Origin of the sequence: Methylocystis sp., from assembly GCF_021731785.1 — a bacterium.
In the GTDB taxonomy this organism is placed as follows: domain Bacteria; phylum Pseudomonadota; class Alphaproteobacteria; order Rhizobiales; family Beijerinckiaceae; genus Methylocystis.
Window position 1 is genome coordinate 1 of sequence record NZ_JAKFWS010000035.1, and the last position, 49,962, is coordinate 49,962.

The 49,962-nt window shown below is 62.3% G+C and carries 50 protein-coding genes, 1 tRNA gene and 9 pseudogenes; 25 read left to right on the forward strand and 35 right to left on the reverse strand.

Annotated elements, in window-relative coordinates; genetic code table 11:
* Positions 1-202 (reverse strand): hypothetical protein (locus tag QZ964_RS07075; RefSeq protein ID WP_292530379.1); only part of this gene is annotated, 202 nt, incomplete at its 3' end.
* A 75-nt stretch (positions 203-277) separates the two neighbouring features.
* Positions 278-1,220 (reverse strand): annotated as a pseudogene (locus tag QZ964_RS07080) (IS256 family transposase); the annotation flags it as partial.
* An 88-nt stretch (positions 1,221-1,308) separates the two neighbouring features.
* Here QZ964_RS07080 and QZ964_RS07085 point away from each other — a divergent pair.
* From QZ964_RS07085 to QZ964_RS07110, 6 genes and pseudogenes are all read left to right on the forward strand, one after another.
* Positions 1,309-2,864 (forward strand): annotated as a pseudogene (locus QZ964_RS07085) (ISL3 family transposase).
* 126 nt (positions 2,865-2,990) lie between these two features.
* A pseudogene (locus tag QZ964_RS07090) lies at positions 2,991-4,277 on the forward strand (DNA phosphorothioation-associated putative methyltransferase); the annotation flags it as partial.
* 18 nt (positions 4,278-4,295) lie between these two features.
* Positions 4,296-4,433: pseudogene (locus tag QZ964_RS07095) on the forward strand (IS5/IS1182 family transposase); the annotation flags it as partial.
* A gap of 260 nt (positions 4,434-4,693) precedes the next feature.
* Positions 4,694-5,299, forward strand: a complete 606-nt coding sequence (locus QZ964_RS07100; protein ID WP_292530382.1) for a DUF1353 domain-containing protein — start codon at positions 4,694-4,696, stop codon at positions 5,297-5,299.
* A gap of 394 nt (positions 5,300-5,693) precedes the next feature.
* Entirely contained in the window at positions 5,694-6,053 is a 360-nt protein-coding gene (locus tag QZ964_RS07105; protein WP_292530385.1) for a hypothetical protein, read from the forward strand.
* Positions 6,035-6,664: a tetratricopeptide repeat protein gene (locus QZ964_RS07110; protein WP_292530388.1), complete on the forward strand. Its 630-nt coding sequence runs from the start codon at positions 6,035-6,037 to the stop codon at positions 6,662-6,664. The genes QZ964_RS07105 and QZ964_RS07110 overlap by 19 nt, the downstream gene beginning before the upstream one ends.
* Positions 6,665-7,047: 383 nt before the next feature.
* Here QZ964_RS07110 and istB read toward each other — a convergent pair whose 3' ends face one another.
* Entirely contained in the window at positions 7,048-7,812 is a 765-nt protein-coding gene (istB, locus tag QZ964_RS07115) for an IS21-like element helper ATPase IstB (protein WP_292530391.1), read from the reverse strand.
* A complete protein-coding gene (istA, locus tag QZ964_RS07120) occupies positions 7,809-9,308 on the reverse strand; it encodes an IS21 family transposase (RefSeq protein WP_292530393.1) in 1,500 nt (499 codons plus the stop codon). Before istA ends, istB begins: the two co-directional genes overlap by 4 nt.
* Positions 9,309-9,336: 28 nt before the next feature.
* On the opposite strand from istA, the gene QZ964_RS07125 reads away from it, so the two are divergent.
* From QZ964_RS07125 to QZ964_RS07170, 10 genes are all read left to right on the forward strand, one after another.
* The gene (locus QZ964_RS07125) at positions 9,337-9,717 is read left to right on the forward strand and encodes a hypothetical protein (protein ID WP_292530396.1); all 381 of its coding nucleotides are present in this window, start codon (positions 9,337-9,339) and stop codon (positions 9,715-9,717) included.
* A complete protein-coding gene (locus tag QZ964_RS07130; RefSeq protein WP_292530399.1) occupies positions 9,714-10,025 on the forward strand; it encodes a hypothetical protein in 312 nt (103 codons plus the stop codon). Before QZ964_RS07125 ends, QZ964_RS07130 begins: the two co-directional genes overlap by 4 nt.
* The gene (locus QZ964_RS07135) at positions 10,022-12,472 is read left to right on the forward strand and encodes a DUF927 domain-containing protein (protein WP_292530402.1); all 2,451 of its coding nucleotides are present in this window, start codon (positions 10,022-10,024) and stop codon (positions 12,470-12,472) included. The genes QZ964_RS07130 and QZ964_RS07135 overlap by 4 nt, the downstream gene beginning before the upstream one ends.
* Positions 12,473-12,922: 450 nt before the next feature.
* Complete coding sequence (locus QZ964_RS07140; protein ID WP_292530418.1) at positions 12,923-13,222, forward strand: hypothetical protein; 300 nt, start codon at positions 12,923-12,925, stop codon at positions 13,220-13,222.
* Positions 13,209-13,445, forward strand: a complete 237-nt coding sequence (locus QZ964_RS07145) for a hypothetical protein (protein ID WP_292530421.1) — start codon at positions 13,209-13,211, stop codon at positions 13,443-13,445. The genes QZ964_RS07140 and QZ964_RS07145 overlap by 14 nt, the downstream gene beginning before the upstream one ends.
* A gap of 88 nt (positions 13,446-13,533) precedes the next feature.
* Positions 13,534-13,743, forward strand: coding sequence for a hypothetical protein (locus QZ964_RS07150; protein WP_292530423.1), 210 nt, complete (start codon positions 13,534-13,536; stop codon positions 13,741-13,743).
* Positions 13,736-15,022 carry a hypothetical protein gene (locus QZ964_RS07155; RefSeq protein ID WP_292530426.1) on the forward strand — a complete coding sequence of 429 codons (1,287 nt, stop codon included), beginning with the start codon at positions 13,736-13,738 and terminating at the stop codon, positions 15,020-15,022. The genes QZ964_RS07150 and QZ964_RS07155 overlap by 8 nt, the downstream gene beginning before the upstream one ends.
* The gene (locus QZ964_RS07160; protein WP_292530429.1) at positions 15,022-17,475 is read left to right on the forward strand and encodes a hypothetical protein; all 2,454 of its coding nucleotides are present in this window, start codon (positions 15,022-15,024) and stop codon (positions 17,473-17,475) included. The genes QZ964_RS07155 and QZ964_RS07160 overlap by 1 nt, the downstream gene beginning before the upstream one ends.
* Positions 17,472-17,927, forward strand: a complete 456-nt coding sequence (locus QZ964_RS07165; RefSeq protein ID WP_292530432.1) for a DUF5681 domain-containing protein — start codon at positions 17,472-17,474, stop codon at positions 17,925-17,927. The genes QZ964_RS07160 and QZ964_RS07165 overlap by 4 nt, the downstream gene beginning before the upstream one ends.
* Positions 17,928-17,938: 11 nt before the next feature.
* Complete coding sequence (locus QZ964_RS07170; RefSeq protein WP_292530435.1) at positions 17,939-18,202, forward strand: hypothetical protein; 264 nt, start codon at positions 17,939-17,941, stop codon at positions 18,200-18,202.
* Between the two features lie 34 nt (positions 18,203-18,236).
* On the opposite strand, the gene QZ964_RS07175 is transcribed toward QZ964_RS07170, so the two are convergent.
* Positions 18,237-19,223 carry a hypothetical protein gene (locus tag QZ964_RS07175; protein ID WP_292530438.1) on the reverse strand — a complete coding sequence of 329 codons (987 nt, stop codon included), beginning with the start codon at positions 19,221-19,223 and terminating at the stop codon, positions 18,237-18,239.
* Between the two features lie 335 nt (positions 19,224-19,558).
* Positions 19,559-19,840, reverse strand: coding sequence for a helix-turn-helix transcriptional regulator (locus QZ964_RS07180; protein WP_292530442.1), 282 nt, complete (start codon positions 19,838-19,840; stop codon positions 19,559-19,561).
* Positions 19,841-19,951: 111 nt separating this feature from the next.
* On the opposite strand from QZ964_RS07180, the gene QZ964_RS07185 reads away from it, so the two are divergent.
* From QZ964_RS07185 to QZ964_RS07200, 4 genes are all read left to right on the forward strand, one after another.
* Entirely contained in the window at positions 19,952-20,224 is a 273-nt protein-coding gene (locus QZ964_RS07185) for a hypothetical protein (RefSeq protein WP_292530445.1), read from the forward strand.
* Between the two features lie 86 nt (positions 20,225-20,310).
* Entirely contained in the window at positions 20,311-20,703 is a 393-nt protein-coding gene (locus tag QZ964_RS07190) for a hypothetical protein (RefSeq protein ID WP_292530449.1), read from the forward strand.
* Entirely contained in the window at positions 20,700-20,846 is a 147-nt protein-coding gene (locus tag QZ964_RS07195) for a hypothetical protein (protein ID WP_292530452.1), read from the forward strand. The genes QZ964_RS07190 and QZ964_RS07195 overlap by 4 nt, the downstream gene beginning before the upstream one ends.
* 669 nt (positions 20,847-21,515) lie before the next feature.
* Entirely contained in the window at positions 21,516-21,935 is a 420-nt protein-coding gene (locus QZ964_RS07200; RefSeq protein ID WP_292530455.1) for a hypothetical protein, read from the forward strand.
* Between the two features lie 211 nt (positions 21,936-22,146).
* Here the strand turns inward: QZ964_RS07200 and QZ964_RS07205 are convergent.
* A tRNA-Lys gene (locus tag QZ964_RS07205) sits at positions 22,147-22,222 on the reverse strand.
* A gap of 307 nt (positions 22,223-22,529) precedes the next feature.
* On the opposite strand from QZ964_RS07205, the gene mdh reads away from it, so the two are divergent.
* Together mdh and QZ964_RS07215 are read left to right on the forward strand one after the other, a co-directional pair.
* On the forward strand, positions 22,530-23,492 hold the full coding sequence (gene mdh / locus QZ964_RS07210) for a malate dehydrogenase (RefSeq protein WP_292530459.1): 963 nt from the start codon (positions 22,530-22,532) through the stop codon (positions 23,490-23,492).
* A gap of 205 nt (positions 23,493-23,697) precedes the next feature.
* Positions 23,698-23,823 carry a hypothetical protein gene (locus QZ964_RS07215; RefSeq protein WP_292530462.1) on the forward strand — a complete coding sequence of 42 codons (126 nt, stop codon included), beginning with the start codon at positions 23,698-23,700 and terminating at the stop codon, positions 23,821-23,823.
* Between the two features lie 83 nt (positions 23,824-23,906).
* On the opposite strand, the gene QZ964_RS07220 is transcribed toward QZ964_RS07215, so the two are convergent.
* The 6 genes from QZ964_RS07220 to QZ964_RS07245 all read right to left on the reverse strand — a co-directional run bounded on the left by QZ964_RS07220 (position 23,907) and on the right by QZ964_RS07245 (position 29,378).
* A complete protein-coding gene (locus QZ964_RS07220; protein WP_292530465.1) occupies positions 23,907-25,466 on the reverse strand; it encodes a DUF882 domain-containing protein in 1,560 nt (519 codons plus the stop codon).
* A gap of 254 nt (positions 25,467-25,720) precedes the next feature.
* On the reverse strand, positions 25,721-26,467 hold the full coding sequence (locus QZ964_RS07225; RefSeq protein WP_292530468.1) for a hypothetical protein: 747 nt from the start codon (positions 26,465-26,467) through the stop codon (positions 25,721-25,723).
* Between the two features lie 110 nt (positions 26,468-26,577).
* A complete protein-coding gene (locus QZ964_RS07230) occupies positions 26,578-27,606 on the reverse strand; it encodes an NAD regulator (RefSeq protein WP_292530471.1) in 1,029 nt (342 codons plus the stop codon).
* Positions 27,566-28,090: a protein tyrosine phosphatase gene (locus QZ964_RS07235; RefSeq protein WP_292530474.1), complete on the reverse strand. Its 525-nt coding sequence runs from the start codon at positions 28,088-28,090 to the stop codon at positions 27,566-27,568. Before QZ964_RS07235 ends, QZ964_RS07230 begins: the two co-directional genes overlap by 41 nt.
* 21 nt (positions 28,091-28,111) lie before the next feature.
* A complete protein-coding gene (locus QZ964_RS07240; RefSeq protein ID WP_292530534.1) occupies positions 28,112-28,744 on the reverse strand; it encodes an HD family hydrolase in 633 nt (210 codons plus the stop codon).
* 4 nt (positions 28,745-28,748) lie between these two features.
* Positions 28,749-29,378, reverse strand: a complete 630-nt coding sequence (locus QZ964_RS07245; RefSeq protein ID WP_292530477.1) for a DNA-3-methyladenine glycosylase I — start codon at positions 29,376-29,378, stop codon at positions 28,749-28,751.
* Positions 29,379-29,560: 182 nt separating this feature from the next.
* Here QZ964_RS07245 and QZ964_RS07250 point away from each other — a divergent pair, with 182 nt between their 5' ends.
* Both QZ964_RS07250 and QZ964_RS07255 read left to right on the forward strand, forming a co-directional pair.
* Positions 29,561-30,097 carry a hypothetical protein gene (locus tag QZ964_RS07250; RefSeq protein ID WP_292530479.1) on the forward strand — a complete coding sequence of 179 codons (537 nt, stop codon included), beginning with the start codon at positions 29,561-29,563 and terminating at the stop codon, positions 30,095-30,097.
* 119 nt (positions 30,098-30,216) lie between these two features.
* Positions 30,217-30,612 carry a DUF3126 family protein gene (locus QZ964_RS07255; protein ID WP_292530481.1) on the forward strand — a complete coding sequence of 132 codons (396 nt, stop codon included), beginning with the start codon at positions 30,217-30,219 and terminating at the stop codon, positions 30,610-30,612.
* Positions 30,613-30,674: 62 nt separating this feature from the next.
* Here QZ964_RS07255 and QZ964_RS07260 read toward each other — a convergent pair whose 3' ends face one another.
* From QZ964_RS07260 to QZ964_RS07365, 22 genes and pseudogenes are all read right to left on the reverse strand, one after another.
* Positions 30,675-32,060: an ATP-binding protein gene (locus QZ964_RS07260; RefSeq protein WP_292530484.1), complete on the reverse strand. Its 1,386-nt coding sequence runs from the start codon at positions 32,058-32,060 to the stop codon at positions 30,675-30,677.
* A gap of 4 nt (positions 32,061-32,064) precedes the next feature.
* Positions 32,065-32,748, reverse strand: a complete 684-nt coding sequence (locus tag QZ964_RS07265) for a response regulator transcription factor (RefSeq protein WP_292530487.1) — start codon at positions 32,746-32,748, stop codon at positions 32,065-32,067.
* A 25-nt stretch (positions 32,749-32,773) separates the two neighbouring features.
* A complete protein-coding gene (locus tag QZ964_RS07270) occupies positions 32,774-33,124 on the reverse strand; it encodes a hypothetical protein (RefSeq protein ID WP_292530490.1) in 351 nt (116 codons plus the stop codon).
* Positions 33,125-33,192: 68 nt separating this feature from the next.
* On the reverse strand, positions 33,193-33,408 hold the full coding sequence (locus QZ964_RS07275; RefSeq protein WP_292530493.1) for a hypothetical protein: 216 nt from the start codon (positions 33,406-33,408) through the stop codon (positions 33,193-33,195).
* Entirely contained in the window at positions 33,374-33,595 is a 222-nt protein-coding gene (locus QZ964_RS07280) for a hypothetical protein (RefSeq protein ID WP_292530496.1), read from the reverse strand. The genes QZ964_RS07275 and QZ964_RS07280 overlap by 35 nt, the downstream gene beginning before the upstream one ends.
* 1 nt (position 33,596) lies before the next feature.
* On the reverse strand, positions 33,597-33,773 hold the full coding sequence (locus QZ964_RS07285) for a hypothetical protein (RefSeq protein WP_292530498.1): 177 nt from the start codon (positions 33,771-33,773) through the stop codon (positions 33,597-33,599).
* Positions 33,774-33,816: 43 nt separating this feature from the next.
* Positions 33,817-34,428, reverse strand: a complete 612-nt coding sequence (locus QZ964_RS07290) for an N-acetylmuramoyl-L-alanine amidase (protein WP_292530501.1) — start codon at positions 34,426-34,428, stop codon at positions 33,817-33,819.
* A gap of 161 nt (positions 34,429-34,589) precedes the next feature.
* Positions 34,590-36,176, reverse strand: a complete 1,587-nt coding sequence (locus QZ964_RS07295) for a DUF2793 domain-containing protein (RefSeq protein WP_292530504.1) — start codon at positions 36,174-36,176, stop codon at positions 34,590-34,592.
* An 8-nt stretch (positions 36,177-36,184) separates the two neighbouring features.
* A pseudogene (locus QZ964_RS07300) lies at positions 36,185-40,065 on the reverse strand (glycoside hydrolase/phage tail family protein).
* Between the two features lie 137 nt (positions 40,066-40,202).
* Positions 40,203-40,634, reverse strand: coding sequence for an NlpC/P60 family protein (locus QZ964_RS07305; RefSeq protein ID WP_292530507.1), 432 nt, complete (start codon positions 40,632-40,634; stop codon positions 40,203-40,205).
* Positions 40,631-40,759: pseudogene (locus QZ964_RS07310) on the reverse strand (phage BR0599 family protein); the annotation flags it as partial. The gene QZ964_RS07305 and the pseudogene QZ964_RS07310, both read right to left, overlap by 4 nt.
* A gap of 208 nt (positions 40,760-40,967) precedes the next feature.
* Positions 40,968-42,194, reverse strand: a complete 1,227-nt coding sequence (locus QZ964_RS07315; RefSeq protein ID WP_292530510.1) for a phage major capsid protein — start codon at positions 42,192-42,194, stop codon at positions 40,968-40,970.
* 153 nt (positions 42,195-42,347) lie between these two features.
* A complete protein-coding gene (locus QZ964_RS07320; protein ID WP_292530513.1) occupies positions 42,348-42,923 on the reverse strand; it encodes an HK97 family phage prohead protease in 576 nt (191 codons plus the stop codon).
* Positions 42,923-43,099 (reverse strand): histidine kinase, encoded by a 177-nt coding sequence (locus QZ964_RS07325; RefSeq protein ID WP_292530516.1) that lies wholly within the window; start codon positions 43,097-43,099, stop codon positions 42,923-42,925. Before QZ964_RS07325 ends, QZ964_RS07320 begins: the two co-directional genes overlap by 1 nt.
* Positions 43,096-43,284, reverse strand: coding sequence for a hypothetical protein (locus tag QZ964_RS07330; RefSeq protein ID WP_014890962.1), 189 nt, complete (start codon positions 43,282-43,284; stop codon positions 43,096-43,098). The genes QZ964_RS07325 and QZ964_RS07330 overlap by 4 nt, the downstream gene beginning before the upstream one ends.
* Before the next feature lie 50 nt (positions 43,285-43,334).
* Positions 43,335-43,751, reverse strand: a pseudogene (locus tag QZ964_RS07335) (phage portal protein); the annotation flags it as partial.
* 115 nt (positions 43,752-43,866) lie between these two features.
* Positions 43,867-44,367, reverse strand: coding sequence for a hypothetical protein (locus QZ964_RS07340; protein ID WP_292530525.1), 501 nt, complete (start codon positions 44,365-44,367; stop codon positions 43,867-43,869).
* A gap of 76 nt (positions 44,368-44,443) precedes the next feature.
* Complete coding sequence (locus QZ964_RS07345; RefSeq protein WP_292530527.1) at positions 44,444-44,947, reverse strand: hypothetical protein; 504 nt, start codon at positions 44,945-44,947, stop codon at positions 44,444-44,446.
* 261 nt (positions 44,948-45,208) lie between these two features.
* Positions 45,209-46,366: pseudogene (locus QZ964_RS07350) on the reverse strand (phage portal protein); the annotation flags it as partial.
* A 225-nt stretch (positions 46,367-46,591) separates the two neighbouring features.
* Positions 46,592-47,863: a terminase family protein gene (locus tag QZ964_RS07355; protein ID WP_292530537.1), complete on the reverse strand. Its 1,272-nt coding sequence runs from the start codon at positions 47,861-47,863 to the stop codon at positions 46,592-46,594.
* A 13-nt stretch (positions 47,864-47,876) separates the two neighbouring features.
* Positions 47,877-48,419 carry a hypothetical protein gene (locus tag QZ964_RS07360; protein WP_292530529.1) on the reverse strand — a complete coding sequence of 181 codons (543 nt, stop codon included), beginning with the start codon at positions 48,417-48,419 and terminating at the stop codon, positions 47,877-47,879.
* A 454-nt stretch (positions 48,420-48,873) separates the two neighbouring features.
* Positions 48,874-49,386 (reverse strand): YcgN family cysteine cluster protein, encoded by a 513-nt coding sequence (locus QZ964_RS07365; RefSeq protein WP_292530532.1) that lies wholly within the window; start codon positions 49,384-49,386, stop codon positions 48,874-48,876.
* A gap of 140 nt (positions 49,387-49,526) precedes the next feature.
* On the opposite strand from QZ964_RS07365, the pseudogene QZ964_RS07370 reads away from it, so the two are divergent.
* Positions 49,527-49,962: pseudogene (locus QZ964_RS07370) on the forward strand (penicillin-binding protein); the annotation flags it as partial.

Here is a 49,962-nt window from a genome sequence, read left to right on the forward strand (position 1 = left end):
CGAGCGCCCGCTTCAACGTTGCGACGGCGCGAGTCTCCATTTCGATGGTTTTTGGCCGAAGCTTGCCGCGCTCGGCGCGCTCGGCGAGATAGAGATCAGCAAGCGCGCCGAACGTTCCGACTGTGGTAATTCCCTCCCGCGCCCGCCGCCGATCAAGTCCGGGGTCGCGGCCTTCCTTGGCGGAGGCGCGCGCCGCCAGCAAACGTTGGCGCGCTTCGCCGAGGCAATGTCCCGCTTGATGTTGAAAATCGAGAAGCGGGCGTTGCGGGTTGAGAGGCTATGCAGCTTTCGGGGCGTGAGCAAGATGCTGGTTGGCTGAAGCGGCTCTCGCCTTTCGCTCGGCGAGGGCAGCCTTCAACAGCGGCAGCTGCTTGTGGGCCTTGAGCCGGCGAAAGCCCTTGGCGGCTTCCTGCATGGCCGTGCCCGCCCAGCGCAGAGCCATCGATGGCGACCGCCAGTATTTCACGTTCCGGCAGACACGCCGCAGCGTGCCCATGACGTTCTCGATGATGTTCGTGCAGGCGAGTGATCGCCGCAGTTCTGGCGGCAGGCCGAGCCTCGTCACGGTGAGCATCTCGTCGAGCCCTTCCAGGATCGAGGCGGAAACGCCCTCCCAATCCTTTTCAAGCCGCCGGGCGAGGTTGCGCAGGAGCGTCTCGGCCTTTTCGGCGTCGTTCATCTCCCATGCCTGCCGCAACACGCGCCGCACGGACGCATGCATGGACTTCGGCAAGCGGGTCCAGAATGTTGCGCGCCTTGTGAATCTGGCAGCGCTGAATGGCCGCGTCGCGGCCGAAGGTCGCCCGGATCGCCTTGGCGAGGGCCTTCGAGCCGTCGATGATGAAAAGGCGCGGAACAGCGGGATCGAGCCCGCGCTCGACGAGATTGTCGATCAAGGCCTGCACCGTCGCGGCGTTTTCCGTCGCGCCTTCGACCAGTCCGAGCGGATGCTTGTCGCCGCTCACGTCGACGCCCAGCGCCGCCACAAGGGTCATGTCCTCGTCCATGTGAACGCCGTCGATCTGGATCACCAGCAGCTCGAGGTCGGAAAGATCGCGCGCCATCCATTCCTTCAGCCGCGCCGCCGACAGCGCCGCAAAATGCCGCGACGTGGCGGATTTCGACAGGCCGGAGCCTTTGCGCGCCGGAACGCCGCCGTCGGGAAGTCGAACCGAACGTTGGAACTTGCGCGTCGAAACGTTGATCAGCATCTGGTTCATTGTCAATCGGCGTTGAAATTTGGCTCTGACTCACTTTTGATGAAGTTCGGGCGCCGGCTCGTGTTGGTTTCATGAAGGAATCAACGCCATGCCTCACAGCCTGCGCCCCGCGGCCTTTGTGCCAGCCGGTTTCCACGTTGAAAATGCCGTCCAAGATGGCGCGATCACGATCATCACGGTTCGCCACACTAGCAAATCAAGTCAATGCCCGGGTTGCGCGACGATCGCAGAGCGAGTCCACAGCCGTTATCTCCGGTGCCTGGCCGATCTGCCGCTGGCGGGGCGACAGGTTCGGCTCGTCGTCATCGCGCGGCGGTTCCGATGCGATGTTGCTTCCTGTCGTCGCGCGATTTTCACGGAGCGCTTCAGCGCCGATGTCCTTGCGCCGTGGGCTCGCCGCACGGCGCGGCTGGATTGCCTCGTTCATCATCTCGGTCTCGCGCTCGGCGGCCGTCCTGCCGCGAGCTTTGCTCGCCGATTGATGCTGCCGGTTAGCAACGACACATTATTGAGAGCCGTTCGCCGACGAGGTTGTCCGCCATTCCCCACCCCTACTGTGATCGGGATCGACGACTGGGCATGGAAACGCAATCAGCGTTACGGCACGATCATTTGCGACCTCGAACGACGACGGCCCATCCGTCTTCTGCCCGATAGGGAGCCCGCGACCGCGCAGGCTTGGCTGGCCGCTCAGCCGCAGATCGACATTGTCGCGCGTGACCGCGGCGGCGCTTATTCGCTGGCCGCCACCAAGGCGTTACCACAGGCGATACAGGTCGCCGATCGCTGGCATCTGATGGAGAACGCCAGCCACGCCTTCCTCGACGCCGTGCGCAAATCCATGCGTCAAATCCGCTCCGCAATCGGCGCGGCGACCGTCGATCCCGCCCTACTCACCGCCGCCGAGCACATTCAATACGAGGGATATCTGCGTCGGGAGGATGCGAACGCCGCGATCCTTGAGCGCGCCAAGAATGGAGCCCCGATCAAACAGATCGTTCGCGAGACCGGGCATAGCCGGGGACTCGTGCGCAGGATTCTGCGCAACCAGCGTTCAGACGTTTTCCGAACGCGCGAAAGTTCATTGGAGCCGTATCTTCCCTGGCTTGACGCACAATGGGCCGCTGGCCTTCAAAATGGCTCCGAGCTTTGGCGACATCTTAAGAGACAAGGCTTCCGGGGTTGTTTGCGGGTCGTCTCTGAATGGGCTGGGCGTCGGCGCCGCGCCGAGAAAGCTAACGCTGGAAGCTTGCGCCGCGTCCCTTCGGCTAGAACCATCGCGCGGCTGATGACGACTGGTCGCGACGCGCTTTCCAAGTCAGGGCTGTAACGATCGCAGCGGTAGAAGACGGCGTCCCGCTGCTCGTCGACGCGCGAAGCATCATCGCTGCTTTCCATGCGATGATACGGAAGAAGAATGAGGGAGAACTCGACGCCTGGATTGAACGAGCGAAAGCAAGTCTGGTCGCTTCCTTAGCTAACGGGATCATGAGAGACAGGGCTGCCGTGCGAGCCGCAATCATCTCCGCTTGGTCCAACGGACAGACCGAAGGACAGATCACAAAGCTGAAACTCGTGAAGCGACAAATGTATGGGCGCGCAAAACTCGATCTACTCGAAGCGCGCCTCATCGGCGCAACCTAATCAGCGCTGCACCAATTGTGCGTCAGAGCCGAAATTTGACCCCTTATCGGCGTCCAAAATTGACCCCCTTGTTGCGCGCGTCGTGACGGAAGGAGGGCGTAGCCCGACTAGAGTTACGAGGCGTTCGGCTGGGATCCGCATCACGCCCCCGGAGGCCCGCGAAACCCCGCCGACGTGGTCAACCTCGGCTTCGTCCTCAACGTCATCGAGGATCCCAGGGAGCGCATCGAGACGCTGAAGGTGGCTTGGGGGTTCGCCAAGCGGTCCCTCTGCGTCGCGGTGATGCTCCAAGGCAAGGCCTCCACCGCAGGCCACAAGCCCTACCGGGACGGGTACGTGACCTCGCGGGGCACGTTTCAGAAGTATTTCGAGCAGCAGGAACTCCAATCCCTCGTCGCGAGCGTGACCGGGGAGAAGCCATTGGCATTCGCGCCCGGCGTCGTCGCGGTCTTCAAGGACAAGGATCTCGAGCAGGAGGTACTCCTTCGCCGCCACTCCAGAGCCTTTGTCACCGGCGATCTGCCGAGACCGCCGCGGCGCGAGCGCATCGTCGTGGCGCGCCCGGAACTCCGCGAACGCGTGGGGGCGGCAATCGAAGCCCTCCGCGCCCAAGCCATCCGGCTGGGACGCCTGCCCGATCAGGAGGAGGTACCCGCCGAAGCCTTGGCGTGCATCTCGGAAAACCGCGTCTCCTGGAAGCGCACCATGGATTTGTTGGAGGACGACCTCCGCGCCGACGAGACTTTCGCCGTCGCTAGACGTCTTCGGCGAGAGGATCTGCTGGTCCACCTGGCGCTAATGCAATTTCCCGGAGCGCCGAAATACCGGCGCCTGCCGCGTTCGATCCAGGCAGATCTAAAGTCCTTCTTCAAAGGACATTCGGCGGCATTGGAGGAGAGCCGACGCCTTCTGTTTGCTGCCGGGGACCGGCACAGCGTACGCGCCGACATCGAAACGGCGATCGCCGACGGTCTCGGCGGCCTGCGAGGGACGCGCCATTTCCGATTCCGATCGACGGTCCTGTCCCGGTTATCGCCGCGGCTGAGGGTGCTGGTCGGTTCCGCCGAAGTCCTTCAGGGCGGCGTCGACTCGAGCGACTTCGTCGAGATCGACCTCGAGGTGCCGCGCATCGTGATGATCGCTTGCGATGACATCGATCGGCCCGTTCCCTTCGTCATCGAGCGGACGCTGGTCGACCTCGGACGGCTCAAGGTTTCAACGGACCGGCGCAACCCCGAAACGACGCCTATCTACTTCAAGTCTTGTTTCATGCCGTCGAACGCTCCGGGGCGCGACCGACAACTCGCGTTCGAAGCCGCATTGGTCGGCACCGGGCTGTTCGAGGCCAAGAAGCGCGACCCGGAATGGTCGGAGGTCAAGGTGAGGCTCTCAAGTCTTGGTGCAGTTTTTTAAGCTTTCCAAATTCGCGCCGTCGAGCGTATCTTCGCGTGGCTGGGGCGATGCCGCAGGCTCGCGAGGGACCGGGAGAACTTCAATCACAAAGCGCTCGGGTTCCTGCGCCTCGCCTCGATCCGGCTCATGTTAAGAAAGCTATGCAATCCCACGTAAAGTGTCCGGATAGACTCTCACATTGAAGCGCAAGGATACTCCCAGCACATTTCGGTCAGCAATCTGCCAAAACGGCATCCCAAGTTACGACTTGTCCTTAGAAGTTCAACGATATCATTGTGCTCCAGGCATCGTTTGCTCAGCAATCGTTGATGCTTGCAACCTTCCGACGTACAAAATAGAATTTTTGTTGTGTCAGGCTTTTGGTGCTCCCGCGGGGGGTGACGAGGATTCTGACTAGCCTATTTCAGAGATCAATCATGATGACATGGATTGAACGCCTTTTGAAAGCGTTGGCGGGGCTTGTAATAGCTTACGTCTTCTTTAACGTTCACGTCCACGCAGACGATATCAATTGGGGCCGGTATGAGGGTATCGTCGTCGCGACGTTTCTCGATGACGGACGGAAATTGCGAATCGAGAAGCCGTTCAAATACATCGATCCGCGAGCGCTTAGTTGGGACGTGCCGGCTTGGACGGTCACAGACGGAGCATCCGTTCCGCGATTCTTTTGGGTGATGTTCGCCCCTTTTTCAGGAAAATACCGCGCCGCAGCTGTTGTTCATGATCACTTCTGTCAAACGAGATCTCGTGGCTGGCGAGAGACGCATGAGATGTTTTACGAAGCAATGCGCGCTTCGGACGTCGATGAAATCACAGCAAAGGCGATGTACGGCGCAGTATATGAGTTTGGACCGCGATGGGGCATCGGCGCGCGTGCTCGCGGCCCCGGCACAGAGATTTATCGGTCGGATGTGGAACAGGAAGAATTCTACAGAGACCTAAAGACATGGATCGCACAGGATAACCCGACGACACAGGACATCGCGAGACGATTGGATGTGGGGCCCCCTATAGGCAGATAGCGCCAGAAGGCACGCTGGATGTCGTTCAAATCGAATTATTCGTTTTTGTCCAGAATCTGTTGGGCCGCAATTCTTTGGGCCGCATTACTTTGTTCTAACGTCTTCAACGAACGCGCAAACGCGCAATCCTACACGTACGATCCACCAGCCTGCGGGGCCGTTTATCGCGATGAACCCGCCAAACCGCGAACACTGCGCGTAACGTGGGAGATTGGTGCAGGAAACCTTTGCACCCATCAAAGCAGATTTCCTGACGCCTGCCGTCATTTCGAGAATGCACTGGAAGCTGCCGACCGGATGGAGCCCGAAGCGGGAAATCCCGAGGACATAAAGTCGTTCATCAGAACGATGCTCAAAACCAACGGATGTCATAAACGCGCAAAGGGATACTCTCATGAAAAGAAGCGTTATTGCAATCTTCGCAACCACTGCTCTTATTTTGGGGAATATGCCAGCCTTTGGGGGTGAGACGATAAACGGCCCAATTCACGTTTGCCGGAAGCCAATGCTGGCCGGAAACGCCGCCTTTGCCGCCGGTCTCAATCCCGGTCCAGACGCCTGGAAGCAGCTTGCCGCGCGGCAGGCTGAAGAAGCTAAGTTTTGCTATATGACTGGAAGTGTCGAGCTACTCGAAAAGGGAGCCGATGTTGACGTGGGGTTGAACACAGTTTGTTCAGAGTGGATGGCTACGGCCAGCGGCGAAACAGTGTTTGTCGTCATAGGTCCAAGAAGGACATGGGGAACCTGCCCTTAGATCGCGCAGGCGCGCGGTTGACCCGGTTGTTGTCGGTCCTCGGGCTCGCGCTTGTGCACATGGTGCTATGCGTGAATATTGCCGTTGGCCAGGAGAGCATTGCTTCGACGCGTTCACGCGTTGAAACCCTCATTCTTGAAAACAACTATAAAGAAGCCGAAGCCCAAGCGCAGCGTTGGCTCGCATCCGTTGAGCCCGCCAATGATGATCTTGCGATCGCAGAGGCGCTCGACGCGCTAGTGCAGATTTATGCCGGCCTGCGACGTTATCAAGACGCCGAAACGATCTGGCGGCGTTGCATGGATTTGCGCGTTCGGAAACTGGGGCCAAAACACGCCCTGGTCGCAAGAACGATTGATGTCATGACTGGAATTTATTTCGAGCAGGGCCGCGTTGCTGAAGCAAAAACTTTGTGGCGAAACTCCTTGGAGGCATACAAAAAAAGTCCGCCTGTTGCGGACATCGAGCGCATTCCAAATCCAGGAACAACCACTGAAGACCCGCTTTCGGTGCTCGTTCGCAATCTGAGGCGTTGCAGTGGTAATCTTAAACTGATCCAAGACGGCCATGGCGATCTCCTTTGCTGCCAGTTTCGCGGTCTAGCGCGTTGACCGTAGTAAAGGATCAGCAACACGGCCAGATATTTCTGTAAAAACAGTGTGTTAAGCCGCAAGCCGGAATTTTCGATTCTACGGTGGGGCGACCTCTAACTAAAAGCGACGATCGAGCCCGAATTGGTCACCATATGGTCACCGTAAAGATTTTGATCGAGTTGCCGTGGGGCTGTCAGTAAAAATAATAAAGACATATCAATTAGTTAGTTGGTGGGCGCACAAGGGCTCGAACCTTGGACCCGCTGATTAAGAGTTTGACGGTCGCACTTTTCTGGCGGGTTCCACAAACTGTGTCAACGCCGGAGTGATTTTACGTCGTCGGGCCGGAGTGAAAATGCATCAATTGAGTTGAGCGAAAGCATGGCCCGTGAAGGTTGGTGTTAGACTTTTTCTCGGCGGCCCCGTTTCCTGGACTGAGCGAGGCGGTAGCTTTGGCCGTTCATTTCCAGGATATGGACGTGGTGGGTCAATCGGTCGAGAAGCGCGCCAGTCAGACGTTCGGAACCGAACACGCTGGTCCACTCGTCGAAAGGCAGATTGCTGGTGACGATCGTCGAACCTCGCTCATAACGCTGGCTGAAGACCTCGAACAGAAGTTCGGCGCCGGTCTGTGACAACGGCACGTAACCGAGTTCGTCGATGATCAGCAGTTTATGTGCGGAGAGCTGGCGCTGATAACGCAGAAGTCTCTTTTCATCTCTGGCCTCGATCAACTCGTGAACCAGCGCGGCGGCGGTGACAAAGCCGACTGAAAGGCCTTTCTGGCACGCTGCCAGGCCCAACCCCAACGCGATGTGCGTCTTTCCCGTGCCGCTGTTCCCCAGCGCGATGATATTCTCGCGGCGGGCGACATATTCACAGCGGGCGAGCTCCAGAACCAGGGGTTTGTTCAGCGACGGCAAAGCGAGGAAGTCGAATCTGTCGAGGCTTTTGACAGCTGAGAACTTCGCCTCCCTGATCCGCCGTTCGACCGTTCGGCGTTCTCTCTCGATCAGCTCCAACTCGACAAGCCTCAGCAAATAACGAATGTGATCCACGCCCTCTGCCGCGCATTGACGAGCGACCTTTTCATATTCGCGCAGGAATGTTGGAAGTTTGAGGGTTTTCAGATAGTGAGCCAGGAGAACTTGCGGCGTGTCAGTCATGCCGCACCTCCCGCCAGGAGGGCCATATAGGCGCGAGCAGAGGTCATCGCGACCGTTGTGCGCGGCAAATAAGGATACATTGTCAGATCGAGACGCGGCGGTCGCCGTTCGATCCGACATAGCACGAGATGCTTGATTGCGTCGAAGCTGATGGCCCCGCGATTGATCGCGTCGGCGACGGCGGCCGTCACGTCCCGTATATCGAATGCTTCCATTAGGCGCAGCACTTGGACAAACTCGCGCTTGCCCTGTTTGCCCATGCGCGCTTCGAGAAGTCGCCGCAATGTCGCGAACTCCTCTGGCAAGTTCCAGCCGACAAGCGGCGCGGCTTGGTCCAGTGCGTTTATCTTCCGCTCGATTAGTGCGAGGTAATGCAGCGGGTCGAATATAAAATCCTCCCGCTCGTAAGAGCGAGGATGGTGGGCGATGATATCGGCGCCGTAGGCAACGACAACTTCGTGCACGTAACCGCGCACAAGAACCTTGTGATGCCCGTAGCATGTCGGCACGGAATAGTCGTTCCCGCGATAACGCACCAAGGACAACGAGGAGACCGTGGTGGCAACCTTCTCGCAGGCGTCGTAAGCTGGCGGCAGAGGCTTATGGAGTGCAGCAAGATCTTGCGCCAGTCGTTCGCCGATCGTCTGGTCATGGCCACGCAAACGGTCGTTCATGCGGCGGCGGCAACATTCCATAAGATACGCGTTCAAAGCCTCGAAGCTGTCGAAGACCGGAACCGGAACAAGAAAATTGCGCCGTGCAAAGCCGACGAGTGCCTCGACCTTGCCTTTGTCGTTGCCCCTGCCAGGCCGGCCGAAACGATCCTCAAACAGGTAGTGCGACTGAAGTTCCGTAAAGACTCGTGTTCGTTGGCGTTTGCCGTCCCCCAGGATCCGGGCCACAGCGATCTTGGTGTTGTCGTAGAGAATTGACTGGGGGACGCCGCCAAAAAAAGCGAAGGCCTTCACATGGCCGTCGCCGAACGCTTCGGTCGTCTCCGCCGGATAGGCCACAACGAAACTGGCGTCAGAGTGCGGCAGGTGAAAAGCAAAAAAGTGGATCTTGCGCTCCACCCCGCCGATGACGCCGAGGGCCTCGCCAAAATCCACCTGAGCGTGACCCGGCGGGTGCGCCAGCGGCACAAACACTTCTTGCGACCGTTGCCGCTGCGCCGCCACGTAATCCTTGACGATGGTGATGCCGCCAGTGAAGCCGTGCTCGTCCCGCAGACGCTCGAATATCCGCTTCGACGTATGCTGCTGCTTCTTGGGCTTCGCCTTGTCCTCTTCAAGAATGCGGTCGATGACCGGGACAAAAGGCCCAAGCTTTGGCCTCACGGGCGGCTTGGACCGCCGATAGCCGGGCGGAACCGGGAACCTCAACATCTTCGAGACCGTTCTCGGGTCGACCCCAAACCGCCGAGCTGCCGCTCTCTCACTCAATCCCTCAATCCGAACCGCATGTCGGACCTGAAAATAAAGTTCCACGCGCTTCATCCCTCGCCCCGCCAAAAACGGCAAAGGCTTGCTCAACTGCCGGATTTTTACTCCGGCGCAACCGACCAACTCGGCCGCTTCATTGAGGGATTTTTGCTCCGGCGCTTACACTCGGGAATGTCGTAAGCTGGCGGCTGTCGACAATTCGGAAAATAGCACCTCTCGTCTCACTCTGAAAGAGCTTCCGAGCCGCGCGACGCTCGCACGGCGGTGGCCGGAGGTTGAACCGGCGCAAGTCCGTCGCGTAGCGCAACGGATTCATGCCTGCGGACAGCGTGCCGCTTTTGAGTTCATCGCTGATCTCGCGCGCGGACGCGATTTTGCAGAAACGCTGGCCGACTTCGGGCGGCTCGATCCGGTGCTCTACGCGGCCGTTGTGGCGCTCGCATGCGACGGGGGCCACGCATGAATCAGCGCCTCGACTTCGAAATCATAAACCAAGCCGCACTGTCGGCGCTTCCGGCGGTGCTTGCTCGGGTCCTGCCTAGCGGCAAGGCGGTGCACAAGGAATGGGTGTCTCTCAATCCGCGTCGCCGCGACAGAAGCCTTGGGAGCTTCAAGGTCAATCGCTTCAACGGCAAATGGTGCGATTTCGCGACGGGCGACAAGGGCGGTGATCCTATTTCGCTGGTCGCCTATGTCGAGGGTGTCTCGCAATCCGAGGCTGCGCGCCTTCTCGCGCAAATGCTTGGGATGAATGAGGGGACGCGCCGATGAATAGATTCGCGCCTCTCACTCCGCAGGAATTGTCGGCTGCAACCGTCGCCGTGATGCCTGCGCCAGACGACGGCGAGCTGGCGTCGCCCGTTCCTGCGGATGCGCCTCCGCCCCCTCGTCGTCATCCTTCCTTTGGCGCGCCGACAATGGTCTGGCCATATCGCGACGCGGGCGGCGGGCTCATATGCGAGGTTCACCGATATGACCCGGCCGGCGACCGCAAACAATTCTTGCCGGCGACATGCTGGCGCGGGGCTGGTGGCGAGCCGGAATGGCGATGGAAAAGCGTCCCGTCTCCGCGCCCACTTTACGGCTTGGACAAGCTTGCGGCGAACCTCGCCGCTCCAGTCATTGTGACCGAAGGTGAAAAGGCAGCCGATGCGGCGTCGCGGATCTTCCGCAAGAGCGTTTGCGTTACGTCGCTGGGCGGCTCACAGGCCGCGGGCAAAACCGACTGGACGCCGCTCGCTGGGCGTAAGGTGATGATATGGCCCGACGCCGATGCGCCCGGCGAGAAGTATGCGCGCGAGGTTGCTCAAATCCTTCACGGCCTCGGATGCGAGGTCTCGACCATTGATGCGCCAGCGCTCGCCAGCATGTCGCCTGACGGTGGTTCGCGCGAACCGATACAGGGATTCGACGCCGCCGACGCCATAGACGAATGGCCAGACGCTGCTGCGCTGGCAAAAGCCGCCCATAGCCTCGCCTCGCCGTTCGAGCCTGGGCCGACATATGTCTCCTATGGCGCGTTCACGATGTCGTCGGACGGGCTCACCATGGGGGCAACGAAAGGCCGCGGCGAAAGCGCAGAGATGGTTGAAGAATGGATTTGCGGGCCGTTTGAAATCCTTGGCGCCACGCGCGATCCACATGGGCGAGCCTGGGGCAAATGGCTTCGCTTCCTCGACGGCGACAAGCGGGAGCATCTTCGTCACGTATCCGACGCAGCGCTGCATGGCGACCCGGCTGCGCTGTGTGGTGCGCTCGCCGATGAGGGCTTGCGGATCAATCGCAGTCAGCAACGTGCGCTCGTCACGTATTTGTCGGGGGCCAGCGTCAAAGGCCGCGTGACAATGGTTTCGCGGACCGGATGGCATGCCATCGCTGGACGCGACGTATTCGTTCTGCCGCGTGAGACCATCGGACCGCGCGGTGGCGAGCATGTAATTCTCGATGCGGCGGCGCTGGGGCCATATGAGGCGCACGGGACGCTCCGAGATTGGCAGAATGGCGTTGGCGCGCTGGCGTCTGGCCATGCGCTGCCCGTGCTTGCGATTAGCGCGGCGCTCGCTGGACCGCTCTTGCATCTCGCGGGGCAAGAGGGCGGCGGGCTCAATTTCTTCGGCCCTTCGTCCAAGGGGAAGACGACGCTCCTGCAATTGGGCGCGAGCGCATGGGGACCGGGCGCGTCTCCAGGATATATGCGGGCGTGGCGGGCGACCGCGAACGGGCTCGAAGGCGCAGCGGCGTCGGCGACTGATACATGCTTGGTTCTCGACGAATTGGGACAGGTCGAAGCCCGCGATGCGGCGTCGGCTCTTTATTCCCTCTCCAACGGAACCGGCAAAGCCAGGGCCGCGCGTGATGGCGCGCTACGCGAACCGAAGAGTTGGCGAGCGCTCATCTTGTCGAGCGGAGAAATTCCGACTGAGACGAAGCTGCGCGAGGACAAGAGCCGCCGGGCTCGCGCCGGGCAGCTAGTTCGGATGTTGGACATTCCGGCCGATCGATGCGCGGGTTTTGGCGCTTTCGATCATGCCGGAGCGCAAGGCGACGCGGCGAAGCTCGCGGCGAGCTTCAAGCATGCGGCAACCTCGAATTATGGGACAGCCGGACCGGAATTTGTGCGGCGGCTCATAGCGAACAGAATCGACGGCGAGACCGTCCGGGCGATGGTTTCCGAGTTTGTCGCGTCCGCTGTGCCGGCGATGGCCGATGGCCAAATAGACCGGGCGGCGGCTCGACTTGGGCTCATTGCGGCGGCCGGCGAACTTGCGACGGCTGTGGGCGTGACGCCTTGGCGTGAAGGCGAGGCTCGCACGGCGGCGGCTTGGGCTCTCGCGCGGTGGATAGATGGGCGCGGCGGAACTGAGCCGGCGGAAATTCAGCAAGCAATAGAACAAGTGCGGCTGGCCATTGAACAACATGGCGAGGCCCGTTTCGAGGCCGTTGACGAATCCGACGGCCGACCCGTCGCTAATCGCCTCGGCTGGCGCAAGGGCTCTGGCGCCGATCGCGAGTGGTGGATTCCGCCTCAAATCTGGAAGGCGGAAATTTGCTCCGGCTTGGATCCGACATTGGTCGCCAAGACCCTTTGCGAACGCGGCTTGTTGCGGACACAGGGCGGCCGCGGGCTCCAGTGCAAAGTGAACCTGGGTGGCAATCAGCGGGCATGGGCCTATGTCCTCACTGCGAGCATCGTGGACGGAGGCGCCGATGCGCTCTGACATGCTCGAAAGACTCCGCCTGACCATGCGCGGCGAGAGCGCTTCAAATGCCGCTGCTAGCGTTGGAACGTTGGAACCGGCTTCGTTCCAACAATCCGTTCCAACAAGTTCCAACATCGAGTTCCAACACGAACCCCCCGGAGTTCCAACAGTTCCAACAGTTCCAACAGTTCCAACACATAGAGTGAGGGGTAAAAGAGAAAGCGGCTTTTCGTCCGAAACAGTGTCGGAACCGGCGTTGGAACCGCGTCGGAACGGGCTCGGTGTAACGCCACTCTTCGACCACGCCCGTCTCCAGCGCGAAGCCGACCGGCGCAATGCCGAAGCAGCGCGCAACCATTCGACGGATCGCTTCTGCCGCTGCGGTCATCTGGCGGAATTCGCATGGCCCGGCAACGACGGACACGACGTGTGGATATGCGGCGAGTGTCTGCCGACGCGAGGCCGCGCATGATCGAACATCCGAAAATTCTGACCCCCTACGACAAGCGGGAAGCGATCTCGTTGCGGGTAGCCGCCGAAATCGCTGGCCGTTCGGAGTCGACCATGCGCAGCTGGTGCCAGAACCACTACATTGGCCGTCGCATCGTTGGCGGCCAATGGGAGGTCAGCAAGCCCGCTTTGCTGATGCTCCTCGACGGCGACGCCCGCGCGCTGCGGGCTTATCTCCAGGGCGATCGCGAGAGCGATCTCGTCGGCGCCTACTTTCGCCGCGCCAATATACCGTTGCCGCACAATGAGAGAGCCTGACCGTTTCGCTGGCGAGCCATATCTGCGGCTTGCGCACGCCCACTATTGCGAGGCGTTGCAGCTCGTTGCAGTCATCGTCAGCCATCTGCCAAGCGCGGACTCGCCTGACCACGCCTTTGCGACTGGCCAGGCTATTTCGCAGTTGGACGACGCTCTGCAGGCGGCGAGACAGGCGTATTTCACATACGTCGGGCTTGTCAGCGGCGCGGAAGGCGAAGCGTAAACGACGCAAGATCAGCAAAGGCCGCAAGAGCCGCAGTTCTCGCAATCTGTTTGTGGCCTCGCGGGGCTGCTTGTGGCACGCTCATTTCATGGACAAGGAATATCAGATCGCTGAAGCCGTGAACGCCGCGCGTTTTGTCGAGGTCGTTCGCGCCCGCGCGCCGCGCGGATTCTCGGAAGCCGTAAAGCAAGCGGCGCAAGCCAATCAGCTCTCGACGAGCGAGTTCATCCGCGCCGCCCTGGCAGAGAAGCTTCAGGGCGCGTCCCCTCAAGAGCGCGAGGCAGCCATCAATGTCTAGTCTCGGGCTCCTTGCGAACTTCTTCCCCGACGCGGGCAGCGGCGGCTCAAGCCATCCACTTGGACTGCCGGTCAGAAAGCCGCTGCCCTCTGGCGACGATACGTCGTCGGACAGGACGGGGCTGCTCAATGGCGGCGGCGGGCTAAGCGACATGCTGCTTGGCGTCGGCATGGGCCTGTTGTCGAACCGAGGCGTTGGCCCAGGTCTTGCGCAGGGTTTCCAGAACTATCAGCAACTGGCGCAGATCGGACAACAGCGGAAGCGGCAGGAGTCGCTCGATAAGCTCGCCGCCGATCGCGAGGCGCGCATGGCCGCGTGGCAGGACTGGCAACGCCAGCACATGACGGAACGGGAGAAGATCGAAGACGCGCAGCGCGCGGCAAGCACTGGCCTGCAGCGCGAGCAATTCGACTTCACGCGCGCGCAGGCTGACAAGCCGCTCGCCATGGACATTCCGCAGCCTGATGGAACTTTTAAAAAGGGATTCGTCCGGCCAACGGGCGAGATCGTATCTACGGTCGGCGCGCCGGTCGCACAAACGCGCGGAAGGCATGTCGTCGGCGGCGTGCTCGTCGATGATCTCGGGAAAGAGATTTACAAGGCTCCCGACAAATCCCCGTCCCTCAACGAAGACGCAATTAATTTAACCGCTGAGCAGATCCTTGGCGGCGACACGGCGGCGATGACGAATCTAGGACGCGGCGCACAGGGCGCCGAGAATGTCGCCGCTATCAGGAATCGCGTCGCGCAATTGGCGAAAGAGCGCGGTCTGAATGGGCAGGCTATTCTCGACTCGATAGCCGGCTTTGGTGGGCATAAGGCGAGCGAACGGACGCTTGGGACGCAGGAAGCGAATGCGCTTGCTGCTGGCCAGGAAGCATTGAGCGCGCTCGGCATTGGCCGCGAAGCGTCAGTCGCTTTGCCGCGCGGGAATTGGGTTCCGGTCAACATGGCGGTGCAAGCGTTCCAGAGGGGCACGAGCAACCCGCAATTGGCGGGCTATGGCCGGGCTATGGCGACGATCGCCAACACATACGCGCGCGCAGTCAACCCGAAGGGCTTGCCGCATGAGGCGGTTGTTTCCGAGACGCTGAAGGCGCTTTCTTCGGCGCAAGGGCCGGGCGCGCTCAACGCCATGCTTGACGTCATGGAAAAGGAAATCGGCCTCGCGCAAAAGTCGCCGGCGCAAGCGCGGAAGGTCATGCAGGATTTGCGGCAAGGCAAGGAGCCGGCGGTTGGGTCTAAGCCAATTTCTGGCCCCGGATGGCGGACAAAGTAATGGACCTGGAAATAGACGGCATTGGCACAATCGAAATTGGTGACTCCTTTAAGGACATGTCGCCAGACGATCAAAATGCCTATGTCGATCACATCCGCGAGCAAGTCAGGCAGGGTAAGAAATCCGGCCTGCCTATGGGTGGCGACGCTCCAGCGCAAAGGGGGTCTAATATCGTCCAGGACGTTGCCCGGTCTATTCGCGGCGGCGTTCCATTCGGCTCGCGCATCGCGGCTCTGGCGAAGACCTACGAGCCGTTTACGGGCGGCGGGACGTATGCAGAGAACCTTGCTGCGGAACAAGCCAAGGAAGTGGAGCTTGCCGAGCGTGTGCCGATCGGCAATCTCGCCGGCAATCTGATCGGCGGCGCAGTCGTTCCGTTGGGGCCGCTTGCCAGGGTGGCGTCAATGCCTGCCTCCATCCCGGCGAAGTCGCTGCTCATGGGCGGGACCGGCGCGGCCTTTGGAGGGTTAGGCGGCGCTGGCGATGCGCGCGATCTGACGAACTTTCGAGAGGCGACCGAAGGCGCATTGACCGGCGCTGGTCTTGGCGGCGCGCTGGGCGGGACGGTCCCGGTCGTCGGCGCCGGGGCTGGGAAGGTCATCGGCGCGGTCGCCGCGCGTCGCGCTCCTGGCGCTCCGGCGCTATCGCCTGAAGCGACGCGCATTCTCGCTCGCGGCGTCAAAGCAGACACGCCGGAAGCGCTACGCAATGAGGCGTCGAGATTTGGCGACGAGGCTATGCTTGCCGATCTCGGGCCGGCGATGCTTGGCCGCACGCAAGGCGCGGCGCTAGCTTCGGACGAAGCTCGAGCCATCGTCAACAATGCGCTGCGGGAGCGATCTGCCGGAGCGTCAAACCGTATCCTTGGCTCGGCGCGGGAGAACCTCGGCCCTGCCGTTCCGCCTCGGGTCGCGGAAGAGGGCATTCGGACGGCTCGCGCCAAGCGGGACGCTAAGAATTACCCGCTCGCCTTCGGCAAGGCCGCTTATATGGACGCGCCGCCGCCGGTCGATACGTCGCGGCTGGTCAAATATCTGGATCAAAGCATCACGAAGGCTGAAGGCGACGAGTCGACGGCGCTTAAAGATTTGCGAAAGGCGCTGTTCAAGCCAAATCCAGATTTGCCGGAGAACATGCCGAAGGCGTCGGATTACGTCGTGCCGGCGCCAAAGGAAAAAATCCTCGGCGCGCAAGACTATGTGCGCTCGCTCGGCGGCGTTATCGACACTGGCGGCGATTTAACGTCGCAGGGGCTCAACAAGGTTCGCGGCCTCGTCAATCCTCGTGGGTTGCATCCCGACAAGATGCGCGAAGCCTTGGCGGAACAAGGCTATTTTGACCATATCTATGGGACGCCTGATCGCGCCATCGCCGAGTCGACGATACAGGATTTGTATGACGCTATCGGCGAGAACGCCAAGCGTGCATCTGACGCGGGCATTGATTGGCAGCGAACCGCGTCTCGAGAGCAACGCGCCGGAAAGACGCAAAGAGAATTTTGGGACGAAATGAAAGGGTTGGCGTTCGATGCGACGCCGCCTGCAACCGTTCCGAAGACCGAGGCCGAGAACCTCCACAAGATTAAGGGCGTTCTGGATGATCTGATTTCCGGCCAGCCGGCCTGGAGCCTCGGGCCTGGGCGGTTTACGCGCAAGGAAGGCGCTGTCATCGGCGCGCGCGGGTTGCTGAATGATCTGCTGCAGGCGCAAGTGCCCGGATATGAGAAGGCCAATCGCGTCTCTGAGGGCTACGCCAAGCGGCTGGAGGCTCTGGACCTCGGCGGCAAGGTTCTCGGCATGGGCCGCGATACGCCCTGGCCGGAAGAGCTGCAAAGCGCCATGTCGCGGATGACGCCGAAGGAGCAATCGGCGCTTCGCATAAGAGCGCGCGGCGATATTGAGGAAAAGTTGCGCAAGTCGCTCAATGACGTGACGGCGAGCAAGGGCATTCTGAAAGGCGAAACCGACTTCAACCGCGCTAATCTTGGCCTGATATTCGGCGAAGAGCCTGCGGGGCAGTTTGCATCTCGCGTCGAGGCGGAAAAGAAATTCGCCAATACGCTTAGCGACGTGATCGGCAACTCGCAATCGGCGCAGCGGCTCGCGGCTCTTCGTGAATTCAAACCCGGGGCGATCGAGCTGCCTTCGTCTCCGCGTTCTGGGATTAAAGGCGCTGCGGTTCAAGTCGCCGAAGGACTTCTGTCGCGTCTGCTTCCCGATCGAACGGCGGCGGCTGGCGAAGCGGCAAGCGTTCTGACGAAGCAAGGCAAGGAACGGGACGCGGCGATTAACGATCTCGCTGCTTGGCTGGCGGATCAGGAATTGCGACGTCGTGGGGCGTCGGCTGTTGGTCAACGCGCGGCGGTGGGTCTGCTCGGCCCGTTCTTTGGGCCACGCTTTGGGCTGGGCGCGCCTCAGGGGCAATCTGCCGGGCTTCTCGGGAGCGATTATTGACGACTGACGCGGCGGAACCTGAAAAAACAGCCGGACAACAACGGGGGCGGTTTCCGCCCGGTGTCTCCGGCAATCCGGCGGGGCGTCCGAAAGGAGCGCGGCACCGGGCAACGCTGGCGGTCGAGGCTCTCCTTGAAGGCGAGGCGGAGGCTCTAAGCCGGAAGGCCATTGAAATGGCTTTGGCGGGCGACGGCGTCGCCCTGCGGCTGTGTCTCGAACGTCTTCTTCCTGCACGGCGCGACAGGCCAGTAAGCTTTGACCTTCCCAAGATCGAAACGGCTGCCGACGCAACCAAAGCGACCGGCGCAATCCTCTCTGCTGTCGCTTCCGGAGAGGTGACGCCAGTAGAGGCTGAATCCGTGTCAAAGATCGTCGAGGCTCATTTGAAGGCGCTCGAAGCCTCCGAATTTGAAGCCCGATTGTCGGCGCTTGAAAGCAAGGGCAAATCATGAGGCCAACCGCAATGAACCGACTGGAAAAGCTCGAACATGCGCATGGCGTAAGTGGAAGTTCGATCCAACTCATCGAGCGCATGATCGTTGACCCGAGGCAAGGCCAACTAAACCCGGAAGGCTATGTCGACAAGGCTGGGAACCGATGGACGCGGGAGCTTGGGGAGCAATTCAAAGATTTCCACGAGCGCGTGACGGCGGAAGCGATTGCACATGCGCATCCGAGGATTGCGGTGATTGTCGGGAATGATCGGGTGGAGGTTTCAAGCATATAAACCCCCGCGCCGCGCGTCGAGCTGTGCCTTCGCCCTATATTCCAGAATCTCCCTTTTTGTGTTGCGAGTCTGAATTTTCGTCTGACTTCGGTTGAGACATGATGGCTTTGTTTAGCTCGGCTCGAAAACTGACGATGTCGGCTACCATTTTCTTTTTTTGCTTTTCAAGTGCTTGCCCGACGATCTTTTCCACCTCTGCCCGAGACGCGTTAAAGAGCGCCATCCCAAGACTAATAAATTTTTTTTCTGCATCTTCGCATTTTGTAATCACAACCTGTGCCAGTGTTTCTGCACTTTCGTTTGAATAGGGAACGATTTGGCGCATTTGTGAGTGAAGGCATTTCGCGTGCTGCGCCCCTGCTTCCGATATTAGTTTTTGCCTTTCACGTTCCGACTCGCTGTCCGCTTGGCCATTTACCTGCGGCGGGGCTTCTTGTTCCGGCGCGGCGCGTTGGGGCATCGGCGTTGAATTCGACTGTCGCCTTGAGGGGGTTTGTCCATCTGCCTGCGCAACAGAACCCTGATTTTTTGGTCGATGCTTAACCAAACATTCAGCTAGTTTTTGAAGCAGAGGTTTTGTTCCTTCTAGACTAAACGCGTAGATATTTGTTCCTGAATACGCGTTCATCATTTGAGCTTCCATAAATGCATTAATGAGAGCCGAGTTAACGGGCATCTCTACCTTTGCAGTATTTGAATTTAAAGGGAAGGCCCGGACTCTTACCGGCGCTCCTCCGTCAAATGAGAGGACTAAATCGATTTGCTTATTTGGAACAAAAGCCCAATCTTCCTTATGAAAACCTAAATACCAGCTACTATCAACCGTAATGGAAACAAACAGAGCAATTTGACTGTTGTATGTCGTGTAGGCGGCACAATGAGAGAAGCCATTGTTTGAATCAGATGTATATAAGCCACCAACCCAATTTCCAATACGAAACTCTTCATACGGGCCGCGTGCAAATCCGGATGCGGAACTTAGTAGCCAAAGCATTAGTGCAAGCGTTAATAGTTGGTTCAATTTCGCCCCCTCGCAATATAGTTAGCTTCGCGGATCGGCTGGGAATTCAGATTAGGCTGAATGCGATCGAGCCGCCACCCAGCTTCCTGTCACGCTTCGAAGAATTCCCATCACTCCCTCCGCGCCGTGCCTCCGGCTTGCCTCTGTCAATCCACACGCAGGCAATTCCGGTTCGCCCGGCGTATGTGAGCGCTTGAAGGAATCCGTCGGGGACGGGAAGGACCTCAGGAAAGGGCTTTGGCTCCACACGGGAAATTCGCCCTCAGGATTGTAACGCACGTGCACCTCCACTACAGGCCCGAAAGGCAACGCGCTGCGATGCTCAACGATGCGCGTCATTTGCGGCCCCTCTGCTTACTGCGATCCTTGCGCAACCGAACGCCGGGCCCCTCGCCATTCTCTTCAACGAAGATCACGCCGGCCTTTTCAAGGGCGGCGACGATCTTTGCCGCTGTATCGGCTCGGCCACCTAGTTCGCCGGTTTGCGCCTCAAGGCGACGAACCGTCACGATGGATAAGCCGCTTGCGTCCGCGAGATCGGTTTGTTTCCAGCCGATAAGTTCTCGCGCCGCCTTCACTTGAAGAATTGATATGTGAAATATCTTTTCTGTTGACATCGGCCAATTCCTGAGTGATATTCTAAATATCACAAGCCGCTCGCCAGAGCAAACAACGCCGAAACTCTCATTTCGGCGAACGCCCTCGGCTTGTCCAAAGGAGAAGCGCCGATGCCCAGCACGTTCGATCGCTCCGCCATCATGAGAGCCGCGCATTTCACCGCCCGCTGGCGGGTTCAGAGCGTTGGCGGCTCCTATCGTGAATGGTTCGCCAAGGCGCTGGCCTCGGAATGGAAAAAGGCCAAAGCCGCTCGGCTGCGCGAGGAAAGTAACGTCGGGCTTCCGGTCCGTTCCTGCTTCGCCGACCGCCCCGCGCCTCGCATGCCTCTATGCCGTCTCTACACCACGCATTCCGGCCGCATCGCCGGAGCGTTCGCGGCCTGACCTTCAGGACCGCCGACAAAGCGGCCGGGCGAGGCGCCTGTCAGCCTCTCCCGGCCTAACCACAACCAACTACGCAGGAGTCCGCCATGGCTAAGACCAAAGATACCACAGACGAGACCCACGAGCGCCCTGGCGCTATTATCGAAGCGCTGCGCCAAGCCGGCGTTGATCGTGAACTGACGATGCGGGTTTTCGGCTGCATCGAAGCCGAACGCGCCACGGCCATCGCGAAGGCGGCGCGCCTTTTCTACAATTCCGACGAAGACGACCCGATCACTCCCGGCCAGTTCGACGACGAGCTTAACAACATGACGCGCCGCATGTGGGGCGTCGTCGCCGCGGTGGAAGGCGCCTTGGACGGGAGAGACGATTCTGTCGGCCAAGGAGTGCTACAGCTCGTTAATGACGCCGCGCAGGAAATGGAACGCCTCGCCGAGGCGTTCGACGCGGAGCAATGGCTCTCGAAGGAGCCGGCATGACCGCGCCCGTCAACGCCACGCTCCCGCAGTTATGGCTCTGCGTTCAACGGCTGAGGCTCGCGCGTTGGGCTTTTTGCCTCAGCCGAGCCTCGCGCCGCCTTGCCGAATGGATCATGCCCGAGGATTTGCGGCGTAAGCTGTGAGGGATTAGGCTTCCGCAACTAGCCGGCTTTGATCTCCTCTTTGCCGGCGCAGAACGCCCCGACCGTGGATGTAACGGCGGGGCGTTTTTTGGTGCTGGGCATGGAAACCGCAATCAACAAGGCCATATTCCGGGCATGACCAAAAAAGCAAAAAAGCCTATTGTCGATGCTGACCTTAAAGCTATCGACAGATGGGACACTGAAGGCGGCGCTCCCGCATCCGGCGACCGGTCGACCAAGGGCCCCAAAACGCCCCCGCGACACCGACCAGCTCGCCAAGTTCGTCGTTGACGTGGCTACCGGTGAGGACCGCACGCCACAGGGTAACTGACCTCTATCCCGGTCGTCGACGCGATGTTGTAGCGCGGCTGGAGATTGCGCGGCTGGCCGATCAGGTCGGCGAGGCGCTGGAGCTCTTCCCAAGAGAGATGCTGTGTGAAGCGTCCGCACTTCGTGAGAGCTTAGCGAGAACCTCCGCGTCAGCAACTGTCGCCGGCTCAGGAATGTTGCGCAGAATTTCAATTGGAAATACTGCGACCCGCAGTTTGGCACGTCGAATAATCATGTCATTCGAACAGCTTAAATTGCGGTAGATGCAAGCTCTTGCTCGGCGCGAGTTTATATGAGCAAAATGTTTGAATTTATTATTTGAATAGTGGGGAGGTAGAATTGCTTAAGATCATCTGCTTCTGCATTTTTGCCGTTGTCGGCCTTTCCGGTTGCGCAACTATAACTCGCGGCACCACCCAACCAGTTGCGATCAATACACCCGGCGTTACTGACGCTCAATGCACCCTGGTTTCTTCGACAATCGGCACGGTGACTTTGAGCACGCCAGGCGTAGTGACCTTGCCGAAGGGCTCTGAGAGCGTGACAATTCGCTGCAGCAAGCACTGTTACAACGACGGCTCGGGGATCCTGTCCTCTAACATGGAGAGCATGGCAATGGGCAACGTTGTGGCGGGCGGAGTCATTGGTCTTGGAGTAGACGCCGCGACCGGAGCGATGAATAAATATGCGCCGCAGGCCGATATCCTGATGACGCCAGACGGATCGTGCGCCCCGCTGTCGAAGTCACGGAAAAAATAGCGGAATGCAATCACTGCCGCCACGTGCTCAGGGGCGCCTTCGCGAAGATCGTGGATGAATCCTTCAGCGCAACCTTGCTGACGTTGCCGACCTCTTTGAGTGCGTGGCGAAGATCGTCGGCCTAGGCGTTGTGCATTGGGCCAAGGGGTCCGCTATGGGTCCGCATTCCAGCGGCCGTAGGTCTGTCTTTGTCACAACTTTTTGATTCCATTGGTGGGCGCACAAGGGCTCGAACCTTGGACCCGCTGATTAAGAGTCAGCTGCTCTACCAACTGAGCTATGCGCCCGTCCGACCAGCGTGCGAGCGCTGCTTGGAACGAGCGGTGCGAATAACAAAACCGCTCGCGACTGTCCAGCGCTACGCGCCGCGGCGCAGCCTTTTTCGCGGTTGGCCACGGCGCGGGCGCCGCCGGCCGGCGGCGGATCAGCCGCGTTTCCGTCACGGGACCGGCCCGCGGGCCGCGACGGGCCGCCCGCGCGATAGCGTCCGCCGGTCGTGCGCGCTGTTGGGAACTACTCATGCGGCCCGACACGTCTTCCCACCGCCGCAAAAGCGCGGTAGCAGTTCTTGAGAAGCAAAGAACGAGTTTGACGATGTCGCGAAGAAAAATCGCTTTGATCGGCGCCGGCAATATCGGCGGAACGCTTGCCCATCTCGCCGGCCTCAAGGAATTAGGCGACATCGTTCTTTTCGACATTGTGGACGGCGTTCCGCAGGGCAAGGCGCTGGATATCGCCCAGTCGTCTCCCGTCGCTTGCTTCGACGCCAAACTCACCGGCGGCTCCGACTATTCGGCGATCGCGGGGGCGGACGTCGTCATCGTCACGGCGGGCGTGCCGCGCCAGCCCGGCATGAGCCGCGACGATCTATTGTCGATCAATCTCGGCGTCATCGCCAGAGTCGGCGCGGGCATTAGGCAATATGCTCCTGACGCCTTCGTCATCTGCATAACAAATCCGCTCGACGTCATGGTCTGGGCGCTGCAACGGGCGTCCGGAATTCCGACGCAGCGCATCGTCGGCATGGCCGGCATGCTCGATTCGTCCCGCTTCCGTTATTTTTTGGCCGAGGAGCTCGATGTTTCGGTCGAAGATGTGAGCGCCTTCGTTTTGGGGGGCCATGGCGACGACATGGTGCCGTCGGTGCGCTATTCGAGCGTCGCCGGCGTGCCCTTGCCCGACATCGTCGCGATGGGATGGACCACGCAGCAACGCATTGACGCGATCGTCGAGCGGACGCGCAAGGGCGGCGGCGAGATCGTCGGCCTGCTCAAGACCGGCTCGGCATTTTACGCGCCTGCGACCGCGGCGATCGCCATGGCCGAGAGCTATCTGAAAGACAAGCGCCGGGTAATGCCCTGCGCCGCTTATCTTGAAGGCCAATATGGCGTGAACGGACTCTATGTCGGCGTTCCCGTCGTCATCGGCGCGAATGGCGTCGAGAGGGTGATGGAGATAAAGCTCGACGAGACCGAGCGGGCGATGTTTGAAAAATCGGTCGCCTCGGTCCGGGCGCTGATTGAAGCGGCCAAGTCCCTCGACCCCGCCTTCGCCTGAGCGCTTTCGCCATAGTCCCCAAGCTTTCGTCTGCATGCGGCGATCCGGCGCGACGCGCCAAGACCGGCTGCTCAAGGGGCCGCGACTCTGCCCGAGGCCTTTGCTTGGGCGCGACAAGAGGAACATTCTTTGCAAGTTGGGGTTACACTGTCTGAACGACTGATTCTCTGAAAGAGGTTCAGACTTGCAAGATGGATATCAAGCCATGTTTGACCCTGACGCCTATGGCTTTGTCAAAGTTATCGCTATAGCGGGCACGCTCTACTTTGCGGCGCGCGCGGCGATCCTTATTGGGCTTGCGGCGATAAACGCCGTCGCTCTGCTGCCATAAGTTATTAGTGCAGAGTTGTTAGCTGGAGTCCAAAACGGGTTCGCGCGAATAGTGCTTTACGATTTTAGTTGATCGAACCGGGGTTACCGCGTTTTCGCGCCTTCTCCCGCTATCGCGTTCCTGTCGGAGTCGCCGCGGCTGCGGGCTCGCGCGGCGGAACGGAGCCCTGTCGGGGCCAAAAGCGAAGCTTTCGACGGTGGGTCGGAGACGACTCTTTGGGCGCTGTCTTCGGCGTCAGTCTGCGCTTTTGGCTCGGGCGCATATGCGAGCGAGTCGTGCCGGTGCGTCGTTTTTGACTTTCTCGCTTCCGTTTTGGGCGAATCGACGAGTCGCGCAATCGCGCTGGTCGCCTTCGCGTCGAAGGTCGCCGGCCGGGACGGGGGCATGGGCGCCGACGTCTTAGCGCGACGACGCGGCGGCGCATCGTCGGCAAGCGTTTCGCTTGAAACGCCGTCGGACCCGTCGCTTTGCTGATATTCGACTGCGCTTTGCAGCTCGCGCGACCGATCCACGGCGGCAAGAGCGGCGGACCTGTCATAGGCGAATTGCCTGTCCGCGAAGGCGGTGAGCGAAGCCGGACGCTGCGGCGGCAGCGGCGCCCGAACGCTTGGCGCCGTCGCGAAGGGCGACGCCTGCTCGGGCGGCAGTGCGCCCGGCGCTGAGAGCGTGGTTTCGCCCCGCGGCAGATCGGCCTCGGCGCGCGCCATCTCGGGCGTCCGATAACGATTGGCGTCGGCTCCGCCAGAGGCGGCGCCTTCTTCTTCGGCCTCGCCCCTGCTCGCGCTCCGGGCGGACCGTGGCGCGAGCGACGCCCACTGCTTGCGGCCGCTCGGCGCGGGCGCCGTAACTTCCGAATCGTCTTCTTCGCCGCCGCTTCCGCCGCCGCCAAACAGCATGGCGAAGAATCCCCCGAACGTTCGTCGCGGCGCTACGACATAGGCGCCGTCGCCGCGGGCTTCGATCTCCGCGCGAGCCTCTTCATAGCGCGCCAGCGGCTGGTTGTTGGTTGGCAAGTGCACGGTCTTCCCGTCCGGGAAAAGTCGCGCCAGGTCGTCGTAACTCATGCGCGGCCAGTGGCGCACATTGCCGACGTCGAGATGGACGAAGGGCGTGCCGGCTGTGGGATAGTAGCCGACGCCGCCGCGCTGCATGCGCATCCCGATCTCGCGGACTTGCGACATCGGCATGCCTGGCATGGTGGTGTCCATCGCCTTGCCGAGCATGTGCTGGGAATATTTGGCGACGGCGCGCGAACGGGCTCGCAGCATGGCGTTGGTCTCGGGAGAACGATAGGCGGAGACGACATGCACGACCTGGTCCGGGGCGCCGGCGCTGCGGTAGGTCTCCCAAACGACGTCAAACAGGCGCGGGTCCATATTGGTCTGCTCGTCGCGGCGCCAGTCGCGCAGGAACCAGTTCAGTTGCTGCAGGACATTGCTGTCGTACTGCCCGTTGACCAGATAGGTCGCCGAAATCGATTCATGCGTATGGGAGTGGTAAAGATGAATTGTCCTGGTGTCGCCATTGGCGACGGCGGTTTCCGTTATCTTCGGCGCGAGCGTGGTCAGACAAAGGGCGACGAGGCCAAGCGCTTTCGAAAGCGGAGCGAAATTCAGGCGCGCGCTAGAGCGAGGCGTCGTCAATGGGTCGCTTCCTCGTCTCGCTTGAAGCGCGCCCCGACCGACGCCGCCCCAGAAAACAAAACTATTCCTTAGACCGTCCGGCCATAAGGCAAAGCGCTGCGCCGGACGGCGCGAGCCGATGGTGAAAAATCACTTGCAGAATACGCAGTTGGAATGCGCTGCCCCTTGGACGGACCCTACCGCCCTGATTCCCCACCGGTTCCGAGGCTAGGAGAACATCGTGGCGAAAAATTGCCCAATCTTCGCAGCGCGCTTCAGTTCGAAGCCACCGTGCGCACGAGCTGCTGCCCGAGGATGGGCTGCGCCCCGCTGATGAGTTGCAGATAGGCCGGAGACATCTGCGCCATATCCTGCCCCGCGAAGGCCTCCGATGGCGGCCGGCGCGGCGGCAGCGGCGGTGCGGGTTCAGGAAGCGCATTCGCCTCTTCGGCGCCCCGCGCCAACCCCGTCTGCTGGCGGTCGGCGACGGCGACGCGGATTGACGCGGTCTGATCGCCGGCGCCCCCGGCAAGGGCGGTGGCGACTGCGGACTGCACCTTATGCGCGATGTCGCCAAATGAGGCGAGGCTCGCGCCGGACGACCCATCGGAGCGTGCGCTGGCGAGGCTGGTCGAAGGCGCGCGCTGCTTGCGGCTGGCGATCATGGTCGGACCGCCTTCACAGTTGCGCATACCGAGCGCGATCAGCTCGGTCCCCGTCAATACCCGGTATTCCCTGGTCAAATTGCCAAGACGGACCTGCACGGCGGCAGGGTAGGAGGCGAACAGCCGCGACGAGACGCCGAGGTCGGTCTCTCGGTTGATGGCGTTGTACGCTTGGTGGAATTTGACCTTTGCGTCCGGATAGACGCAGACGTTCGGCAGGCTGAGCGCCAGCGTGCAGGCCGAGCGGCATTCGTGCAGGCGGACGTCGCGATTCTCGCGGCGATATCGTTCGGTTATCGCCTCATAATCGCTGACAAGACCGCCGACGTCCTTATAGACGACGACCGGTGCCGGCATCGGAGGCGGCGACAAATAGCCCAAGACGCACCTCTACTCTACGCAGTGGGGGCTTTCGCGACAGCAAACATTGACCCTCTCGGGGTGAACATCGGCTTAAGGACCGACTTTCAGCCCCTAATGCCGACGCGAAGCCCTGGCGCAGGCCGTTCTTGCAGAACATTGCGGCGAAAATGAAATAGAGCAGCAGGCCGGCCGCCGGTCTTCAAGGACATCTCGCCCGTCGGCTCGACAATCGCCGTCGTTTCCACAAGACGCCGGAAGTTTTGCTTGTGGAGGTGCCGCCCTGCGATCGCTTCTACTGTGCGCTGCAGCTCGGTGAGCGTGAACTCTGGCGCCATCAACTCGAAAATCACCGGCCGATATTTCATTTTTGCCCGCAATCTGCCCATGGCTGTGGCGAGAATGCGGCGATGATCATGGCGCATGGCCGTGCCCAGCGGCGCGAGCGGCGCTCGTTTTTGCGCCGATTCGCGGCCGTCGCGCAGCGCCTCGTCAAGCAGGCCCGCCTCATAGAGAAGCTCATATCGCTCGAGAACGTTTTCTTCGTTGAACGCCCGGCCCCTGGCGCCAAAGAGAAGATTGACGCGCACCTTTCGGGAGAGGCCCGCGGACGACACTGCGTCGGGCGATTCAGCGACCCATTTCTCCAGTCCTAGCGCGATCGTTTCTTCGAGGATCGCCGGGGGGCCTTTCCGCCAGTCTTCCCACGGGAAGAAATCGTGCCAGCTCCGCCAGACGCCGCCGCGCCGATCGGCGTCCTGGCCGATGCGGGTCAACGCCAGATAGCCGACCGAAACGACATGCGGGTCGCGGTCGCCGGCGCGGGCGTGTCGTCCGCGGTCGCCAAACGTATACAGCTGCTCGACATAGCCAAGCGGCGCGCCGGTTTGTTCGGCGACCCATTCGCGCAGGCCAATTTCGAAGGTGCGGTGCCGGATGGGATCAAACGGACCGGAGGGAAGGGCGGCGACGCCGGCCGGCCCATCCGCGCGCGTGGTCAGAATCAGCGGCTCATCGACGCGAATGGCGACGATCGCAGCGGTCAGCCCGATTTCGACAGGCGGCGAAACGGGCGCAAGCGCTTGCGCGTCCCGACTAGCCGTCGGCGAATTCCAGGGCGAAAGGCGCTCCTTCATAGCAGTCGGCCCCTCGTCCGATCGCGGCGATCGCAGCGGACATTCGCCCGCCCCGGCCAAGCCTTTCGTCGGCGAGCGCGACCAGCCGTCTGTTCGGGGTCGCGGTCGCCGAAACTCGGCGAAGGTCGCGCGCGATCTCCAGTTCGCTGCGGTGCGGCGCTAAGGCGCAGGCCGCGACAAAGGCGGCCGCGGGCGAGCGGCTCACCCCGGCGTAACAGTGAATGACGAGCGGCGCGGAGCGGTCCCATTCTTCAAGGAAAGCGAGCAGCCGATCGATATGTTCCTCGCCGGGGACGATGTGACCCTCCCGCGGCGCGTCGATATCGGAGACAGCGATGCGCAAATGGCGCTCTCGCGCGATTTCGCAAGGTCGAACAAGCGACGCCCCGGCCGTGAGAATGGTGACGAGCGAGCGAGCGCCGCTTTCGCGCACGGTCTCGACGACCTTGGTCAGCGAACAGACGTATAAGCGCCCATCCGGCATGTCACTCCCCGGCGTTGGTCTTCAACTTTCGTCAACCGCCCAGAATCGAGCGAGATAACGCGCCTTCGTCTCCTCGACGGGAGCCGGGGCAAGTTCGTCCATGAAGGGCTGCGGCGGGATCGCCGGGCGGCCGAAGATGCGCTCGGCTTCGCGCCGTGTAAAGCCCGCGAGCTTTACCGCCTCGAAAAAAGCGGCGGCTCGGTCGGCCTCTTTGCACAGGCGCCGCAGCGACGGCGAAGGCGCCGGCGGCAGAGAGAACCGCAGGAGAATAGCGCCGAGTATGCGGTCCTCGACGGTTTTGTAGGCGTCGCCGATCACCGCCTTGAACGGGGAGATCATATCGCCGATCACATATTCCGGCGCGTCATGCAGCAGCAGGTAGAGCCGTTCCGTTCGCCCGATCGCGGGGTCGAGCGCGCTCGCGACCTTTTCGACCAGCAGGCTATGTTGCGCGACGGAAAAAATATGTGCGCCGACGGTCTGTCCGTTCCAGCGCGCAACCCGCGCGAGCCCATGCGCGATATCTTCGATCTCCACGTCGAGCGGCGAAGGGTCGAGCAGATCGAGGCGGCGCCCGGACAGCATGCGCTGCCAGGCGCGGGGCGTCTCGCGGGGCGACGCGCGCCCGCGATTTTTCGCTGGAGGGGAGCGCATCGCGTCAGCCATTGTCCTCCCCTGCATGGCGATGGCAGCCGACCAGATGATCGTCGACCATGCCGACCGCCTGCATAAAGGCGTAGACGATCGTCGGCCCGCAGAATTTGAAGCCGCGCGCCTTGAGATCTTTGGACAGGCGCACCGACAAAGCGGTTTGCGTCGGCACGTCGCTCATCCGCGTCCATTGATTGACGATCGGCCTCCCGTCGACGAACTCCCACAGATAATTTGAGAAGCCGGTCGTCGACTCGATTTCGAGCCACGCCTGCGCCGATAGCACGGCGCCTTCGATTTTTGCGCGATTGCGCACGATTGCGTCATTTCGCATCAGCGCGGCGATGCGCTCTTGATCGAAGCGCGCCACCTTCTCCGGATCGAACCCGGCGAAGGCGGCGCGAAAAGCCTCGCGCTTGCGCAGAATGGTGATCCAGGACAGGCCGGCCTGAAACCCGTCGAGGGTCAGCTTTTCGAGGAGCGCCCGGCTATCGCGCTCGGGACGTCCCCATTCATTGTCGTGATAGTCGAGATAGAGCGGATCGACGCTCGGCCACGGACAGCGCTTCAAGCCATCGACATGAGAAACGACCTCAAGGTCGCGCCAACTCGCCGGTTGTTCCCGGACGCTCGCCAAGACTGCATCCTCTGTATTGCGGACGGACGCGCCGCGCCGCGGCTTTATCGCGCGTTCGGATTGCGTTCACAACCAAGTTGGGACTATCGTCGCGCCGGCGGACGCAGATGGCGCGCGTCCTGCTTCATGCGGCCTTGCAGTCATTGCGGCTCAGTTCGCGCCGTCCATCGATGGAGATTTATATGGGGATCGCTATTTCTCACGCCGCGGCTGGCCTTTTCGCCCTTGCCGTCGGCGTCGTCGCCGGCTCGGAGGCGGCGTATGCTCAGGCCAATGTGTTGAAGGAATGCGGATCGCAATATCAGGCCGCCAAGGCCGCCAATGAGCTCGCCGGGCAAAGCTGGCAGGATTTTTTGAAAGCGTGTCGCGGGCGACTGGCGGAGCAGGCCAAGCCGGCCGAAGAGAAGCCGGCTGAAGCCAAGCCCGCCGAAGCGAAGCCCGAGGCGCCGCCGCCCGCCGCCGCCGAAACGCCGCCCGCGGCCAAACCCGCCGAGCCGACGCCTCCGCCTGCGACCCAGGCGAAGCCTCCCCAGACGGCGCCTGCCACTGAGGCGGCCAAACCCGCGGCGGACGCAAAGACCGCATTGCGCGAACGGCAGAAAAAATGCGCCGCCGAATGGAACGGGAAAAAGGCCGAACTCAAAAAGTCCGGTTCGAAAATGACCTGGCCGAAATATTGGAGCGAATGCAACAAGCGGCTGAAGGCCGCCGGCGAATAAAACCCAGTACGGTTTGCTTAAAACCCGACGGCTTCGCTGTCGGGTTTTTCGCATGCTCTTGCCCGGCGGCAAGGCTCATGGCAGAGGAATGAAGTCACCTGACGAACGAGGGCGGGCGTTTGGAAAAAGTCGAGTTGCAAAAGCTGCAGTCCTTCCTGCGCCGCTCGCTCGGCAATGACGGCATTCGCGTCGCCGCAGATCCGAAAAATCCCGACGATGCGGCGGTGCATCTCGGCGAACGCAAGATCGCTTCGATCTCCGTCGACGATGAGGACGGCGATCGCTCCTTCGCTTTTGAGATGAAAATCCCCGTCGGACGCGAGGCGCTTCAATCCTATTTGCGCAAGCTGTTCGAGAATGATCGTCTGTCGATCGCGGCGCGCGGGCGCAAGACCGATTCGGTCGAACTCAACGCCAACGGCGAGTTTCTTGGCGTCATCTCGGCCGATGATGCGAAGCTCTCGAGCTTCACGCTGCAAGTCGCCATCCTCGATTTCGATCTCGAAGAGGAGTGAGCGCGGCGAACGTCGCCGGTCTTCGACCGCCGATCCCGAGCCGGGCTTTCGCTTTGCGCGCTTCAAAACCCAGGCAACCGTAGCTCCGCACGCAACCCGCCGTTGGGGCTGTCATCGAGTTGCAGCGAGCCGCCATAGGCCGCAGCGAGATCGACGACGATCGACAGGCCGAGGCCCGATCCGGGCTTGGTTTCATCGAGCCGTCGGCCGCGCTGCGTCGCCGCCGCGCGAAGGTGCGAGGCAAGTCCGGGACCGTCATCGTCGATCGTGAAGCGTAGAGCCGGCCGCGACGCTTCGCCGCCGTCGACGGAAACCTCGATCGTCACCCGGCTCTTTGCCCATTTGCCGGCGTTGTCGAGCAGGTTGCCGATCATTTCTTCAAGGTCCTGCCGTTCGCCAAGAAATCGCAAATGCGGATCCGCGTCGCCGGAAAAGACCACGCCCTTGTCGCCATAGATTTTGCCGAAGGCGCGCAGCAAAGCCTCGATCGACGGCGCAACCGGGGTCGCCGCGCCAAGCGCGCCTCCGCGCGCGGCGGCGCGGGCCCGATCAAGATAGAAGGAGATTTGGTCGCGCATGATCTGCGCTTGCTCTTGAACTTTCTGCGCGAGTTGGCCCGGCGCGGCGTCGGCCTCGTTGACGACCACCGAGAGCGGCGTCTTCAGCGCATGGGCCAGGTTGCCGACCTGGGTGCGCGCGCGTTCGAGAATGTCGCGATTGGCGCTGATGAGCAGATTGAGTTCGTCGGCGAGCGGCGCGACCTCGTTCGGGTATTTGCCCATGATGCGGTCGCGTTCGCCGCGGCGGATCGATGCGAGTTCGCGCTGCAACTGCCTCATCGGACGCAAGCCGAAATGGACCTGAAAGGCGGCGCCGATGGCGAGCGCGATGGCGAGAGCGCCGAAGGCGACGGTCAATGCGAAGCGAAAACGCGCGATCTGCTCTTCCATCTCTTCGCCGCTGCCGGCGACTTGCACGAGATAGATGCCGACGTCGCCTACGTCGATGATGCGTTCGACGATGCGCAATCGGCGCCCATCGGGCCCGAGCGCGTAGCCGCGACGAAAACCGCCGATTTCCGCTGCGACGCCAAGGTCCGAGAGCTTCGGCAGCGTGCCCGCGAAGAGCGACCGCGACGCCTTGATGTCATGCGATTTATCGTCGAGCCGCGTGATTTGCCAATACCAGCCCGAACCCGGCAATTCGAATTGCGGATCGCCGAGCTGGCCGGGACCGGTGCGTCCCTCCTGGCCGGACTCGGATACGTCGGCGACAATGGCGCGCAAATAAACGTCGAGGCGTCGCTCGAATACTTCTTCCGCCTCGCTTCGGTAATAGGCGGTGAGAAGAATGCTGGCGACAAGCAGGACGACGAGGCTGGTCGCCGCCGCCGTCAGAAAAAGACGCGCGGCGATGGAGCGAAATGAGCCGATCGCCAGGCGGCTCATGCGGCTAGCGCTTGATGCCGGCGTCTTTTGCCGGCGCGGCCGCCATGTAGCCCAGTCCACGCACGGTCTGGATCAGGTCGACGCCAAGCTTCTTGCGCAGCCTGCCGACGAAAACTTCGATCGTGTTGGAGTCACGATCGAAATCCTGATCGTATAAATGTTCGATGATCTCGCTGCGGGAAACGACGCGGCCGCTGTGATGCATCAAATAGGCGAGCAGCCGGTATTCGTGCGAGGTGAGCCTCACCGCCGCGCCGTCGACGACGACGCGGCCAGCCTTGGTGTCGAGTCGAACCGCGCCGCAGACGATCTCATTTGTCGCGTGGCCGGTGGCGCGGCGCAGCAGAGCGCGGATGCGCGCCAGCACCTCCTCCATGTGGAACGGTTTGGAGACATAATCGTCGGCGCCGGCGTCGAAGCCTTGCACCTTGTCGCTCCAGCGGTCACGGGCGGTCAGGATAAGCACCGGCATGTCGCGTCCGGCCGCGCGCCATTCTTCGAGAATGGTCACGCCGTCCTTCTTTGGCAGGCCGATGTCGAGGACGACGGCGTCGTAGGGCTCCGTCTCGCCGAGATGCCAGCCTTCTTCGCCGTCGAAAGCGCGGTCCACCGCGTAGCCGGATTGTTCGAGCGCGCGAACGATCTGGCGGTTCAAATCCTTGTCGTCTTCAACGACGAGCAGCCGCAATGCGTCCTCCCTGCAAGCTTCGAGCTCAGTTGTCTACAGAGCCAGAATGGGCCCGGCCGCTGAACGCGTCGACATGTATTTTGAAAATGCGGCCGTCCCGGCGCAGCAGGCTGATCTCATAAATAAGTCCTTCGCCCAATTGGCACAGCCTTGCGCCGAGCGGTTCGCTCTGCAATCGCAGGGCGGCCTCCCGCATGCTTCGGAAAGGATCAGCGAGCTTGTGCGCTTCGAATTTGCCGCGCGCCTGGGCCATCGTGAAGCACTGCATACGCGCTGGAGGGGGATCTTCGGCGCGAGCGGAACACGCGAAGCCGGCCGTCGCCGCGAGGGCGGCGACGGCGAACGCCCGTCTTCCAAAACATCCGGCGGCCGGCATGCGCCTCTCCCCGCCGCATATTCGGCCGAAAGCCATGAACGCGCAATGAATGATCGGCGCCGCCGCGTTCAGCCGCCGGAGGCGCGGCAAGCGTCGCGCGTTTTCTTGTAGTCGAGAATCATCGCGGCGAGAGGCGTGTCCTTGGGCAAGGCGCGCAACTGCTTCGCTGCGATCTTCTGCTCTTCCAGCGAATAGGCGACGAGCGGGGGACAGCCTCCGCCCGTCGACTGGCACGCGCCAAGAGCGATGCTAAAAGCGCCCAAGATCGAGATCTTGCGAAACATCTTCCACGCTCCTGCGCTCAACCATGATTTCCGCCTGTCGCTTCGCGGCATGCAGATCCGCTTCGACGCGGCGCGCCTTTTCCTGGTCCCCGCCGCCGGCGAAGAGGCGCGCGAGCAACGCGCGCCCGAGCGCATAGAGGACGGCGCCGGCGATTGCGATGAGACCGAACACTATCAGCTTCGACATGTCAGGCCGTTCCTGGCGGCGTCGAGGTGATGCTGCGCATGATCGCCATCACCGCCGCCGATCCGACGGCGACGGCGCCCGCCTTCGGATCGTTGAGGAATGCGATCCAGTCGGTGGAGGCGAGCGCGCCGAACGCAGCCACGAGTCCGGCCGCGACATAAGTACGATAGCCTTGCATGTTGAGTTTCCTTTCGTCATGCCGGAAAGCCGCCGGCGCGGTTTCACTTTCGGCCAAGCACTCGCGAGACGAACGAATCCATGGCGAAGGCGGGACCGGGATCGCGCTTTCGCGTCGGCGCGATGTCGTCATGACCGGCGATTTCGGCGATGCCGTAGGTCTGGCAGAGCGCTTTTGCGACATCGACGGCGGCCGAGATCTGAACGGCGGGATAGATCATCCAGGGCTTCTGCGCGCCCTTGTCCAACTTGTGCGCGAGCATCGCCACTTGACTTGCCGGCAGGCTTCTTCCGTTGACGTCGGCGAATTTGCCGTTGGCGAGCTTCGTCAACGGTCCGGCGTTGGTCAGCTCTATGCCGATCGAAAAGCCGTTGCAGTTCGAGCGGCGCTTCCAAACGCTTTTCCCAGCGTGCCAAGCGACGCGATTGAAAGGCGCAAGCTGCGTCACCGTTCCGTCGAGTTCGATGACGAGATGCGCAGAGGCTTTTGCGTTCGGGTTACACAGCCAGGAGATCGCGCCTTTTGCCGACTGCGACGCGGTGTAATGCATAATCAGCAGCGAAGGCTTCAGAACGCCGCCGACGTTGGGCGTCGGCTTTTGCGCAACCGGCTTGTCGTCTTGGTGCAGGACGTGATTCTTCACGGCGAAGGCCATGCGCCGACTCCTTTTTAGTTTCGTCGAGAGGGTTTGTTGTTGACGCGGGGGGTCATCGAGCCCGCGCGAATTCGCGGTCGCGAAGCTCCTCACAGCTCGATGGCGAACTGAGAACGAGCGCCGTAGATTCTTCGTTAGGCGATCGCGCCGGCGGCGCTGACTCAGAAGAATTCGAAGATCATGGCGTATCCGTCGCCGCCGGCGCCGCCCGCGCCCGAGTCGGCGCCGTTGTGAGCGGCCCCGCCTCCGCCGCCGCCGCCGCCGAGACCGCCGTCGCCGCCAGCGCCTGGAGCCGTCAGGTCTGAGGCGCCTCCGCCTCCGCCTGTGCCCCCTTGCTCGATCGGACCCATTCCGCTGGACCACGAGTAGCCTGGGCCGCCGTTGACGGCGCCGCCTGCTACTCCGGCATTGCCGGCATAGGTACCGCCGCCGATGTAGATGATGCCGCCGTAGCCGCCGTTTCCCGTGGCGTTCGCGGCCGTTATCCCTCCGCCAGCTCCTCCGCCGGAGGGACTGTCGTAGAGGCACTGGCCTCCCCAACCTGCCGGTCCGGCGGCGCTGCCGCCCCCGCCGCCACTGCCGCCGTAAATGTTCGATCCGACGCCGCCGTCGCCGCCGAAGCCGCCGTTGCCGAGGCCGAAAGAGCCGACGCCGCCCGACGCGCCGGAGCCCGAGCTTCCGGACGAGGCCCGGCCGCCGGCGCCGCCACCGCCCGACGCGCCGCCGATCTGGCCGCCGGCCCCGCCGCCGCCGCCCGCATAAAGCAGCGATCCGAAGCTCGTGGCGCCTCCGGCGGAGCCGTCGTTCCCGTTGGCGCCGTTCGCCGTCTGCGTCGCCCCTCCGAGGCCGCCTGCGCCGACAAAGACGGCCTTGGAGGCGCCGATCTGGGCGGCGGTAAATCGTCCGCATACGAGTCCGCCGCTACCGCCGCCGCCGCCGCCGGAGGCTGCCGCGCCGGACGCCGTCCTCGCGCCGGAGCCGCCGCCTCCGTCGGCTCCAAAGAGCCGCACCTCGGCGAAACGCAGTCCCGGCGTCGGCGTGTAGGTTCCGTTCGACGTGAAAACGCGGATTTTCGTCGGGCCGCCGCTCGGAAAGGCGACCTCGCCGGTCGCCTTGTCGACGACGACCGCTTCCTTCCACGTCGAACCGTCGCCCGACACTTTGACATGAAAATTATCGTCGCCGGTCAGACCGGTCTCGGCGCGAGCGGAATAGTTTGACTCGTAAAGTTGCGAGACCGTTTTCGCCGCGCTCTCCTTGTTGAGCGCGAAGCGAAGATCGCCATCGCCGCCGTCCGCAACGTATTTCGCAGTGAACAGCGTCGCATTGAGTCTCGCCAGCAGCGGATTGGCGCCGTCGGCGGTCGCGCCGACGCCAAGCAGCGACAGATTCTGCAGCTGGCGCAAAGCCAGGCCGCCGTCGATCCATGCGGCGCCGTCATAGAGCAGCAGGAGCTGTTCCGTTTCGACATAAGCCCGCCAGCCGGCCTGTGGCGCAAGAAAGCTCCAACCGCCCGCGAGGAACGTCGCGACCTGATTGGTCTTGCCGGCGAACGCGCCCGTGGCGCCGGCGCCGACGAGCAGACGATCGCCTTCCGCCGGAGTTGCTGGCGGCGACGTCACGTTTCTATCCGAGATCGAAAGTTGCGTCAGCGCATCGATCAGCGCCAGCGCTTCATTGTGCGTGACGTGCTTTTGCGCTTGCGCCGCGTCAAGGAAGGGCAGCGCAAGATGCGTCGTTTGCGTCATCGTTGTACCTATTGGACGGTGAGAGTCGTCGTCAGCGGAAAGCCGCGTCCGACCGTCGCGCTCATCTGATAAAGCGCGAGCGTCAGCTCGCTTTGCGGCGCGCCGAAATCGGCGACTTCATCGGCGGCTGGATAAAGTAGCGATGTTGCGGCGGCGATCAGGGTCCGCGTTCCGCTTGCTGGCAGCGCGATGTCGGCCTCATACAATTCGCTTGCCTCGCCAAGCGGAATGTCGAGCGCCTCCCAGGCGTCGGAGTCGAGGCGTCCGCGCCGCACGATGTCGATGACGACGCCCGACGGCGTGCGCCGCGCGCGCGCTTTGGCCGGCGGGTAGGGACGCAAAGCTTTGTTCGTGGCCGCGACCGTCGGCTGAACGAAGATCGGCTCCGCATAGTCGCGATCGGCGGGGCCGATCCGATAGGTGATCGGCGCGCCGATCTCGGAGACCTTGCGCGCAAGCGGCGCGATGGCGTCATTGAGCAGCACGACCGTCGAACCCGCCGGCGCATCACGAGTCGCGAGATGTTCTTGGCCGCCGAGTCCGCGTGTGAGCCGCGATAGCCGATAGGTCTTTTCGCCGACAAGTTCGGCCTGAGCGAAAGCGAAAATTTCCCACTCGTCGTCGACGCGGATCGCCATCGCCGTGCGTCCGGCAAGCGCCGCGAGATCGCCGACGGACGAGAGTTCTCCGGCGCCGATTGTTACGGTGACGACGTTTCCCTTGTCGAAGCGCCCGACAGGACCGGCGTTCAAAACATCGAGGGTCTCGCCGACAATCGCGCGCTTCCCGATGATCGCGACCTGTTCGTAGCCGCCCTCGAACGTCAGTCTCCAGATCGCGAGGGCGCCGGGCCATGGATCGGCGAAGGCCGCGACATAGGACAGCGACTCGTCGCCGCGCGCGAGCGCCAGATCGAGAATTTCCACCCGCGGCGGGCCGACCGTCTTCGGCGAAACGACGCCGGGGCGTCCGAGCAGCGGCGCCGCCGCATCGTAAACGGAAGCATCCGCCGCGCGGGCGCTCACATGCCGCGAAGCGCCATCGCTAATGCGCTGGATCTGAAACAGTCGGTCGCCGCCTGCGGCGCCGAGTCTGACGAGATCGCCGGGTTGCAGGGCGATGAGGCCCCGCCGTAGCACAAATTCCGCGGTGTCGCGTCCGATCCACAAGTCCTGGAGCCAGCAGTCAGCAAGCGTCTGCGCATTGGCGCGGTGCGTCATCACCGCCGCCTGCGCATCGCTTTGGCGCGCCGAAGGCCTTCGAGCCTGCGGGACAAGACCCGCGCCAGTTGGAAATCATTCTCGGAATCGGAGAAGGAGAGCGCAATCTCCTGCGGCAGTTCGCTTTCCTGCGCCCGGGTCAGCGTGACAAGCGACGCGGTTTTCCCGACAACGAGATCGTCTTCGCCAATGTCGCGCACCGGATTTCCGCGCCGCTCAACGAAGCGCAATGCGCCGGCGTTTGCCACGGCGTCAAAGCCGAAAAGCGCGGAAAGCGGATCGATCGCCTCGCGCGGCGACATCGGCCGCTCCAGGACGTAGCCGTCGAGAAAGCCGCCGACGTTTGGCCGTTGCGCAACGCCGTCGGGCGTAGAAACGGCGCCGGCGAGCGCCGGCAGCAGACGATCGAGCGGCGCGCCTTCGAGGCGCCCATTCAACCAATGGCCGGTCTCCCAATTGGCGGCGTCGCTCCAGGCGTCGCTTTGCGTCGGAAAGGCGGGAAAGGGGCGGGCGTCCCAGCACCAGATGTGCAGCCGCGCTGGATCGACCATCGGTCCGCCGTAGACGTTCGACGTCGGGTTGCGCGCGGCGGCGCCGGGCGAGGACGGATCGAAATGCACGATCATCGCTTCGATGAATCGCGCCTGTATGAGATCGTCGCGGCCGTTGCGCGAGAAATAGGGCAATCCGCCTTCGCTCGATCGCGGGTCCGGAAAAACATTCGGCGCATTGGCGCCGCGGTCGACGGCGGGACATCCCGTCTCGACGATCCAGATCGGCTTTGATTGAGGCGTCCATGCGGTTGGGGCGGCGAGCTCGGCGCCGCCGACGCGCTCAAAATGAGGCTGCGACCACCACGACAGCATGTCCTTCTGGCGGAAGACCCAGGGCTTGCCGAGCCCGTCGCTGATCGGCGTGCGAGTTTGCGCCGCGCGCGCAGTCGCATCGGCGTAATGCCAGTCATAGGCTTCGCCCGAGGCGACGCGCGATGTGAGATAGGAGAGATCGTAAATGCTCGCCGCTTGCTGCGCGTCGAGATGGGCGTCGCCGTCGCGCCAGTCGGAGAGCGGCCAGTAGACGTCGACGCCAACGAAATCCACGGCGCTCGACGCCCATAGCGGGTCAAGCGGAAAGCGCACTTCGTCGCTCGCAGGAACATGCGCGCCATATTCCGTCCAGTCTGCGGCATAGGAGATTTTGGTTTGCGCGCCGAGGATCGCCTTCGCTTCCGCGGCGAGGGCGGTCAGCGCCGTGACGGCGGGATATTCGCCTGGACCAGAGCGCACGCGCGTCAAGCCGATCAGCTCGGAACCGATGAGGAAGGCTTCGACGCCGCCGGCCGCGACGCAAAGATTGGCGCCATGCAGAATGAAATCGCGATAGCGCGTGAAGAATGCGTCGAGTTGCGCCGCCGCCGCGGCGCCCGCATCAGGCGAACCGGGCCTGCCCGGCGCCGGATCGCAAGTAATGCGTCCCCGCCAAGGAAACGCCGGTTGTCCGATGGCGCCTGTGTAAGGATCGGGCAGCGCATTGCCCGGCGGCACGTCCATCATCACGAACGGATAGAACGTCACCGCAAGACCGCGCGCCTTGAAGTCGGCGATCGCCGCGCTGACCGACGCGTCGCTCGGCGTGCCGCCGTAGGCGGAGCGTCCGTCGATTTGCGAAACGAGGCGCGCGGTCGAGCGAACCAGTCCGGCGACGGACCAGTCGGGCGGCCAGAAGCCGCCCAGAACGAAGGAGAATTGACCGATGGTCTTGAACGTCGCGTCGACGCGCGGCGCGATCGTGCAATGTTCGGCGCGAAGATCGTCGCCGAACCAGGCGACGACCAACGCGACGCTTTCGAGATTTGGACAGAGCACCTGCAAAGCGTCGATCGAGGCTGTCCAGTCGGTCGCGGCCGTCAACTGATGGCGGTTTTCCGCGGCGGTGGCGCCGGGCGAATAGAAGTTGAGCTTGAGGGCAGGGTGGTAGCCGGCTTCGGTCGCGCCGGGAATGAGGTCGACAGCGCGGATCAATGCGCCGAGGCCCTCGACGGGCTTCACGACTTCGAAAGTGAATTGCGGAATGCGATTGCCAAAGGTCGCCAGCGGAAGATCGTCAAACACGATATAGGCGAGGCCGCGATAGGCCGGCGCGTTCTCAGCTCCCTCTTTCGCCGCGATCAGCGGATCGGGCTCCTGATCCTCGTCGCCGGAATAAATGCGGATCGGCAGCGTCGTCATGTCGAGCTCCGATCCGTCGGCCCAAATGCGGCGCACGAAGGCGATGGGCCCTTCACACAGGCCGATCGCGAAATTCGCGGAATAGGAATAGGTGAATTCAACTTTGAGTCCGCCGCCTCCGCCGCCGCCTTTGCCTTGATGCTGCGTTTGCCCGAAGGAGACGTTGGCCCGTTCGAGGAAGCGCGTCGCCCAGATCATCTGACCGCCGATGCGCGCCCGGCCATAGACGCGCGGCACGCCGGCGCCTTCGGTGGAGGTGATCCCGTCCATGGATTTCAGCCGCGGACCGATCGAATAGCGCGGCGAGGCATGTGGTTGCAGAGCGGAGTCGATGAAGGAGCTGCCCAATCCGCCGATGAGCCGGCCGATCGAGGAGCCGACAGGTCCGCCGACCGCGCCGCCGGCGACGGAGCCAATCGTCTGCAGAACAAGAGTGGCCATGGGCGTCTCGAAGAATGTCATTCCCGACGCGCGCATCGCGCGCGATCGGGAATCAAGACTATTGCAGAGACTCGCGTGAGCGGCTCTGGATTTCCGGTCAGGCCTTCGGCCTGCCGGGAAAGACAAATTGGAAGCATTCAGTCAGTAACGCCGGGAAAGGCGAAGGCGGCGACAAGCTTCTTGCGCCAGTGCGCGCCGATCGCGACCTCCGCCACGCCGACTCCGGCATGCGCATGCGCCATATGCGTCGCCGATGTCGCGATCCCGAGATGTTTTGCCGGCAGAAATTCGCGAAAGCGAAACAGGAGAATGTCGCCCGCGCGAAAATCGCTCAAAGGGATCGACGTAAAATGCCGTTTCGCGGCATCAAACAAGGTCTCGGCGCCCGAGGCTTCAGCCCAGTCCGGCGTATAGGCCGGCGCCGCCTCCGGCTCTTCGCCGATGACGTCGCGCCAGACGCCGCGCACGAGCCCGAGACAGTCGCAGCCGACATGGATGAGCGACGCCTGATGCGCATAAGGCGTGCCTATCCAGCGCCGCGCCGCGGCGGCGATGTCGGCGCGCGTCATCGAAAGAAGCTCCCGCCGTCCATCGCCGGAGCGAGCGAACTTGGATAGGCGATGACCCGGTCATTGCCCGGCATGTGTGGGAAGCCGCGGAAGTTGACGATATTGTCGAACTTCAGACGACAGGTTGTCGGCGTCATCCGCGCAGCGACGATCAGCGCCTGGATCAGTTCATCTTCCTCCGCGCCGTCTTCGCGCAGCCATGATTTTGGGTCGGCGAGCGAGACAGGCTCGATCGCCGGCGCGCCGATCAGCATCGGTCGCATCGCGTTTCCTGCAGTTTCGAGAGAATAGGGCCGCGACCTTTTGGTCACAGCCCTCGATCGGGCGCGGCTGTTAGGACGCGGCGAATTTCAGAAGCTTGATCGCCTCGAAATTCTGCACGCCACCGCCGACCCGCTTCGTCGTGTAGAACAGCACATAGGGCTTGGCGGAGTAGGGATCGCGCAGCACGCGAATGCCGACGCGATCCACCACCACATAGCCGCGCTCGAAATCGCCGAAGGCGATGGAAAGCGAACCTGCGGCGGGATCAGGCATGTCCTCGGCTTCGACGACGGGAAAGTTCATCAGCGAGGCCGCGCCGTCGGCCGTCGCGGGCGGCGCCCAGATATAATCGCCGGTTGTCGTCTTGAACTGGCGCACCAGAGATTGCGCGCGCCGACCCATGACAAATTTGCCGTTCTGACGGAAGCCGGCGCGCAGCGCGTAGACCAGATTGACCAAGGCGTCAGAAGGATCGCTTGCCGCGAAGGCGCCGGCGGCGCCGGTCAGCACATAGCCGATATTGCCCCAAGTCCAACTCGCATCCGCGACGGTCGTGTAGGATAGAAAGCCCTTCGGCTTGTTCACGCCGTCGCCACTGACAAAGGCCGCGCCCTCCTGTTCGGCGAAGGCCGTCTGCACTTCCTCGGCGATCCATTGCTCGATGTCGACGACGGCGTCGTCGAGCAGCGCCTGAGTCGCCGCCGGCATGGCGTAGAGCTCCATCGCCGGGAAAGTCATATCTGCGAGCTGCTGATTATTGGTCTGCGGGCGCGGATCGGCTTCCGCGACCCATCCGGCGGCAGGTCCTGTCGTTGAAAAGGCGCGGCGCAGCGACGCGCCTGAGATTTCGCGCACACTGGAGATGGCGCGGATCGGCGAGAATTTCGCCAGTCTCCGCAATACCTCGCGCTCTGTCGGCAGCGGCACGAGATAGCCGCCGTCGGGGCCAGAGCCGCGCGACAGCGCTTTAGCTTCAAGCGCCTTGAGGCCGCTCGCTTCGCCGGAGCGCATGTAGTGATTGAAGGCGCTCTTATGTTCCCGGCCGCTCTGGTCGTCGACGGGCTTGCCCCCGATTCGCGGCCGAGACATTTCGAGCGCCAGGCGATCGAGCCGGCTCTTGGTTTCGTCGAGCGCGTGGTCGATGTGCGCGAGCTTTTCATCGGTCACGACGTCGACGCCGAGGCGGTTCTCAAGCTGCGTCAGACGCTCGTCGTTCGTCTCCTTGAAGGCGCTGAAAGCGCGATTGAGATCGGCGAGAATCTCGTCGCCGGCGGACTTGGTTTCGATTCCTGACATGTATAAAGCCTCATGCTTGGCGCCGGCGCGAAGAAATCCCGCGTGACTCGCGTCGCCGGGATGAAGTCGCGCGCTGGGGAAGTCCGTCTTGGAAAGAGCCGATTGCGCCCGACGGCGAGAGCGCGGATCGATTCGAGAAGGTTGAGCGGCCGCTCAGGAGCTTTGGGCAAGCCGCCGCAGCGCCTGCGCAAATTCAAGCGCGGCGCGCTGCGCTCTTACGCGCGAGAGTTTGGCGCCAAGCGCTTCCATGCTCGGCGCGCCGATGCGCGCCTGCGGCAGCATCGGAAAAGTGACGATTGAGATTTCCCACAGATCGATCTCATCGAGGCGGCGCACGCCGCTCGATTTTTCCGTCGTCGCGCGCAGCGTGCGAAAGCCGATGGAGAGGCCGTCGATCGCGCCCTTGCGCATCAGCGACAGCGCTTCGCGCGCCCGCGCCACCGACAAATCGAGGCGGCCTTCGACCTTTAGTCCGCGCGAATCTTCGACGATCGAGGCCCAAAGCCCGATCGGCTCGGCCGCCTGCTGCTGCCACAGCATTTTCACGCCCTGCGCGCCGCGCTTGATGAGCGAGCGCGCGAAGGCGCCGGCCATCACCATGTCGCCGCCTGAGTCGACCACGCCGAAGAGGCTGGCGTAGCCGGAGAAGACGCCGGCTTCAGTTGCCTGCAGCCGCGACAGCTCTGCGCGCTTTATTTCCGGGGCGTCAATTCTTCGCAACGCCGCCATCAGCTCTTCTCCGCCTGGGCGTTGATTGGCGCATGGCTCGCCGCGCGCGCCTCCGTGCGCAGCTGCGCCAGAAGTTCGACGAAGGTCTTAAAGACGGCGGAAGGGTCTTCCCGTAAGCGCGCACGGCGCGCGCGCGGACGTCTTACAAAATGCGGCAGCCAATTCTTCTGATTCATTGATCGCTCCTGCAACGTCGGTTGAAGCGCGCGAGTTCGCGCACGAAAGCGTCGAGGCGGCGCGTCGCCTCGCCGAGTTCCCGCAAGGCGAGATAGGCTTGCGCCGTGGCGGCGCAGGCCCAAAGGAACAGCGCGAGATGCGCGAGATCGCCGCGCTCCAAGATGGCGTTCAGAATGTCGGACATGGCGGTCGGATTTCCGGCGGGCGGCGCAAGTGTCGCGTCATTACCGACGCGAAGCCCGGCTGCAGCCAGGCCTGAAAGCTCTTCTGCACGCGCGCGACGAGCGACAGCACGGTCTGACGCCAGAAGGCGCGATTGGCTTCAGTGTAATTGCTGAACTTATTGTCGCCTGGAAGACCCAACAGCAGCGGCGGCACGCCGAAGGCGAGCGCGATCTCGCGCGCGGCGCCCGCTTTCGATTCGGTGAAATCCATGTCTTTTGGCGAAAGCGACAGCGCTTTCCAGTCGAGCCCGCCTTCGAGCAGCAGCGGCCTTCCGGCGTTTGTCGCGCCGGAGAAATTCTCCTCCAGCTCTTCCTTCAGCCGAGAGAATTGCGCGTCGGTGAGATGCGCGCCTTTCGGCCCCGCATAGACCAGCGCGCCGGAAGGCCGCGCGGAATTGTCGAGCGGCGCCTTGTTCCAAAAACTCGCGGGGTGTCTCGCCTAAAGATCGGCTAAGCCAATCGACGCAACGACTTGGTATGCTTCAACAGCTCCGTTCTCTCGCTAACGAAGCCTCGCGCGCCTCTCTTCAAAAGTGGGAAGCCTAGATCGAAATTTTCTTCTTGCCGGAGATCATATCGATCAAATCGGATTTCGAGATCCTCTGTCCACGGTCGGTAATGTGAATATAGCTGTCGGGAATATCGTCAAGGATCGCCTTGTCGACTTCCAAGCCGTTGCTCGCCAACAGGTGAGCGAGCACATATTTCGCGTCAAGGGCGAGCGCGCGAAAGCGATCCCATTCGTCGGCCAAGGGCGCGTTCTTGAGTTCCTCGATGGCTTCCATATCGCGGCCGAGGTGGCGCAGATTCTCGGCAATATGTTTAGAAACGGTCGATCGGCATCTACAGTCCGATTGAATCCCTCGCAGCACGTCGATGGCCTCGTCATGCCGGCCTTCTGCCGAAAGCGCGCTTGCGCGCCAGTGGGCGATTTGACCGCGCTCGTCCGGGTCGCGACCAGGGGACGCGCTATCGAGCATATCGTGCAGTGCTTTCCAGTCGCGCTGGCGGAAGAGTTCGCTGCAATTATTATGGATTTTCATCACAATCTCGCTCAAACGGCATTACCGCCACACGCAGCGCTGACGAAACCTCGCGCGCTCTTCAAAAGCGCGAAACTCAAATCGAACTTTTCTTCCTGCCGGAGATCAGATCCATCAAATCGGATTTCGAGATTCTCTGTCCGCGATCAGTGATATGAATATAGCCATCGGGAATATCATCGAGGATCGTCTGGTCGACTTCTAGCCCGTTGCTGGCCAAAAGGTGGGCGAGGACATATTTCGCGTCAAGGACGAGCGCGCGAAAGCTGTCCCATTCTTCGGCCAAGGGCGCGTTCCTGAGTTCCTCGATCGCCTCCATATCGCGGCCCAGCCGGCGCAGATTCTCCGCGATCTTTTTGGAAACTCTTGTCTGGCATCGGCAATCCGATCCGATTGCGCGCAGTGTGTCGATGGCTTCCTCATGCCGGCTCTCGGCGGAAAAGGCGGTCGCGCGCCAGTGCTCGATTTGGCTTCGTTCGTCCGGATCGCGGCCAGGGGAGGCGGTATCCAGCGCGCTATGCAAGGCTTTCCAGTCGCGCTGGCGGTAGAGATTGCTGCAATGATCGTCGATGTTCATCATAACACCCGTTCAAACTGCATTTCCGCCACACGCCGCGCTGACGAAGCCTCGCGCGCAATTTTCGACATCATTATAGCCGCCCGTCAATCCTAAGGGCGGATTTGGCAGGTCGAGTAGGTTCTCACAACGCTCTCGCGCCAATGCCCACTCTTCTGCGCAGATGTCAGCCAAGTCTAGCAAGTCATGACCATCGAGGCCAATGTCGTTCTTGTCGTCGCTGAGTCGATTCGACTTTCCGCGACAGCCGCACGGAGTCCGCGCCGGGCCGTAGCCCACCGCCTCGCGCTGTTCGTCGAGCGTGAGGAAGGCGGCCTTGCCGACGCGCTCCCATTCGCTTGCGCGCTCGCTCGCCAACGCTTCAAGACGGTCGGCGTTATAGTCGAGCCGGAAAGCTCCGAAGCCCGGCTGCAGCCAGGCCTGAAAGCTCTTCTGCACGCGCGCGACGAGCGGCAGCACGGTCTGGCGCCAGAAGGCGCGATTGGCCTCGGCATAATTGCTGAAGGTATTGTCGCCGGGAAGACCCAGAAGCAGCGGCGGCACGCCGAAGGCGAGCGCGATCTCGCGCGCGGCGCCCGCTTTCGACTCGGTAAAATCCATGTCCTTTGGCGAAAGCGACAGCGCTTTCCAGTCGAGCCCGCCTTCGAGCAGCAGAGGCCGGCCGGCGTTTGCAGCGCCGGAGAAATTCTCTTCGAGTTCTTCCTTCAGCCGAGAGAATTGCTCGTCGGTGAGATGCGCGCCTTCCGGCCCAGCATAGACGAGGGCGCCCGAAGGCCGCGCGGAATTATCGAGCAGCGCCTTGTTCCAGAAACTCGCGGCGTTATGCGTATCAAGCGCCACTTGCGCGGCGGCGAGCGGCGGAAATCCATAATAATCATCGAGCGGGTTGAAGAATTTGATATGCAGGATCGGTTTGATTCCTTCGCCGCGCATCTCGTAGCGCGCTTCCTGTCCGAGCGCGCGATAGACATAGGCCGCCGGCCAGCCGTTACGTCCCGCCTCAATGCTCATGCAGTCGGGCCGCAGCGCATAAAGTTCGCGCAGCGCGTCGTCGATCAGAACCGATTCGATATAGGCGTTTCCGTAAAGCAGCAGATTAGCGCAGATCGCCTCGATGAAGGAGGCGTTGGTGTCGAGCGGATTGGGACGCTCGATGAGAGAGATCAGCGGATGATCAATCGCCTCCTCGCGGCCCTCATAGACGAGCCAGGGCACTGAAGCCGCGGCTTCCGCCACCATGCGCACGCAGCGATAGCAGACGGCGTTGCGCTCATAGCCTTCGCGCGTCAGCGTCGTCGAATTGCGCGCGCTCCAATGCGGCTGTCCGAGCGCATGCATGGCGAGGAGCTTCGCCGCGCGCGAATATTTGGTTTCGCGCGCCGGCGCGACCGCGCCGATGAGTCGCGAGAGCAGTGAGGGCATGAAAGGTCCTTTGAAAGAAGGCGTCTCGCAGCGCGCCAAACCCCAAGCCCCTCACCGTACCTCTCCCCGCAAGCGGGGAGAGGAGGCGTCAGGCGTTTCGCGAAAAAACACGCGTTCGCTTGGTTGCCGAGGCGTTGCGTTGTCATCCCTTCTCCCCGCTCGCGGGGAGAAGTGAGATGAAAGGCTGGGGTTTTGTCCGAATGAAACGAACGGCGGCGAAACCGCTCACACCCTTTGCATCCGCGGCTCAGGCGCTTTCGGCGTCAAAGCCAGCGCGGTGATCGCCCAGACCAGCGCGTCGAGTCGGTCGGGACTGCGGCCGGATGAAAGTCCGTCGGCGGCGAAATCGCACATCTCGTCTTCGAGCGCCGGAAAGGCGCCGACATGTTTGACTCTGCCTTGTTCGTAAAGCTGCGCGACCGGCGCGGCGCGCAAATATTTGCCTCGCGTTGCGCGTGTCATCGTCACCGGGACGGAAGGATCGGCTTCGTTGAGCACGGCGCGCACCATTTCGCCGCCCTGATTGACTTCAGCGACAAGCGCGTCGGCGGAAAGCTTGTGATAGAGCGCGATCGCCGCCCGCGCCCATTGCGCCGGCCGCGCCGCCGACAATGTCGCGTCGGCGAGAACGTAAAGCGCGCCGCTCTCTTCAATGCCCGCAGCGACGAGCCCGCAATTGTCGGCGCGCTTGCCTGAACTTGCCGGCGGATCGACCGCGACGACCATGCGCTTTAGCGGCGGCGCCTCATGGACGCGGGCGCGCTCCAGCATGTCGCGCGTCCACAGCGCGTCCTTGCGCTCATCGAGGATTTCGCCGTCGAGTTCCTGGCGCCCCAATCGCGTGCCGGCATATTGCGCGACGACGCTTTCGAGAAAGGACGGCGCAAGATTGGCGGCGTTTTCGCGCGTTAAGGCGCGGGTCACGACGCTTGACGGATGTGCGATCAGCTCTTTCAGCAGCGGCAGCGGACGCGGGGTCGTCGTCACCAGCTGACGCGGCCAGTCGCCGAGACGCAGACCAAATTGCAGCATGTCCCATGTCTCCCTGGCGTAGCGCCATTTGGCGAGTTCGTCGCACCAGGCGGCGTGAAACTGCGGGCCGCGCAGGCTTTCTGGATCTTCCGCCGAAAAGGCTTGCGCCACGGCGCCCGAGTCCCAGACGAGCCGTCTGCGCGTCGTCTCCCAGCGCGGCCGCTCGCGTCGCCCATGCACCGCGAGTAATCCTGAGACGCCTTCGACCATCACTTCGCGAACGTCGGCCGCGGTCTCGCCGACAAGCGCGATGCGGCCGAGCGGGCGCGGCGAGAATTGCGCGCGTCCGAGCGCAAGCGCTTTCACCCATTCGGCGCCGGCGCGCGTCTTGCCCGCGCCGCGTCCGCCGAGAATGAGCCAGCTGCGCCACGGCGCGCCATTGGCGGCCAGCAGCGGCGGCCATTGATCGCGTCGCGCGACGAATTCCCAATCGTCGAGAAGCCGCGCGAGTTCTCTTGCGCTCAGTCCTTCGAGCGTCTCATTCAGCCGGCCCTGCGCCGCGCAGTCGTTCAAGCCGTCGAGCAAGCTCCGCGCGGAGTTCGGCCAATTCGCGGGGCGGTTCGTCGCCGCCTCGCTCGCTCGCGTCTCCGGCGTATTGGTCGCTGTCATCGTCTGCGTCGTTCTTCTTATCCTCGCTCTCGCGCCGCATGCGCTTCAATTCGGCGAGCGTCTTGACGAGGCTTGCGAGCGTGCGGGCGCTCGCCTCGATGGTCTTTGGCGCATGTTTGGCGAGCGCCGCTTCGGCGCGGGCGAATTCCTGCTCGACGGCGTCTTCGAGCCGCGCGATGAGCCGGTTCGCGTCGCGCGGTTTCTTCGCGGCGCGGTTACCCCCTTGCGTTTTTTTGGGCGCGCAGGCGGAAGCGCGCAGCGGCCAGCCGTTCTGTTCGCGAAAGCGGCGAAACTGCCCGACGCTCATGCCGAGCAGTTCGAGAATTTCGCCGATCGGCGTGACGCCCGAGTCGTAGAGAAGCTTCGCCTGCGCGATCTTTTCGTCGCAGGGCGGCGCGGATTTGGCCGCCATCAGCCAGTCTCCGGGAGAGTTCGCGGTTAGATGATTTTGATTTGCTAAACGTGCGATTTGCTCAAAGTGCTGCGGGCGTCATTCCGACCGCAGGCCTGATCGGGAATCCAGAGTCACAACAAGCGTCCTCGATGTCGTTCTGGAATTCCGATCGCGCTGCGCGTCGGGAAAGACATTATGGAAGCGTTTGACTCTCGCGCGTGTCGGGGAATGGCAGGCGCGTGCCTTTGAAACGACGCTCCAAAAAAGATCCCCTCGGCCTCAGGAACGCGCGAGCGTCCTAAGGCGCGAGGGGACCAGAAGGGCGCGGGGAACGGGAGGAGAGACGCCGCGCCCTTGAAACTCATTCGCGCCGCTCAAGCGCAATTTTGGAGCATGCATCTTCTCTACCGGAGCAGCGGCCGGCTATCAAGGAATAAAATCCTGTAGGCTGACAAAAATCCGCGCTGCCTCCCTAGTATCGCGCCTTCTTCGGCCAGCGCTTTGGCCACAGCCGGATGAAATCCGGCAGATCGTCGGTTTCGACGTCGTCCTCGCCCGCCTCGATCCGACCCTGCGCCGACACGCCGGCGCGACCGACGCTTGCCGGATCGCCGGAAATCAGCGGATGCCAGGGCGGCAGCGGCTTGCCCTGAAAGCGCAGGACATAGGCGCAAGTCGGCGGCAGCCAGCGAATATCCTTGAGTTTCTCCAGCGTTAGCCGCACGCAGTCAGGCACGTAGCGCCGCCGGTGCGCATAGTCGCCACAGCGGCAGCTCTCCTTTTCGAGCAATTTGCAGGCGACGCTCGTGTGATAGATCGCGCCGGTGTCCTCGTCTTCGAGCTTGACGAGGCAACAGCGGCCGCAGCCGTCGCAGAGCTGCTCCCACTCGGCGCGGCCGAGGTCCGAAAGCGGCTTTTCCCAAAACGGCGTCTCGGTCCGCGCGGGCGCGGCCGGTAGGGCATTTTCGCCTTTTTTTAACGCCATCCTTCTCTTTCGGCTTGCGCTTTGCGCGATAGAAACCATAACGCAATGTGGGTCGCGCGGACTGTCGTCAAGATGGTTTAAAAAGTGTTAAAGTCCACAAAGCGCCGGTAAGTATTATCGGCGCGAGGAGCATTTGAGCTGTGTTGAAGCGTTTCCAGGCTTCTGCGTTCGCCAAGCGCGTCAGGCGCATCCTGCTCGCGGTCGATGCGCTGATCGATTCCGCCATGTTCCAGAGCGGGCGGCGCGCCCGCGAGCTATACGAAGATTTCTCGACCTTCATGGAGCGTTTCCACGTCTCCGGCCTGGCGCGGGTCGGCGTGGAGCTGTCCTGCGAGGCGCTGACGCTCGGGCTTGGCGCCGGAATCGTCGCGATGGCGCTCGCCTCCTCGGCCTTTCAGATGACGAGCGACGAGAATTGGCTCAAGCAGACCGATCTCGCCGTCACTTTCCTCGACCGCTACGGCGCCGACGTCGGCCAGCGCGGCATCAAGCATGACGACGCCGTGCCGCTCGATCAATATCCTGATCATCTTATCAAGGCGGTGCTGGCGACGGAAGACCGCCGCTTCTACGAGC

Bases quoted from the DNA above. Each gene is read 5' to 3' on its own strand.
- QZ964_RS07180 (WP_292530442.1), bottom strand. From the start codon at position 19,840: ATGTCAACAGAAAAGATATTTCACATATCAATTCTTCAAGTGAAGGCG.
- QZ964_RS07135 (WP_292530402.1), top strand. From the start codon at position 10,022: ATGAATAGATTCGCGCCTCTCACTCCGCAGGAATTGTCGGCTGCAACC.
- QZ964_RS07195 (WP_292530452.1), top strand. From the start codon at position 20,700: ATGACCGCGCCCGTCAACGCCACGCTCCCGCAGTTATGGCTCTGCGTT.
- QZ964_RS07235 (WP_292530474.1), bottom strand. From the start codon at position 28,090: ATGCCGGATGGGCGCTTATACGTCTGTTCGCTGACCAAGGTCGTCGAG.
- mdh (WP_292530459.1), top strand. From the start codon at position 22,530: ATGTCGCGAAGAAAAATCGCTTTGATCGGCGCCGGCAATATCGGCGGA.
- QZ964_RS07330 (WP_014890962.1), bottom strand. From the start codon at position 43,284: ATGTCCGACATTCTGAACGCCATCTTGGAGCGCGGCGATCTCGCGCAT.
- QZ964_RS07215 (WP_292530462.1), top strand. From the start codon at position 23,698: ATGTTTGACCCTGACGCCTATGGCTTTGTCAAAGTTATCGCTATAGCG.
- QZ964_RS07320 (WP_292530513.1), bottom strand. From the start codon at position 42,923: ATGGCGGCGTTGCGAAGAATTGACGCCCCGGAAATAAAGCGCGCAGAG.
- QZ964_RS07275 (WP_292530493.1), bottom strand. From the start codon at position 33,408: ATGTTTCGCAAGATCTCGATCTTGGGCGCTTTTAGCATCGCTCTTGGC.
- istA (WP_292530393.1), bottom strand. From the start codon at position 9,308: ATGAAGCGCGTGGAACTTTATTTTCAGGTCCGACATGCGGTTCGGATT.
- QZ964_RS07170 (WP_292530435.1), top strand. From the start codon at position 17,939: ATGAACCGACTGGAAAAGCTCGAACATGCGCATGGCGTAAGTGGAAGT.
- QZ964_RS07155 (WP_292530426.1), top strand. From the start codon at position 13,736: ATGTCTAGTCTCGGGCTCCTTGCGAACTTCTTCCCCGACGCGGGCAGC.
- QZ964_RS07305 (WP_292530507.1), bottom strand. From the start codon at position 40,634: ATGACGCGCGCCGACATCGCCGCCGCGGCGCGGCGCTGGATAGGCACG.
- QZ964_RS07130 (WP_292530399.1), top strand. From the start codon at position 9,714: ATGAATCAGCGCCTCGACTTCGAAATCATAAACCAAGCCGCACTGTCG.
- QZ964_RS07315 (WP_292530510.1), bottom strand. From the start codon at position 42,194: ATGTCAGGAATCGAAACCAAGTCCGCCGGCGACGAGATTCTCGCCGAT.
- QZ964_RS07225 (WP_292530468.1), bottom strand. From the start codon at position 26,467: ATGCCGGCACCGGTCGTCGTCTATAAGGACGTCGGCGGTCTTGTCAGC.
- QZ964_RS07140 (WP_292530418.1), top strand. From the start codon at position 12,923: ATGATCGAACATCCGAAAATTCTGACCCCCTACGACAAGCGGGAAGCG.
- QZ964_RS07230 (WP_292530471.1), bottom strand. From the start codon at position 27,606: ATGAAGGAGCGCCTTTCGCCCTGGAATTCGCCGACGGCTAGTCGGGAC.
- QZ964_RS07190 (WP_292530449.1), top strand. From the start codon at position 20,311: ATGGCTAAGACCAAAGATACCACAGACGAGACCCACGAGCGCCCTGGC.
- QZ964_RS07295 (WP_292530504.1), bottom strand. From the start codon at position 36,176: ATGACGCAAACGACGCATCTTGCGCTGCCCTTCCTTGACGCGGCGCAA.
- QZ964_RS07100 (WP_292530382.1), top strand. From the start codon at position 4,694: ATGATGACATGGATTGAACGCCTTTTGAAAGCGTTGGCGGGGCTTGTA.
- QZ964_RS07360 (WP_292530529.1), bottom strand. From the start codon at position 48,419: ATGGCGGCCAAATCCGCGCCGCCCTGCGACGAAAAGATCGCGCAGGCG.
- QZ964_RS07280 (WP_292530496.1), bottom strand. From the start codon at position 33,595: ATGTCGAAGCTGATAGTGTTCGGTCTCATCGCAATCGCCGGCGCCGTC.
- QZ964_RS07345 (WP_292530527.1), bottom strand. From the start codon at position 44,947: ATGATGAACATCGACGATCATTGCAGCAATCTCTACCGCCAGCGCGAC.
- QZ964_RS07260 (WP_292530484.1), bottom strand. From the start codon at position 32,060: ATGAGCCGCCTGGCGATCGGCTCATTTCGCTCCATCGCCGCGCGTCTT.
- QZ964_RS07270 (WP_292530490.1), bottom strand. From the start codon at position 33,124: ATGCCGGCCGCCGGATGTTTTGGAAGACGGGCGTTCGCCGTCGCCGCC.
- QZ964_RS07105 (WP_292530385.1), top strand. From the start codon at position 5,694: ATGAAAAGAAGCGTTATTGCAATCTTCGCAACCACTGCTCTTATTTTG.
- QZ964_RS07185 (WP_292530445.1), top strand. From the start codon at position 19,952: ATGCCCAGCACGTTCGATCGCTCCGCCATCATGAGAGCCGCGCATTTC.
- QZ964_RS07145 (WP_292530421.1), top strand. From the start codon at position 13,209: ATGAGAGAGCCTGACCGTTTCGCTGGCGAGCCATATCTGCGGCTTGCG.
- QZ964_RS07250 (WP_292530479.1), top strand. From the start codon at position 29,561: ATGGGGATCGCTATTTCTCACGCCGCGGCTGGCCTTTTCGCCCTTGCC.
- QZ964_RS07110 (WP_292530388.1), top strand. From the start codon at position 6,035: ATGGGGAACCTGCCCTTAGATCGCGCAGGCGCGCGGTTGACCCGGTTG.
- QZ964_RS07290 (WP_292530501.1), bottom strand. From the start codon at position 34,428: ATGGCCTTCGCCGTGAAGAATCACGTCCTGCACCAAGACGACAAGCCG.
- QZ964_RS07340 (WP_292530525.1), bottom strand. From the start codon at position 44,367: ATGAAAATCCATAATAATTGCAGCGAACTCTTCCGCCAGCGCGACTGG.
- QZ964_RS07240 (WP_292530534.1), bottom strand. From the start codon at position 28,744: ATGCGCTCCCCTCCAGCGAAAAATCGCGGGCGCGCGTCGCCCCGCGAG.
- QZ964_RS07365 (WP_292530532.1), bottom strand. From the start codon at position 49,386: ATGGCGTTAAAAAAAGGCGAAAATGCCCTACCGGCCGCGCCCGCGCGG.
- istB (WP_292530391.1), bottom strand. From the start codon at position 7,812: ATGACTGACACGCCGCAAGTTCTCCTGGCTCACTATCTGAAAACCCTC.
- QZ964_RS07325 (WP_292530516.1), bottom strand. From the start codon at position 43,099: ATGAATCAGAAGAATTGGCTGCCGCATTTTGTAAGACGTCCGCGCGCG.
- QZ964_RS07285 (WP_292530498.1), bottom strand. From the start codon at position 33,773: ATGCAAGGCTATCGTACTTATGTCGCGGCCGGACTCGTGGCTGCGTTC.
- QZ964_RS07150 (WP_292530423.1), top strand. From the start codon at position 13,534: ATGGACAAGGAATATCAGATCGCTGAAGCCGTGAACGCCGCGCGTTTT.
- QZ964_RS07160 (WP_292530429.1), top strand. From the start codon at position 15,022: ATGGACCTGGAAATAGACGGCATTGGCACAATCGAAATTGGTGACTCC.